The organism is candidate division KSB1 bacterium (genome assembly GCA_034506335.1).
Classification (GTDB): Bacteria; Zhuqueibacterota; Zhuqueibacteria; order JANLFK01; family Oleimicrobiaceae; genus Oleimicrobium.
Genome location: JAPDPR010000029.1, coordinates 1 through 43,562, shown reverse-complemented (window position 1 = coordinate 43,562; position 43,562 = coordinate 1). Strand labels below are relative to the sequence as shown.

The following is a 43,562-nucleotide window of genomic DNA, read 5'->3' as shown; positions in this document are numbered from 1 at the left end:
TGCGTGGCACTTATCAGGCGTGCGGGGCAGGACCGGTGAGTGTGCTCCTCCATGCGGCAAGACTATTGCAGGCGGATACCGTGACGGTGTTAGCACAGACCAATTCCGCCGACGCGACCGGGGTACGCGGCGGCTACGTGGTGGGATATGTGGCCGCAGCGGTGTCGCGTCCGACGTGAGGAACTCGGACTTGCCTGATGGACACTGAGCGGCAACCCGCCGAGCGCGTTGCGGTGGTGGGTGCTGGAAGGGTGGGCAGGAGCCTGGCCGTTGCACTGTGCCAAAACGGCGTGGAGATCACCGCCGTGGTGGACCAAGACCTGCCCCGCGCTCAGAGCTGCGCCGCGCGCGTCCGAGCAGGAGTATCTGCTACCTCCTCTACTGCCATACCTGCAGAGACCACCACCATCGTGGTTGCTGTGCCAGACGATGCGCTGGAGAGGGTCGCGGCCGCGCTCTTGTCCTGCCCTGCCACACGTGAGGGCCTTGCCACCATCCACACTTCGGGTGCGCTGGGCGCCGAGGTGTTCGACAGCCTCCGCAGCACAGGAGTGAGCGCCGCATCTGCCCATCCCATCATGACGTTTGCAGGCAGTGAGGAGGACTGGCGACTGTGGGCGGGGACTTTTGTGGGCATAGAAGGGGACGACGAAGCCCGACGCCGCGCTAGCTCATTGATGCGCCGGGTGGGCGCCATTCCAGTAGAACTCCCCACAGGCCAAAAGGCGTTGTATCACCTCGCTTGTGTATTCGCCTCTAACTATGTGGTGGCCCTTTACTCCTGTGCCGCCCGCACCCTTGTACAGCTGGGCATCGAGGAACCCACCGCGTTGCGCCTGCTGGCCCCGCTCACCGCGCGCACTGTCGCCAATATCACGGCGCAGGGCCCATTGGGTGCCCTCACCGGCCCCATCGCGCGCGGAGATGTGGGTACAGTACGCCGCCACCTCGACGCCCTGGCCGCATCGGAACCCCTTAGATCGGTCTATGTGGCTTTGGGGAAAGTGTGTGTGGAACTGGCGCGCGCCCAAGGTGGTAGCAGCATGGAAGACCTTGAAGCGATTGAGACCCTGCTCAACGCCTACCTGAACAACCCTCGATGAGAGGGCTTCGCGCCCAAAAACAACAAAGCCGGCCCTACCACAGCCGGCTCGGTTGGTATCCTCAACACCATGCTCACGAAACGTACAGGTAGCGCTTGATCTTCTTGGTTGGGGTCATTTCGAAGGGCTCCCGCTGCTCAATGATGTCATGAATGCGGGAAAACGTAGAGACCTTCTCGTTAACCTCCCGCTTCAGCGTTTGCAGTACCTCCTGAATTTTGCGCGCCGCCTGTTCTTCTTCCATTTTGTGCAGACCGAATTCCTGGTCGAGCAAATCATAGTCCAAATGCACTTTAGCCACCAGGCGCCCGTTCCGCTCGTACACCAAAGATTCCAGCACGTAAGGCGATTCAGCAAGCTTGGCCTCAATCTGCTCAGGATAAATATTTTCCCCGCTGGGTCCGACAATGACATTCTTGGAGCGGCCTTTGATGTACAGGTACCCATCCTCGTCCAGGTATCCCCGGTCACCAGTGACGAGCCACCCGCCTTCGAGCAGTGTTTGCCTGGTGGCTTCCGGGTTCTTGTAGTAGCCCTGCATCACATTCGGGCCTCGTGCCAAGATCTCGCCAATGCCGGTTTGAGGATCAGGGTCGGCGATCCTAAGCTCAACGCTTTCCACCGCCTTGCCGCAGGACTGGAACTTGACTTCCCCGACTGGATTGACCGTGAGCAACGGTGAGGATTCGGTCAACCCGTAACCGGTAATATATGGAAAGTCCGCCTCCCGCAGAAACTCCTCCACGTCTGGACTCAAGGCAGCGCCACCGAAGCAGATGAAACGTAAATTGCCCCCGAAGGCCTTGTACAGACGTCTGCCCACCACTTTGTTCAACGTCTTGCGCATCGGCCGCAGCTTGTAGAGGTCCTTTATCAGGAACTTCTCCCCAATCTCACTCAACACCTTCTTCTTGTAGATCTTTTCCATAATGAGGGGCACCGAAAGCACAATGGTGGGCCGCACCTCTTCCAGCGCCGGAAGCAGTGTTTGAGCTGTAGGCAAGCCCTTGATGTAGTAAATCTTCGCGCCACCACACAGGGGGGCGATGAAGCCACAGGTACACTCATAAGAATGCGACATGGGGAGAATGGAGAGCAGTGTGTCGTCTGGAGTGATGGCGATCGCGCGCAAGGCCTGCAGCGCGTTGTAGGTGATATTCTTGTGCGAAAGCATCACCCCCTTGGAATGACCCGTGGTGCCGGAGGTGTAGAGGATCTCTGCCAGGTCCCCCTCTTTAATCTTCGCTGACGGCAAGACAGTCTCCTTGGCCCCTTCTTTCATCAAGTCAACCATGCTCTCCACCTTGTAGGGCAGGTCCCGTCGGTCAATGGGGTCAAGGCTAACGAGGAGCTTGAGTGCGCCCAGGCGTTTCTCCTCCGCCTTGTGCACCAACTTACTGGAGACAAACAGTACTTTGGCGCCCGAATTGCGGATGATGTGGTGCACTTCCGACTTGTGGAAGTCGGGCAGGATAGGCACCGCCACGGCACCCATGCAGGTTATCGCCAAGTAGGCAGTGCCCCATTGCGGGCTATTCTCTCCTAGGATAGCGACCCTGTCCCCTGGCTTGACGCCCCTTTTTCTCAGCCCGTGCGCAGTGGCCACCACGGCCCGTTTGAGGTCGCTATAGGTCATCGGGGGCTCATCTACAAATGAGACCGCCACGTGCGGCCCATACTTCTCAAAACTGGTCTCGGCAAGACAACGGAGCGTCAACTCGTCCAAAGCGTACATGGAGACTCCTCCTGTGCTCTGTCCAACAGCAGTTGCCCAGCCTCCTCACTGTTCATGTGTCGTCCGCCCGCGCAACTTCACAATCTGTGCCCGCAAGAACTCGAGAGGGAGCACGCCACTCTGATGCCCCTGGAGCGAGTAGACCCTGCAGGCATAGAGATTCCCCTGCGGTTCAGCCTCGGTGTAGACGTCCACGCCGTCCACGAGTACGCTCGGCGACCCCGCGAACACGCCCCTCGGAGATAAGCAGGGGTCCTCGGCTGTTGTAATGACCAGCTCCTCTTCGCTGATGAGACCCTCACACACAAGCCTGCGCAGGTTGTCCAAAGTCTCCTCTGCATGTGGACAGCCTGGAATGTACTGGAACTCGATCCTGCTTTGCTTCCGCGGCATGGCACTTCGCCCTCCGTGTTGCGGTAGCGCCACCGAGGGGCCCTCACTTCATCGGGTGGGCTTCCTTGGCGGTGACGGTGAATGCTTCATACAGGCTGAGGCCTATGCCCAAGACAAACACCGTCCACAAGAGCGGCACCGCGAAGCCAGCCAGCTGGTCACCAAGGATGGAGGCAACAAAGGTGTGCACGCGATTGACCAGCGGCCTCGCAACGACGGCAATTGCTGTGGCGATCATTACCGCAACAAGCATCTTCGGCAAATTAAGCCTTAGGCCGCCGAAGAAACCGATGATGTATATCAACACCCCCAGGAGGAATGCCACCCACGTGGCCGTGGAGCCAAAGTTCAGAGAGTAGCTTACCGGGTCTTGAATCAACGTAACCTCCCGCACACGTCACGGTGTGAACGCCCCGTTCATTGGCCGAAAGGCACCCTAATATAGTGAGGAAAAACAATGATGTCAAGAACAAATTGGCGCTGCTTTGGTGAGAGCCATTTCGCCGCTGCCTCCTCGCCTGGATTCCGCATCATCGCCTGCCAGCCTGGGCCCAGCGGCGCCGACAAACTTAGGCTATGAGCTCTTCCCAGAACGTAGCTCCACTACCGTCGCTCCCCAGCCCCCCGCTTCGGGTGGAGCATCGGCAAAGGTGGCAACAAGGGGATTTCCGCGCAAGCACTGGTGCACCACCCACTTGAGTTTGCTGCGCCCTTTGCCGTGCACGATGCGCACCTGGCTGTACCCCTGCTCGCCTGCATTGCGCAAGAACTCATCCACCATCTCCGGAACCTGTTCCGGGAACAAGCCGTGCAGGTCGAGCACATCCCGCACCACAAAGTAATCGGGAAACTGCTCCTCTGGAGGGTGATTCTCCTGGTGCTCTTTCATCGATCCGGGCATGCACGACATGAGGGGGAGTGATTGGGGCCCGCCCCAAGGAGCGCCAACCCCTTGTCCACCACTGTGCGCACGGCGTCGGTGAGGTGATAGTTGGCGAGCTGCCCGATTGGCACCCAGGCGACCTCCAACACATCGCTGTCCGAGCGAGCGGTGCCACCCAAGTACTTGCCTAAGAAATCGATCAACACATAGTGGTAGCGTACTCTTTCCTGTTCGTCGCGGATGATGAGGTCGCACACATCAAGCACATCCATGACCTCCACGTCTACATGGCACTCTTCGGCGAGCTCTCGCCGCGCAGCTTCGCGCACCGGCTCCCCCAGTTCCACGTGACCGCCAGGCAGCGACCAGTGCCCCGCCTTGGGCTCAGCACCGCGCCGTGCCAACAGGATAGCCCCTTCACGCTCCACCAAGACGCCAACGCCCACGATAGGCGTGGGCGGATAGAGATCGGGCGACATTGGCTTGTATTTCCCCGGCGAGGGGGGATTAGTTGTCTTCCCAGTCGTCAAAATCTCCCCACTCTTCCTCGTCTTCTTCGTCGAAGTACTCTTCTTCGTCCCACTCCTCTTCCTCGTCGAGCTCTTCGTCCCAGTCCTCTTCTTCGTCCCACTCCTCCTCCCACTCCTCGTCCTCTTCCCCTTCCTCTTCATCTTCCCAGCCGTTATCCTCCCATGGCTCCTGGTCCGGATCATAGTCAGAGGACCACGCCTTGCCGAGCCACCGACGGGAATCATCACCTGCAGTCATCGCCTAATCCCTCTCCCACAATTGATGGAACCTTGGTTTCTAACTCGGCGCAAAGCTATCAAATTAAAAACTGAAAATCAACAAGATTTTTTCGCATTCTCCGAGGGCCAAGCGTATTGCGCGAAGAGCTCCTCCAACTGCTCGATCATACGGTCGATGGCGAAGCGATGCTCCACGCGGACTCGGCCGGCGCGCCCCAGGGTACGGCCCAACTCCGGCTCGCCCAGGAGTCGAGAGATTGCCGCTGCCAGGGCCTCTGCATCGGCCGGAGGAACAAGGAGTCCGGTCTTTCCGTGCTCCACGATTTCTGGCATACTGCTCACGTCGGTGGTTACCACCGGTTTGCCCGCGGCCATAGCCTCGATGAGCACAATCCCGAACCCTTCCCACAAGGAAGGGAGCACGAGCAGATCGATGCTATGCATGACGGCCGGCACATCGCTACGAAACCCGCACAGAATAACGGCCTCGGCGAGGCCTAGGGCAGCGGCTTGCGCCTCGATCCATTCTCGCAGTGGCCCTTCGCCCACCATCAGCAGTATTGCCTCCGGGTGACGCTTGTGGACCAGCGAAAACGCCTGCACCAGATAGTGGATCCCTTTGCGCTCGTCCAGTTGGCCCACAAACCCGACCACTTTCGCACGAGCAGGGATGCGGAGCTCGGCCCTGAGCAGGGGAGGCGCGGTCAAAAACGGAGAAGGGTCGATGCCGTTGTAGATCACCTCAATGTGCTCCGCTGGTAACCACGGCGCGTTCCGCCGCAAGGCGCGTGCGGTAGCCCAGGAATTGGCGATGACCCTGGAGGCGAGTTTGGTGTAGGCGAAACGATAGCGCCAGCGGTTCTTGAGTGGGTAGTCGATCCCTCGCCGAGGAAACACGGCTCGCACACCCGCAAGCCGCGCCGCAAGCCCGGCAAAGCGCAACTCCTTGTCCATGTTGGTCAGCACGACGTTGATCCGCAGGCGCTTGATGAGACGGTAGACTTGCACGATGGCCACAGGGTCAAAGTCACCGCGCATGGCCATGGTCGAGCACGGGATTTGCCGCTGGACTGCCTCGGCGGCCAGCCTCGTGCCCGGACGGCACAGAAGGTGCACACGGTGGCCCCGCTCCATCAGCAGCTCCAGCGTGCGCAACATCCACACCTCGCCGCCGCCGAACATCTGAATCGAATTGACAAAAAGGATGCGTAGGGGCGCCCGCGTCATGCTCATGCAAGGAGTCCTGCCAAGCGATGAATGTGCGCAGCAACCCGCCTGCTGTCGTGGTAGCGGAGGACCCACGCCCGGCCCGCCGCACCAAGTCTCTGCCGCAAGCCCGCATCATTGATCAGCCGCACCAGCTCCTGGCGCAGGTTACCGGCGTCAACGACCACGAACGGGTGGTCAGGGTACCGCTCTGCAAAGCCCGGCGCCAGGCATGAGCACACCGGAATACCCATGGCTAAGGCCTCAAGGGAGTTGATACCATAGCCCAGGTCGCCGAGCTGGTCCACGAAAATGTCGCACTCGGCCTTCCGCCGCAGGGCCTCGGCATAGGGCAGCTTTTCGATCAGCACCATCTCCACGCCCCATTCCTCTTGCAGAGCAACGAGCACGGGGATGATGACGTCGCTCCCTTTGGCTTTCCTATTGGTGGGAGCGTGACCAATGCGTAGGGGACCGGGTCGCCTTTCACGCCGGGGTTCAAAGCGCTCCACCTCAAACGGAAAGAAGACGTGGTGAATGGAGGGGTGTAACCTCAGGTGGTCAAATTCGACCGTGACGCGCACATCGGCGAGGGCATCGACAGCGGGAATAACGCCGCGAGTACGCAGGTCGCTGCCGGTGTAACAGCAGATGATCCGCTTGCCTTCCTTTTTCCGCTGGGCTATGAACCGGCCGTCCCTTGTAAACTCCAGCCCGCCATCCAACTGATACACGTCAAAGTCAGCGAGCCTATGCCGGCGCACAGCGCGGCGGATGGCGGGGCTCCAAAGAGCCTCCCGGAGGCGAACCAGCATTCGCTCGACCGGCCCATGGGGACGCCAGGTAGGAGGGAGCTGTTCAGGCACCCGCGCCACGTTGTCCACGCGCAGCCTCTCTGGGTCAGAAAAGAACCGTTTCGCCAACCGCGTGCCCCACCAGTCCAGCAACGGCAGCTCCAAGCAGATGTCTTCCTCAAAACAGCGGGGATCGCGCCCGAGGGTCACCAGCCGACTATAATGCCCCATGGCCCGCTCAGCACGCACCAGGGTCATGGGGACATCCGAGGTGTTGAATGGAGCAATATGGAGGATGCGCAGCGGCATGATAACCTCAGGCGGCGCGCATGGATAAAACCGCCCTCAAACAGCACGATGGAAGGTGTCGCGAAAGACCCCCTGTGCGCCGAACCCTTCTTTGAAATGGCCAAGCCCCCAGTTGGGCGCCATGTTTACGGTGAAAATGCCAAAGTCAAACCAGCTGAACCCCCTGCGGATTGCATCCTGGAAGATCTTGTAGAAAAGGAGATTGACCGGCCGGTAGTGCTGAAAGCCCTCGTCGTGGCTGATGTAAAAGGCCAGCGTGGTGCGCACGTTGCAGTCGAAGAGCACCACCCCCGCAATCATCCGCCCCTCCGCAAAAGCGCCCAACAGATGGATGCGCTCCGGAAAAAGGCCTTTGAGGGTGAGCAGCTCGTCGACCGTGTGCGTGGGGCGCACATTGTGCCGCATCTTCAGGTTCTTCTGCAAGATCTGGTAGAACTGAGCATAATCGTCGCACGGGCGCACCTCGACCCCCAGCTTGAGGGCGCGTCGGACCGCCCGCCGCGACTCGGCACTGAATGTCTCCAGTACACACTCAGGCGCGAAATTCAGCGGCACTACGCTGGAAATTTCCCGCTTCTTGTACACAAAGTTTCTCTGAAAAAGGGCAAAGTCGATGTAGTTGCTGGGCTTGGCCCAATAGACCTGCGGCGGATGAGTGAGCTCCACCACATCGAACTTCTGCCCATGGGCATAGTCCAAAAGGGCGTCTACCAACAGAAAGGCATCGCGGATGGAAAGGTCTGGCCGGACAACAAATCCGCCATAGGATGCCCCACAATGGGAAGAGAGAACGTTGGAGTTTCCGCGGTCCAGTCGCACCGCCGGCAGAAGCGCCAGTACCCGGCCCCGCTTCTTGAACACCAGCGAATGGTCCTCAAAGCGCCCAGGTGGGTGGTAGGAAAGAAAGCGCCGGGTATGGAAAATGGTGCCGTTATTGGCCGCCCAGACGAAGCGATCCCATTCCTCTGCGTGCTGATCCTGGTAGCGGGTAATCTCCACAGCCAAGTCCTCGTCTTCGGTGCGCTCCCACTTCTCACGCCCGCATGAGCGTGACCATGATCGCCTTCTGCACGTGCAAACGGTTTTCCGCCTCGTCAAAGACCACAGAGTGCGGGCCGTCTATCACCGCATCGGTGATTTCATCCCCGCGGTGTGCAGGGAGGCAGTGCATCACAATGCAATCGGGCGCAGCCATCGCCACCAGTTCTTCGTTCACCTGGTAGGGCCTGAACACCTTCTTACGCACTTCTGCTTCCGCCTCCTGCCCCATGCTGGCCCAGACATCGGTATAGATCACATCAGCCCCGCGCACTGCCTCCTTGGGGTCGCGGAACAGCTTCACCTCGCTCACGCCGGCACCTTTGGCGCGCGCCAAGATGGCTTCATTGGGATCGTATCCCTCAGGGCAGGCCAAGTGGAGCGTGAACGGAAGGCGTGAAGCCATATTCAGCCAGGAGTTGGCCACATTGTTGCCGTCCCCAACCCAGGCCACTTTCAACCCCTCCATCCTCCCCTTGTGCTCTATGATGGTCAGCACATCGCCCATCACCTGACAAGGATGAAGGAGGTCGGTCAGGCCATTGATGACCGGTACAGACGCGAAACGGGCCAGCTCCTCGATCACTTCATGGCCAAAGAGGCGCGCCATGATGCCATCGCAGTAACGGGAAAGGACGCGGGCCACATCCGCCACCGATTCGCGTTTGCCAAGACCGATCTCGTTAGGGCCCAAGTACAGAGCGTGACCGCCCAGCTGGAACATGCCCACCTCGAAAGAAACGCGCGTGCGCGCCGACGGCTTTTCGAAAACCATCGCCAGAGTCTTACCGCGGAGCAAAGGCTCACACTTGCCTCGCTTGGCGTCGCGCTTCAATTTTTTCGCTAGCTCTAAGGTGGCTTCCACCTCCCGCGAAGAGAAATCAGTTATGGCAAGAAAATCGCGTTTCACAGGTTCCTCCTCCGCTCACAGAATGTAGTGACTTAGGTCCTCATCTTCCACAATATCGCGCAGCGTCTCGCGCACCTTCTTTTGGGTGATGGTCACGCTCTTGATATTCTCGTCAGGGAGCTGGTAAAGGATGTCCTCCAACAAAGTGGTGAGGATGGTGTGTAGGCGGCGGGCGCCAATGTTTTCGGTGCGCTCGTTCACCTTGGTGGCGGTCTCGCTGATTTCGCGCAGGGCGCCCCGAGTGAACCTAATCCTCACCCCTTCGCTTTCTAACAAGGCCGTGTACTGCTTGATAAGCGCGTTCTCCGGCTCGGTGAGGATGCGCATAAAGTCCTCGGTGCTCAGGCTATGCAGCTCCACGCGAATGGGGAAGCGCCCCTGCAATTCAGGGATGAGGTCTGAGGGGCGCGACACGTGGAACGCACCCGAAGCGATGAAGAGGATGTGGTCGGTCCGCACCAGTCCGTACTTGGTGAGCACGGTGGTGCCTTCGATGACCGGCAGGAGGTCGCGCTGCACGCCTTCGCGCGACACATCAGGGCCGACCGCGCTCTTCTCGCCGGCGATTTTGTCGATTTCGTCCAAGAAGACAATGCCCGAATCTTCTACGCGGGCGATGGCCTCGCGTACCACCTCCTCCATGTCGATCATCTTCTGCAGCTCCTCTTGGACAAGGTAGCGGCGCGCCTCGGCCACTTTCATCTGCCGCTTCTTGACCTTCTTGGGGACCGCCGGGCCGAGAAGCTCCTGGAGATTGACCCCCATCTCCTCCACCCCGAGGGGGGAGATGATCTGCATCAGGGACATGGAGTCGACGGGGACCTCCAGTTCGACGGTGCGGTCCTCCAGCTGGCCAGCGCGGAGGCGGCGACGCAGCTTTTCGCGCGTGCGCTGCAGGCCTTTGCGTGGCCCAGGGTTATCCCCTTTGCCATCGCCTCCGTCGGGGAGCAGGAGCTCCAAGAGGCGATCCTCGGCCAGCTGTTCGGCGCGCGGCTCCAGCTGCTCGGCCTTCTCATTGCGCGTCATCGCCACCGCCAGATCCACCAAGTCCCGGATGATCGACTCCACATCGCGGCCCACGTAGCCCACCTCAGTAAATTTGGAGGCCTCGACCTTGATGAACGGCGCATTAGCCAGCTTGGCCAGTCGACGCGCGATCTCCGTCTTGCCCACGCCGGTGGGGCCGATGAGGATGATGTTATTGGGCATGATCTCCTCGCGCAACCGCTCGTCCACCTGGAGACGACGCCAGCGGTTACGCAGGGCGATGGCCACCGCCTTCTTGGCCTTCTCCTGCCCGACGATGTAGCGGTCAAGTTCCCGCACGATCTCTCGCGGGGTCAGCTGTTTCATTGGTCTTAGTTCCCCTTCGGCTCCCACAGCTTACAGCTCGATCATGGTGATCTTGTTGTTGGTGTAGATGCAGATGGAGGACGCCACCTGCATGGCCTCGCGCACAATCTCGCGCGCGCTGAGGGTGGTGTGTTTGATCAACGCGCGTGCCGCAGCCAGCGCATAGCCACCTCCCGAGCCCAAAGCCACTACCTCATCGTCAGGCTCGATGACTTCGCCGTTGCCGGAGATGATAAAGGTTTGCTTCTTGTCCATCACCGCCAAGGAGGCGTCCAGGTGACGCAGGTAGCGGTCGCTGCGCCAGTCCTTGGCCAACTCTACCGCGGCACGCCCCAGATTGCCGTGGGCTTCCTCCAGCCTTCTCTCGAAACGGTCAAACAGGGTGAGGGCATCGGCAGCCGCACCGGCAAATCCCGCAAGCACCGTATCGTTGTAAATCTTGCGCACCTTCCTGGCGTTGTTCTTCAGCACTGCATCGCCAAAGGTCACCTGACCATCCCCAGCCAGGGCCACTTCCCCCTTATGGCGTACGCCTAAGATCGTGGTAGCACGCACCTTGCCACACCCCCATCCGCTGTCACATGGGCCACGCCTCATACGCACCTCAAACTCCTCCCGTCTCCTCTTCAAAGGCCTCGCCGCAAGCGGGCGATAGGAATCATCATCTGTTCGCGATATTTGGCCACCGTCCGTCGGGCCACGTTGTACCCTTCGGCCTTGAGCATCTCCGCGATTTTCTGATCGTTAAGCGGCCTCTTTGGGTCCTCCTTCTGGATGATCTCCTTGATGCGGTTCTTTATCACCCGATTGGAAACATCCTCACCATCATCGCGGTGAATCTTCTCGCTGAAAAAGTATTTGAGCTCGAAAACCCCAAACTCCGTTTGCACATACTTGCCGTTGGTAACCCGGCTGACCGTGGAAATGTCCATGCCAATGTCGTCGGCAATGTCTTTAAGAATCATCGGCTTGATGTGTTCCGGGCCATACTCGAAAAAGTCGCGTTGGCGGCGGATGATAGCTTCCATGACGCGGATGATGGTCTGCCGCCGCTGCTGAATGGAGTTAATCAACCAGCGCGCCGACTCCAGTCGTTGGCGGATGTAGTCCCTGGCTTCCTTTGGGGTATTCTTCTTGTCCGCCAACATCTGCCGGTATGACTTGCTGATGCGCAGCGAAGGGATGTTCCAGTCGTTCAGAATAACCTTGAACTCCCCATCCTCCTTGACGACCGTCATATCCGGCACAACATAGTTGTCCTCGTAGGCAACATAGCCCTCCCCTGGCTTCGGGTTGAGCTTTTTGATCTCCTCAATGGCCTCTTTCACCTCGTCTAGCGACACCCCCAAGGTCTTGGCCAGTTTTTCGAACCGCAGGTTCTTGAAGTCATCAAAATAGTCCCTGATGATGGTCACTGCCAATGGGTGGGGATCCTCTTGTTCGAGCAGCTGGATCAGGAGGCACTCCTGAAGGTTACGGGCACCAATGCCAGGAGGGTCAAAGTGCTGGATGACCTCCAGAACCTTCTCCACCACCTCCGGATCCGCATCGAAGGTCTCGGCCACGCTGTCCACGTCGGTGGCCAGGTAACCGGAGCTGTTGATGTTCCAGATCAGGTGTTCGCCAATCGCCATCTCCTGGTCGCTCAGGTCCGTCAGGTGCAGCTGGTTGAGCAGGTGGTCGGTCAAAGTTTCCCGATAGACCTCCGGCCGCTCGAACTGCTCGGCGTCCTTTTCCCTGGGAATCCAGTGCTCGTAGGAATCTTGGTCGTTGAGCACGGCCTCCCAGTCGATCTCTTCCTCCTCTTTCTGGTCGTGGATGGTGTCGTAGTCGACCTCTTCCTCCTCGTCGGAATCTTCGGGCTTTTCCAGCTCCAAGGTCTGCTCTGGAATCTCCTCCTGCTCCAGCTCCTCTTCCATCTCCGTGTCGATCTCCAGAAGAGGATTGGTCTCCAGCTCCAGGTTTATGCGGTGTTCCAGGCTCAAGATAGGCAGTTGGAGCAAGGAAGAAAGCAGCACCTGCTGCGGTGACTGCCGCAGCTGCATGGACAGTCTCTGAGACAGGTTTACCATGCGCTCTGCACCTCCTTCCTTGTCACCCCGCAGAAGACTCCGCGCTCCACCTCACATTCCCACATGACGACGCTCACCGATTTTGTGTTCCGATAATCCTCACCACGTGCTTTGCAGTTGACAACCAACTTTCTCCCTTTACACCTATCGACATCCCCCCAACCAGCTACCGGTCCAAGCGGAACTTCTCGCCCAAATACAGCTTCCGCGCCTCGGGGTCATTGGCCAGGAACTCGGAGGTCCCTGACTTGAGCACGACCCCTTCGTACAGCAGATAGGCACGGTCGGTAATCGACAGGGTCTCGTGCACGTTATGGTCGGTAATCAAGACCCCGATGTTTTTCTCCTTTAGACGGGCAACGATCCCTTGAATATCCTCAACGGCAATCGGGTCCACACCGGCAAAAGGCTCGTCCAAGAGAATGAACTTGGGCCTGGTGACCAGGGCACGGGTGATTTCTGCCCGCCGTCGCTCGCCGCCGGAAAGGGTGTAAGCCTTGTTTTTGGCCAAGTGGGCGATGTCCAGCTCGTTGAGCAGCTCCTCCAAGCGCCGGGCGCGCTCCTCGCGCGTGAGCTCCATGGTCTCAAGAATTGCCAGGATATTTTCCTCCACCGTCAGCTTGCGAAAAATCGACGGCTCCTGGGACAGGTAGGCAATGCCCATCTGTGCGCGCCGATACATGGGCAGATTCGTGATCTCCTGCCCATCCAGGAAGATCCTGCCCGCGGTGGGGCGAATCATCCCGGTGATCATGTAGAAGGTGGTAGTCTTGCCGGCGCCGTTTGGCCCCAGGAGGCCAACGATTTCGCCTTGCCGCACCTCGATGGAGACGCCATTGACCACCTTCCGCTTGCTGTAGACCTTGACAAGGTCCTCGGAGCGGAGGAGCATGCGCTGGTCAGAGCCTACGGTCTGCCTCATGCTGCTGCGTGTACTCTCCTTTCACGTTGCCGCCTGTGGCCACACCTTCCAAGTGGGGCGGAAAGAACACCCCTGCTGTCTTGCCGGGTGAGCTCTCAATCCGTACTCTTCGCAGCTTGCCCTCTTCCAGGGCCAACACTATCCTATCGCCGCTGATGCGATTGATGCCCTTGAACTCACCTTCCTCCACCACGTGGTACAGGCTCGTGGCCTGCTCCTCGATGGTCATCTGCCGAATCTGCTCATCGACCACGTCCATGGTCACGCGCTGTCCGGTAAGACGATTGACCCGCACCTCCGGGTTAAGCGAATCGCTGGGCGAAGTGATCAGCGCGTCGCCGTGCACGACGATGGTACGCACCTGCTGGCCGCTCAATTGCACTTCAATAGTCACTCCCCGGAATCGGTCGTGACCGTACCGGCCGTGTGGCGAAGCGGTGAGCAGGATCCGCTTGGTATCATCAAAGTACTCTGCCTTGCCACAGCTGACGTGGAGCCTTCCCCTTGTCAGCGTGACGCTGTCGCTGACCACGGCGCGAGCACCAGCGTCGAACACCTCCATTGTCTCGCCCGTGAGCACCAGCGGGTCCTGGCCAGTGGTGTCGGTCTTGACTAGGCGCGGTTGCCCAATTGCCCGCGCGTACCCAGTGGCGCGAAAGTATTCCAAGCGTTCGCAGCTGAGGCTGGTGAAGCGGGCAGTGTCCACAAGCATCACCCGCCCCTGGGCGACCGCCCGTTCCTCCAGCTCGAAATACGTCAGGCGCTCGGCAGCCAGCTTGCGGGTGCTGTCATAGACGACCGGGTTCCCTTCGGCCTCCTCCACGCGGGTAAACTCGTTGTAAGCCACCCGCTCTGCGTGCAACCGGCGGCGGCCCGTGTCGATGCGGACACGCCCTACCAGAACCACCGTACCTGCTGCCTCGTCCCGCAGGGCCTGATCGCATGCCATGCTCGCCCTGCCCTGACGAAAGAGCACATCCCCTTCCAGCCGTTGCAGGACCCTCCCCGCGATTGTCTGGCCGGTCAATCGCTGTGCATGGACCAGGCGAAGGCGTTCGTCTTGACCACGCGCACCACCGACAACAAGAGCGGCCACCATCGCGGCACACGCCAGGGAGCACCACCCGCTGCCAACACCCCCCTCCATGCCCTGTTTCCCTGCCAAAATTCGCTCACTGCTCGTGGTTCGGCGTGCCCACCCTGTGCGACTCCACAGTGTCGCGCCGAGCCCGCGCAGGCTGCAGCCGTCGCTCAAAGTCCAAGTCGATGGCACGCTGGGTCACCCCGCGGGGTTCGTAGAAGACATAGTTGCTCAGGTTCTTGTCTGACTCGAAACCTTTACCGTACAGCGTGTCGCCGACTGCGCGCACAATCATCACCGGCGCGTCAGAGTAGACCTTATCGTTCGCCTTGGTATAGAAAAGCCTCTCGGTGCGCAGCACAAGCCCGCTATCCGAAACCACGACTACGTTGCCATGCGCCTCGAGGTCGTAGGTAGCCTCATGCATCACGCCCGAGTCGGCCGTGACATGCGAGAGATGGCTCCCCTGCTCATTGTACAGGTCCACCTCGATCCCTTGATCGAAGCGGTACAGCTGGTCGTTCTTGTATTTGACCATGTGTCCGTAGGCGACCACTGCTGTCAACCTGCCATCCTTGGTGCTCACCACCCGGGAAGACCACCCCTCTTGTTCTACAGGTCTGCCTTCGGCCGGACGGGCAACCGGCGGAGGCGTGTCACGATGGGAACACGCCACCAGTAACATCGCAGCCACGACTGCAGTGAGCATTAACCTCACGAGACGCCGGCCTCCAATAGGTCATGGAGGTGGATCATGCCCACCGGGTGGTTCTCGGGATCTACGACCACGATCTGCAAGATATTAAAGTCCTCCATCACCCGCAGGACGTCGATCGCCATGGCGCCAACTGGCACCGTCTTCGGTCGGTCATTCATCACATCCGCCGCCGTGAGGGTGCGGATGTCAAAGTCCTTCTCCATGAGCCGCCGAAGGTCGCCGTCGGTGATGATGCCGCGCAGCACGTCCTGCTCGTCCACCACGCAGGTACCACCGAACCGCTTGCGGGTAATCTCCAAGATGGCCTCGCGCAAAGGTGCCCGGAGTTGCACCTTAGCGACGTGCTCACCGGTGAACATGACGTCGTCGACCTTGAGGCGGAGTTTCTTGCCCAAGGAGCCACCCGGGTGGAGAAACGCAAAATCTTCAGGGCCGAAGTGGCGCCGCTCCAGCACCGCTACCGCCAGGGCGTCTCCCATTGCAAGGGCGGCAGTGCTACTGGCAGTCGGGGCAAGACCGTTGGGGCAAGCCTCCTCCTCCACACTCACGTCCAAGACCACATCGCTCCGTTCAGCCAGCGCTGAGCGCAGGTTACCGATGATGGAGATAATGGGCACACCAATGCGGCGCAGCGCCGGAAACAGGCGCGTCAGCTCCCCGGTATTGCCGCTCTTGGACACAAAGATAACCACGTCATCTTTTCGCACCAGCCCCAGCTCGCCGTGGACTGCCTCGGCCGCGTGCATGAAAATGGCGGCCGTCCCGGTACTGGTCAAGGTAGCAGCAATCTTCGAGGCAATGATGCCCGATTTGCCCATGCCGGTCACAATGACCCGTCCTCGACAGGTACACAAAAGGTCCACGGCCCGGACAAAGGACTCGCCCACCCGGTCAACCAGCGCCTGCACGGCTCGTGTTTCTATCTCCAAAACTCGCCTGCCCGCGGCGATGGCCCGCGCGGCCTCCTCCCCCGAAACAGGCAACGGCGACACCTGAGCTCTCATGGTCAACTCACTTGGGAAAAGGGGTTACGCCTTCGACAACCACGTGTACCGAATCAACGCCCGGGGGGCCCGGGTGACTAAGCCGGTACCCTTTGACCACCAGGGTCTTCGGTCCGGACAAACCGTCAAGGCTCCAGAGAAACACATACAGGTCCCCATCTGCCGCCGTATCGGTGAAATGCAACATGCCGTTCACGAAAAACTCCACGCGCTCGATGGGACTTGTGGGGTGCGTGACACGCGCCTCCACGCGATAGCTGCCCAGCCCAGGTAGGGCTTGTCCCTCTGCTGGCCTGAGGATGGTCACCTGGGGTGGCTCTTCGCTTGCCACCACGATGGTGACCCCGTCGCTGGCCTGGGCCCCATTCTCATCTTTCACAGTCGCGGTGAGCCGGTATGAGCCTGGTTGCGTCGGGCTTTGCCACACGGTCCGCGCCTCTCCCGCGGGACCAACAAAGCTCCCGCCTGTGCTGTTCCACTGAAAGGAGAGCCGATCGCCGTCTGGGTCTTCAGCTTCTACCATGACGGTCGTGGTGTCGCCCGGGGAGAGGTCGTAATCCATGGCAAAAACCCGCAGGATCATCGGTGGCCTGTTCGCGAGCTTCTCCACAAGACTGCACCCAAACATTACCAGGGCCAGGCCAAGGGTTGGGATTATTCGCGCCCGCAACGCGCGGCCTCCGTGTTCAAAGCCCCACCGCGGTGACCTGCTCCACCACCCGCGCTCTCTCATCCCGAGACTCTACAAATACAAGCAGCCAATTCTTGTCCCCGTTCAGCACGTTCCCCGGTACACGAAAGGTAGCCTGCACCACTTCACCTGGCTGTAGCACGGCAATGTGCTGTCCGGGAAGCAGGGCCTTCACCACGTTGTGGTGACGGTCGACTCCGGCATCTTGAAGGATCAAAGCGCGCACCATCACGCCCTCTGCCGGCGTCGAGCCCAGACGCGCCAGGCTCACCTGGATCTCCTTATCCTGCGTACCGCGCCTCGCCTGAGCTTCAATCGTGAACAGGCTTGGCGTTGCGCTGCAGGTATCAAACTGCCGCCGATACCGCTCGTAGGCAGTACTCACGCTATGGGCTCCCTGAACGCGCCCCGCACTGCCAGAGAAAAAGACATCAGGGATGCCCAGGCCTTCAGAGGCCAGTTCTTCGTAGCGCAACCGCGCTTCGGCCAGTGCATAGGAGTCCACCCACTTTCCAGGGTTGGACAGGTGATACTCTGCCACCAGCAATGAGGCGGTGCCTACCTCCGCTTGGAGCTGGGCCAGTGCGTCCAAGGCCTGCGGGCAATAGAGGGCGCTGGGGTCATCGCTGACAAACGCCTCCGCCAGCACCACCCGTTGCCGCTGGCTGCGTGGGTTCTTAGGGTCCAGCGGGTTATCCCGCGGCATGTCGCCACAGTGGTTCGCCACCAGCAAGCCCACCGCCGCAATGTACCCCAGAACGCGCATACGTCACCAGCGAAGAGTCAACGCTAACCGCACTCCGTCCCCTTCCCACCGCGTCTGTAGCGCTACTTTTGCCTCGCTTAGCGGCTCTGCCGAAGCGACCAGATAATTGGACTCAGCGCTGTTCGCTGCCACCAGTGACAAACTCACGAGAGCCGATACGCCTGTCATGCCCAGGAGCACATTGCGCGCCTTGAGGTTGCCATTGGCCCGCTCATAGGCGCGGTCGAACTCGGCCAAGTGGGTAGCCTCCATGTACTCCGCCCGGGCATCGCGGTAATTGAGATGGGTGACCACCGCCGCCAGGCCGAAGAGGAGCGTAGACCCAATGGCAAATTGGGCCGGATAGTTACGCAGCCGCGCTTGCCGCAGGCGCCCTCCATTCCCAGTGAGGTCGTAGATGATGTTGTGCGCCAGCAATTGCACCATATGCGGCAAGGCACCGGATGCGTCCCCTTCCACCTTTTCTCCCAGCACCCGACCGGTGCTCACCTCCACGATGTGTGCATCCAGCCGCTGCCCACGAGCAGTGCGACTGATGGTGCCCTGAATCACGTAGCGCGCCCCAGCCATTTCCCCAACTACGACAGCCTCCTGCTCCTGAAGCACCCCGCTCTGCTGCAGCGCCAGCTCCCGTAACACCCCTTCCAGTGCAGTTCGCTCCAGCACCTGCAAATGCGGGGAGCGCGAGAGCTCGGTCTTCAGCATCTCTGACACCACGCTGCCCAGGGCATCCCACGACTTCACCCCGCTGGCGTTGTGAAACTCCAGCACCGCCACCGTGACGCTTGTTTCCTGTCCCGGAGCCTGGAGGACGCTCCAGGCTAGGGCGAAAAACACCATGAGTATGCGTCGTATCGCCGAGGCACGCACGGGCCCCTCACGAGATTGGCTGTTTGTACTCCAGCTCGCGCCGCAGCTCGTCTATCCGGCGCAGATGAATCAAAAGGCGCTCCAGTTTATCTAAGGGCCACATACTGGCCGCATCGCACAGCGCCTCGCTGCAGTTGGGGTGCGTCTCGATAAAGACGGCCTCGCAGCCGGCGGCCACCGCCGCGCGCGCTAACCCCGGCACAAACTCCGGCCTCCCTCCTGCCGGGTCACTGGAGGGCACCCCATACACGCGAATGGCGTGCGTCGGGTCGAAGACCACCGGATAGCCCAAGCCGCGGAGCACCGAAAAGGAGCGAAAATCCACCACCAGGTTGTGGTAGCCGAAAAACGTGCCCCGCTCAGTGAGCAAGATATTGTAATTGCCCACCCATTCCACTTTGCCGATGACGTGCTTCATGTCGGCCGGGTCGAGGAACTGGCCCTTTTTGAGATTGAGCGGCTTGCCCGTCCGTGCTGCGGCAAGCGTGAGGCTGGTCTGCATCGACAAGTAAGCCGGAATCTGGATCACATCCAGGACCTCGGCTGCAGGGCCCGCCTCGTGTTGGTCGTGAATGTCCGACAGCACCGGCACGCCCAGCTCTGACTTCACCTTCTGCAGAATGCGCAACCCTTCGTCCAATCCAGGGCCCTGGTACGAGGTAGCCGAGGAACGATTGTCTTTCAAGTACGACGACTTGAAAATAAAGGGCATCCCCACTCGTTTGGCTATCTTCTGCACCTCCGCCGCCGTGCGCAACACCAGCTGCTCCGACTCAATGACGCACGGTCCTGCAATAAGCGCCAGGGGCTCATCAGGCCCAATCTTGATGTCGCCAACTACGACCGTTCGCACCGCGACCTGCTCCTTACCTATTCATTGCCCTGTGCGCCGCGGCTGTTCTTGTGCTTGAGCGCGGCTCCTACAAAAGCCCGGAAAAGAGGGTGCGCCTTCAGCACCCGCGACTTGTACTCCGGATGAAATTGCCCCGCCACAAACCAGGGATGCCCGTGCAGCTCAATCATCTCCACAAGCCCGGTTTCCGGGTTTCGCCCGCTCACCACCATCCCCTTCTCCTGCAAAAGGGGCACGTACTTGTTGTTTACCTCGTAGCGGTGACGATGGCGTTCCCGAATCGTGGTCTGCCCATAGATCTTGGCGGCCAATGAACGTTTGTCCAGTTCGCAGGTGTAAGCTCCCAGGCGCATTGTGCCACCCATTTGGGCAACTTGGGTTTGTGTTTCCATCAAATCAATAACCGGGTAAGGGGTGGCCTGGTCGAACTCACGGCTATTTGCCCCCTGAAGGCCGCACACGTTGCGCGCAAACTCGATGACGGCACATTGCAAACCCAAGCAGATGCCGAAGAAAGGCAGGGCATTCTCCCTCGCATACCGGACCGCAGCGATCTTGCCTTCGATGCCGCGTTCGCCAAAGCCTCCGGGTACGAGGAGCCCGGACACATCATCAAGGCGCCCCTCTACGCCGGTCCTTTCGATCTCCTCGGCATCGATCCACTTCAACTCCACGCGTGCATCGTGGTCCACGCCCGCATGCACGAACGCCTCCACGATGCTCTTGTAGGAATCGCGCAGCCCAGCGTATTTGCCACAGATGGCGATGCGCACAAAGGCGCTAGGATTTTTCACCTTGTGCACAAAGGCCTTCCAGGTAGCCAGGTCGGGCTTGTCGCACTTGAGGTTGAGTAACTCGACGATCTTGTCGGTGAGACCGCCGCTTTCGAAGACCAAGGGCACCTCGTAGATGGATTCTACATCCGGGGCCTCGATGACGGCATCCGGGGCCACGCTGCAAAAGAGGCCGATTTTCTCCCGCTGCTCGCGGCCCAACGGCACCTCCGTACGACAGAGAAGGATATCGGGCTGGATGCCGATTTCGCGCAGACGCATCACCGAATGCTGGGTGGGTTTGGTCTTCAGTTCGCCTGCTGCGCGGATGTAGGGCACCAGCGTCAGGTGGACATTGAGGGCATTCTCCCGTCCCACCGCTAGGCAGAACTGCCGTATCGCCTCCAGAAATGGCAAACTCTCGATATCGCCCACGGTGCCGCCGATCTCTGCGATCACCACGTCAAAGTGTTCACCCTCCGGCGCCACCTGGAGAATCCGGCGTTGGATCTCGTCGGTGATGTGGGGGACGACCTGCACTGTCTTGCCGAGATAGTCGCCACGCCGCTCCTTGCGGATGACCGTGTAGTAAATCTGGCCGGTGGTGGCATTATTTCGCGCCGAGGTGTCGATGTCCATGAAGCGCTCGTAGTGCCCCAGGTCAAGGTCGGTCTCCGCGCCGTCGTCAGTGACGTACACTTCGCCGTGTTGGTATGGACTCAGCGTTCCCGGGTCGACGTTGATGTAGGGGTCGAACTTGATTATGGTCACCTTTAGGCCCCGCGCCTTGAGCAGCCGACCAATGGAGGCAGAAGCAATACCTTTGCCCAAGGAGGACACCACGCCGCCGGTAACAAAGATGTACTTGGTCTGCTTGGCCCCAGCTACCATCCTCTCCTCCTCACCTCTTCCCGCACTCGCTCCAAGTCCTCAGGGGTGTCAACGCACAGGGGTACGCTGTTGGTAATCCCTACACGGATGCGATAACCGTGCTCCAAAACACGCAGCTGTTCCAGCTTTTCTGCCTGCTCCAAGGGCGTCTGGGGCAAGGTGGCATATTTGAGTAAGAAACTGCGTCGAAACACGTAGAGGCCGATGTGATTGTAGAACGTGCAACGTTTGAGCCACTCCTCGGGCGAAGAGCAGTCCCGCACAAAAGGGATAGCGGCGCGCGAGAAATAGAGGGCGTACCCTTTGCGGTCAAGGACCACGCGCACGGTGTTGGGGTCAGCAAGCTCGGCTGGGTCTTTCACCTCGCGCGCCAGGGTTCCTACCACCGCCTCGGGGTCGTCGATGAGGAGCCGTACTGCTTGGTCGATCGCCGCCGGCTCGATGAGAGGCTCATCACCCTGGATGTTGACCACGATTTCCACCGGCATGTCCCTTGCCACCAGGGCAACGCGGTCTGTGCCTGAGGCGAGGTGACGCGGCGTCATGGCCACCTCGCCGCCAAAGGCGCGGACGGCCTCCTCGATGCGCTCGTCGTCTGTGGCCACGATCACTTGCGACAGGAGCGCAGCCCGTTGCGCCCTCTCGTACACCCACTGGATCATGGGTTTGCCAGCAATGTCAGCGAGGGGCTTGCCTGGGAAGCGAGTCGAATCCCACCGCGCCGGGATGATACCTACTGCACGCATCGTGCGGCCTCACTTCACCTTGGGCACACTGAAGAAACCGGCGCGCGTCTTCGGCGCCAACGCCAGTGCCTCCTCACGCCATAGCCCAGGCCTGACGAGGTCCGTGCGCAACTGGCTAACCGCGACAGGAACCTGCTCTAAAGGTGGCACTTCAGCCACTGACACCTCATCAAGCGTTTTCATGTACGCCACAATGCGCGAAAGCTCTGAGGCCATGAGCTCTTCGTCCGGCCCGAGACGGAGGTGCACCAGCTGAGCAAGGTACTTCACCTGTTCGAGCGTGACCTGCAATGCGTTCTCCAGGACAACTCCATAACCCCACACTCGTCAAGGCCGTCCTAATATAAGAGAATTGCCCCTTATTGTCAAGCTCCTTTTCCCGGCTGTGGCATAGTGTTTGTAAGGGAGGAGAATTGCAGGGAGAGCGCCCCGCGGCGGGAGGTAGAAAGGCGGATGCACGCGCGGAGCGGCCCTGCACTTTCCTGCGCGCAGGGCCGCCCGCGGGTAGACTACTTGACGAGCCGGAGCGTGGACTTGATCTCCTGGCTCATGGGAATAGTCATGTCCATGGGGCCACTGACTGCAGCGGTGCCTTCCATGAGTCGTTCGCTGACCACCTCCAGAAGAGTGCCTGTCTTATAGGCAAATAGAAAATAGCCGCTTGACTCACCCTCCCCCTCAAAGCTGATGTTTGCCCCCATCTGGCTTCCTTGCCCGCCGACGGTGAAGGTGCTCTGCGAGTTAACCTTCAGGCACTCCTGCCCGTCGCAGACCGTCTGCTCCGCCACGGTGTAACGCGTCTTTGAAGAAAGGAGAAGGTCCACTCCCGACTGCTTCATGGTATCGGTGCGCGTCTCCTCCCAGGTATCGCCGATCTTCACCGGCTGCGCCGGCAAGGCGACCAGCAACTCCCGGAATTGCGCGCCCATGTCCACCTCCTGGCCCATCACGTTGAGCTTAGGGAGTTTGTCGAAGCCGATTCTGGCTATGATCTTGCCCTCCGGCGAAGTGACCAGCTCGGCACTCTTGCCCACAAGCTCCTTGCCATCCATGGTAAAGTCGCCCTGGGGACCCTTGCCCGTGGTGAGAAACTGATTGAAGGTGATCTGCCAGCGTACATTGCCCTCGGGAGAAGAACCCAGAGAACGCAGCGTCCAGCCAAAGTCCTGCACGGTGTTGACCTGCATCTCTTGACCCATCATTTCCTGGGTCATGCGGCTCTCGTTGTGCATCTGGTAGGTCAGCGCCTGCCCTTTGGCTGCACGGTAGCTGAGAATGAAGCCCGTCTCCGGGCCGCCGTAGTTGAACGCCTTCGGCCCCGCACAGGCAACAACTAGCACCGCTGCCAGCATCAGCCCCCAACCGTAGCGGTACGCGCGGTTAATAGGTTTCATGTTTCCTCCTTGAGTTAGGTTCATTGCCATCTACTTGTCTAGCGCGAGCGGGAAGCGGGGCGCTCAGCCTCGGAGGTGCTCTCACTCACGTCGACAAAGTCGGGGCGCTGCGCATCATTGGCCACCAGCCACGCGGTGGCAAAGACCAGTTTTCCGACCCGGGCCATCTTGCGCGGGTCCAGCTTGTCTACATCGTCCGTGGGCCTGTGCAGGTCCGGGTGGTCGCCGGTATTGAAAAACAGCACGGGAATCTGTTTGCGATAGAAGGAGTAATGGTCACTCTGCCGGAAGTAGCGATCCCATTTGTACGAGAGCTCCATCCCCACCAGCGTGTTGGCCTGTTTGTTGAGCTCCGTGAGGCGGGAACTGGTCTTGCTCCCGATGATGGCCACCATGTTCGAGTCATTGCGGCCGATCATATCCAGATTCAACATTGCCACCGTCTTGTCAAGTGGCAGAAGCGGATGGTCAGCGTAATAGCGCGAACCGAATAGCCCCTTCTCCTCACCCGCGAAGGTAATGAAGAGAAGGCTGCGACGTGGCCGCTCTCCACTTGTTGCGAATGCCTGCGCCACCTCCAACAGGCCAGCGGTCCCAGAGGCATTGTCGTCGGCGCCGTTGTAGATGGTGTCACCCGGGGCGCCCACGTGGTCATAGTGCGCGCCGACGACCACCACCTCCTCCTTGAGCGCGGGATCAGCGCCCTCCCAGTAGCCGGCAACGTTGTACACCGAATCCACCTCGGCGCTCAGCGTCACTTGCAAGCGAACCCGCTTGTCAGCGATGGGGAACGAGTGCGGCTGGCACTTTTCGTCGATCAGCCTCTGCCACTCCGCGAGATTCTTACCCGATTCGGCGAGTAGGTACTCGGCAAGTTCGCGCCCCACGTAGGCCGCCACAAGCTGTCCCTCTTGGCCTCCGGCCAGGGTAAGCGGCGGTTTGATGTTAGCAGGCGGACGGTTCATGAGCTCAGGCCACACGTTGGGCGGCCGCCGGAAGCGGGAGTTGTTGGGATTCCTCACCAGCAGCAGCCCTATCGCCCCGTGGTCGATGGCTATCTGGGCCTTGACCAGTACCTTGCAGTACTCCGTGTCCTTAGCGCCGTCAAACACACTGGTGCTGTCCTTCTCCTGCGGCTCTTGGCTCATCACTAGCACGTATTTCCCCTTCGCGTCCAATCCCTGGTAATCGTCGTAGCCGAATTCTGGCGCAGTGATGCCATAGCCGGCAAAGACCACCGGTGCCTCCACTTGCCGGCTGCCCGAAATGTGGATGGGCACAAAGTCCTCCTTGATGGCAAACTCCCGCTCCCCATCAGGGCCTATGACCACGAGCGAATTGGGCGCAGAAAGCGCCACGCGCTCCAGGGGAAACGGCACCAGGAAGCTGCGCTGGCGCGTCGTGGGAGAAAGGCCGTAGCGTGCAAACTCCGCAGCAATGTAGTCGGCGGCGCGCCGAAGTTCGGGACTGGGCGTATCACGGCCTCGCATCTCGTCACTGGCGAGAAACGCCACATGGGCATACATTTCTGGCGGCGTAATGGAGGCCAAACCGGCGGGTGGGACATCCACCTGTGGCCAGGCCACCGAGCTCAGGAGCAGCAATACACAGACAAATCGCAAAGTGCGCATCGACGACCCTCCCAAAATAGTGGATCAACGGCAAGCGATACGCTTCTCCGGTGCCGGGATACACGGCGCGCGAAATCGCCTGTCTATACGAGCGCGGCGGAGATTGGTTTCATTGAGCTCCACACTTTCGCAACAAAGGTATTGGAAAATGCGCACACTTTCAATAGCTTTCCACAGCAATTGACAGAACGTGGGCATCTACTCCTACCGTCCCTCGCACAGGGCGGAAGCCGCGGCCTGGCAGGGGCGACAGCGAAAGCTCTGGACTGTCTCACCATGGGCCCATCTGCCGAGCAGCGACCAATCTTCGCCCTTGCCCCAACAAAGAGCACGTGCCCACGCCCGGACAACCCTGATGCGGAGGTGACCGGATGCAGAACGTCGAACTAAAGGCGCGCTATGATGACCTGCAGCGCGCAGCGCGTGTGGCGCGCGCACTGGGAGCCACACGGCAGTGGCGCAGACGCCAAACCGACACCTACTTTGCCACGCCCAGAGGCAGGATCAAGGTGCGACGCGTACCGGGCCAACCGGCCGAGCTTATCGCCTACCACCGTGCGGACACCGCTACGGCACGGCCGAGCAGCTACCATATCTGCTCGGTGCCCGACGGCGCCGCACTCTGCCGCACTCTAAGCATGGTTCTCGACACGCTGGTTGTCGTCGATAAGGTTCGAACCCTCTACCTCCTGGATAATGTCCGCATTCACCTGGATACCGTGCGAGGTATAGGTTCCTTCATCGAGTTTGAAGCGGTGTTGTCGCATCCGCGACAGGAGGCCGCGGCCACGGCGCGCGTTAAAGAGCTCTGTACCCATTTCGGCATCACGCAAGAGCACATTGTGGCCACTTCCTATGCAGAGCTCCTCCTGGCCCGCAGTCGCACTTGAGCACATGGGCCCACTCCCCGCGAGATGGTTCACAGTCCCTCCTCGGCGATCAGGTAAGTCAAAATGGCCATGGCTGCGGCCCCCAGCTCGAATTCTCTGGGATGCACAGCAGCGAAGACGTCGTTCGCGGAGTGGTGGTAGTCAAAATAACGTTGGCAGTCAGGTACGTAGCCTATGAGGGCCTTCGCACCTTTGATCTGGGCGATGTCCGCGCCACTGCCGCCTTTGCGCACCCACTCGATAAGGGCAAGATGCAACAGGGGCAGCCACTGTTGAATGCGGGTTACCACGCTGTCGGCGCCATCCACAAAAAAACCTCGTGGGGTGAACGCGCCGCGATCGCTCTCGATGGCCGCTATGTGGCGCACCGCCGTAGAGTCCGCCCAGCTCGCGTAGGTGCGTGCCCCATCCAGGCCAAACTCTTCGTTAAGGAAAAAGACCACGCGCACAGTGCGCCGCGGCTGAACTCCCACCCTTCGCAGGAGGTCCAAAACCTCCAGCGCCTGGATGCATCCGGCACCATCATCGTGGGCCCCATCCCCTTGATCCCAGCTGTCGAAATGACCCGCCACCACGATCACTTCCTCCGGGAGCTCGCGGCCCGGGAGTTCGGCCATCAGGTTGTACGAGGTGGTGCGGCCTAGAGTGCGACACGACAGGCGAAGTAGGACCTGGACTTCGCGGTACCCACCGAGCCACGTGGCCAGTTTCTCGGCATCCTGCACCCCGATTGCCACTGCGGGGATCTCTGGCCCACGCTCCTCGTATCGCAGGGTGCCCACATGCGGGACGTTGTCAGCGCTGGTCGTGACTGAGCGCACTATGGCTGCCACAGCCCCCACGCTGGCAGCCACAGCTGGTCCCTCCACCCGCTGGTCCACAGCTCGACCATAGGCGGCGAATGTATCCACCAGGTGTCGCTCCATCGGCCGGTTGAAGAACACGATGCGCCCCCTCACCTCATCTGCTCTTCTGCGCACCTCCTCCAGGTCGTGCACCTCAACCACCGGAGCACAAAGACCCTTTGGTCCGGTGCCAACGCTGCCACCGAGGGCAGCTACCCGCAGGCGCCGGCCTTTCAATGCCCTGGGGGAGACCACTTCGGCCTCTTCCCGGCCGCCGCGTTCCCATCGAGGCACAGAGACCTCTTGTAGCTGCACATTCGCCAGCCCCAACCTCTGCATGGTGGCCTTGGCCCAACGAATCGCCTCCATCCCTTTGGCCGAGCCCACCAGGCGGGGACCGATTGCACAAAGCTCCCGTAAGAGGTGGTACCCCACCGTGTCCTCTAGCGCGCACATCACCACTCGCTGCGCCACGTCGGAGTGGCGCTCCACCTGAGCGTGCACGGGGACAACACCTGGGGAGGCGAAAAACACGCCAGCCGAGGCCATCAAGATCAGTCCATACCTTCCCATAGTGCGTGCTTCCTCACTTCCACTTGTCGCCGACCTAGTCCGCCTCTCTTGCCCGATGCCACCCACTCCATGAAGGAGGGGGTAAAAACCACTGCAGCGTCTGGTTCTGGCACCTACTCTATGCGCAAACCAGGCGCGCTTGCCATCTCCAGCCCCGACGCTCAGCGCACTTTGACCTTGGAAGTCCGTTCGTGCATGCATCCCCTCATCCCCCCGTCGTCACAATATTACCTTCCCATCTGGAAAAAAATTCGTTGACTTTTTGCAATATTTTGTGTAAATATGCCCTGAATTTCGTTCAGTAGAAAACAGCACCGCTTTGAATCAACGGCGGAGGACCCATGATCCTGCATCACCAGTTCATTCACAACGCCAAGAAATTGGGCAACAAGATGGCCATCATTGATCGCACTACTGATAAACGGGTGAGCTACTCAAAAGCCCTCATTGCCTCACTGATTCTGGCCAAAAAGTTCAAGAAATATCCCGAGGGCTTTGTGGGCGTGATGGTGCCCACCTCGGCCGGTGCATTTCTGGCCACGTTAGGGGTTATCATGGCCGGCAAAGTGCCCGTCATGATCAACTACTCCACCGGCGCGGCTGACAACTGCGAATACGCGCAGAACAAGTGCGGCTTCAAGACGATTGTTACCTCTCGGGCGCTCTTGGAACGTATACGCTGCCCCATTGTGCCGGGCATGATCTTTCTCGAGGACCTGATGGCGGAAATCGGCACTGCCGACAAGCTGACCGCTGCCCTCCGCTCTAAGATGCCGGTGGGTAGCATCATTCGTTCTTTGCCTCCTGCCGACATCGACGACAACGTCGTGATACTCTTCACCAGTGGCAGCGAAAAGGAGCCCAAGGCCGTCCAGCTCACCCATCGCAACATCGGTGCCAACATCCGCGACGTTCGTCAAGTGTTCGATCTGCGGGAAGAGGACGTGGTCATGGCCATCTTGCCCCTGTTCCACGTGTTCGGCTACACCGTGAACTTTTGGCTGCCGCTCATTGTGGGCATGACCAGCGTCACCTGCGCCAATCCTCTCGATTACAAGAACATCCCCACCTACATTCGCGAGGAAAAGGCCACCATGATCGCTGCCACGCCCATCTTCTTCGCCGGCTATCTACGCGAGTCCAAACCCGGCGACTTTGAGACGCTCCGGCTGTTAGTGGCGGGGGCGGACAAAACCCCCGACTCTTTGCGCGAAGGCTACTGGGCTAAGCACAAAAAGGTCCTGTTGGAAGGATACGGTTGCACCGAGACCAGCCCAGTGGTGTCGGTCAATACGCCGGAGCACAATCGCCCAGGAAGCATCGGCTTGCCTTTGCCCAGCGTGCAGGTCAAGATCGCCGACGTGACCACCGGCAAAGAACTCCCGCCGGGCAAGGAGGGAAAGATCTTGGTCAAAGGCGACTTGGTGATGAAGGGTTATTTCGGCGACTTGGAGGAGACCTCGCTGCGCATCCGCGATGGGTGGTACGACACAGGCGATATGGGCGTCCTGGACGAAGACGGCTACCTTTGGCATCGGGGGCGCCTCAAGCGCTTCGTGAAAATAGGCGGCGAGATGATCTCGTTGGTTCGCACCGAGACAGTCTTGGAGAAGCTGCTCCCGCCAGGGGTGAGTTGTTGCGTGGTTGAAGTCCCAGACGCCAAGAAGGGCGCCAAGATCGTCGCCGCCGTAACGCAAAAGGTGGACGAGCGCTCAATTCTCAAAGCTCTTGCCAAAGAACTGCCCGCCATCGCGCTGCCGAAGCAGTTTGTGGTCTTGCCAGACATGCCCAAGATGGGTAGCGGCAAGGTGGATTTTCGCACCGTGGGCCGCCTGGTGCGGGAGGCTATAGCTGGCTAAGTGGACGGTGACGCTCATTGGTTGCCAGGGCCTCCACTCCACCACGTGGAGGCCCTGTTTGTTTCAATCTGGCGCCGGCTTTGGCATCCCGAGGGCGAGAACGACCTGCTCTCACTTCAGCTCTAGGTAGTCGCGGTCCGGCAACTTGGGGAATGGCGCATGGGGCTCCCGCTGGTACCAGTAGGCGACTGAGGAGATATCGTCTTGCAGCGGCTGATACCTGCCCCCAGACTGCCAGCCTAAGGCCTGGATGGTTACCCTGAGATCTTTCTCGAACCGCACCGGGTCCATAATGTGCCAGCGGTAGAGCCCGAAGCGCTGCTGCGAGTTCCACAGGCCGTCAGGAGTAATCACCTGCGGCATACCCGAGTAGGGCGTTGTGTACTCGCGGTATCGGTCGTCCACTACAAACCCATAAGAGCCGCAGAAGTAGTCCTCGGTCCCTGTTCCACAAATCGTGGGGAAATCTTTGTCACCGTCAATGTAGAACTTGATCTCACCCTCGCCCCACCATCCGGTGCTGTGCGAACCCCAGCACACGTAGGTGCCCACGTAGTGGCCCCACCCTTTGACGCCGTCCAGAATGGTGTACACGGACTTGTAAGGCAAGGGATTCACCCGCCGGAACTGGGCGTGGAAGTAGGCTGCATCCTCGGGCACAGGGGTCAGCGTGTAATCGATCTGGTAGTAGAGGGTCATCTTCTGATCGTCCAAGTTCTCCATGGTTATTCGGCACGACTTGCGGAAAGGCATGACCCAGTAGCAGTTGAAGGCGCTCCCCGGGTTCACGCAGACCGGAAGCGAGCTCACCTGCGCATACCTGCCTAGACCACAGGCGAAAAAGTCGCCCACCGGCACCTCTACTGACGGCGTCTCCTCGCCATCCCAGTAGAATCGGAGGATGCTGAAGCGCCAGTTCCCGGTCGGGGTCATCCAAATGTGCTGGATAGCTCCCGGGCCCTTGATTTCGGCAAGGACAAAGGTCTGCTTCGGCTCAATGATGATGTACGGCGAAACCTTCCATCCCACGCCCAGGTCGCGCGCCGCGTGGGCCGCGGCTCCTTGCTCCAAGGTGGCCATTCCTCCCTTGCCCTTTTCGCCAGTAAAATTCTCCGGACTAATGGAGCGAGTTTGTGCCCGCGACAGAAGTGGGAGCGTGCCCAAGCCCATGGTCAAACCATCGAAGCCACCTTGTTGCGGCCATCCGCTAGCCACCGCCAGCGTGATCAGCGCGCTACTCATCCATGTCCATTTCCGGCGCATGGTCCCTCCTATGCTTTGGTCCGGCAAACTCCTCTACTCCAACAAGCAACCTCAGGGAATCGCGCGTTGGTAGATGGTGTAGGTCTTGGAGGGAACGGCGCCCATCATCTCCACCAGCCGGATTACCATGACGTTGTCCTCCAGGACCCACCCCATATCGCAATACTGGTACCCCTTCTTTTGCGCGTAGAGCTTCTGCTGCCAGAGCATGACGCCGTCCAGGCCCAGGCGACGGAATTTGGGTCGCACGCCTAAGTAGCCGAGCCGGAACCCTCTGGTCTTGCCTTTGGTGGCCAGCATCCATGCGGCGCGCAGCAGCTCACACCGTGGGCACCAGGGCGCAGGACGCATGCGCTCCACAATATTGGGCACACCGCCAAAAAAGGCCGCCGGCTCTCCGTGCACGTACAGAAAAATGAACAGCCCCTTGTCCATGATGAGCTGCATGTCATCCACAATTTTGTTGAACTCCTCTTCGGTAAACGGGACAAAGCCAAAGTTGTCCTGCCACGCTTCGTTGTAAATCGTCAACATCTCCTGCTTGCGCACGCGCAACGGCCTCTGGTCCCACCTCTCGATCGTGACCCCGTAGCGCTGGATGACTTTCTCGGCCACACGCACCAGCTTTTCCTCCATGGGTTTCATCACTTCCACTTCCCACGACTTTACTCTTTTGACCGGCGTGAACCCTGCCTCGCTGAGCAGCCGCGCGTAGTAGGGCTTGTTATAGTGGTAGTACATCACCGGACGAGATGCGAACCCTTCGGTGAGCAGCCCTGGGGTAGCCTCGTTCACCGGAAGGTTTTGCGGGCCGCGCATTGTGTCCATGCCACGCTCTTTGAGCCATGCCGCAGCGGCCTCGAGAAGCGCATTTGCCACCGCCTGGTCGTCAATGGACTCAAACTGTCCGAAGAAGCCCACTCGGTCCTGCCATCGCTCGTTGTGTCGACGATTGACAAAGGCGTTGCAGCGCCCTACAACTTGGCCATCGCGCATTGCCAAAAAGAACCGCATGTCCGCATGTCGGAAGAAAAGGTTCTGCGGCTCGAAGAAGCCGGTGATGCCAAGGAGTTTGAATCCTAAGTACTCGTAGTCAAGAAGGGGTATGTACTGCGAGTCCCCCCGGTAATGGTGCCAGTGAAAGTCAACAAAGCGCTTGAGGAGACGGCGGTCATCCCGGGTTCGATTGGAGAAAGAGACGATTTCCACGGGTGCGGTCCCCGTCTTGGGGGAAGCGAATGTGTTCATTGGTCCACCTCGGTGATTTTGGTCTGAACTTTCGGGCGATAATCGGGCCTCTGGCCAGCAAAATGCGCAGTTTCCCATCCCGCCCTTCTCAGGGTCTCTTGCGCCACTTCGAGCCGCGCTCTTATTTGCTACGAACCGTCAGGTCCCTACTGGCTTGTTCGGAACGTTGAGCACCCGTCAGAGGCCGATCCACGGTGCCGTCGTCCCGCAGGTCGCGCTTCATGGTGGCCAGACGGTGCAGCATCTCGCGCGCGTCCCGGAAGCCGCCCACCGCAAGCCACACGGTCACCACCATGGCGATGGCGGTGCCCAGGAGTAGGTAGCCTCGCCAGAAGGAGAGCCATGCACTGTCCGGCACCTGGTGTGTCAGATTGTAGATGGTACCGGCCACAAACACGGCCACCCACAACCCACTCCAGGCGTAGGTGGCTATGTAGAGAGCCCGGTCCCCACGAGTAAACTCCGGTCCCATGCCGAGTACTTTCCATCCGCGCTGCGGGGTGGCGTCCACCTCCGTGTACTCCCCTGCGATGCGATACCGGCCCCGATGGAGCAGGCGGTCCATATCAAATGGCTCCCCGCGGTGAAAAAGCGACACGAGTATGTAGACGACTGTGGAGCTCACCATAGCGATGAACCAGCACACCTGCCCGTTGATGGGAAAGTCAGCAATGAGCTGTTGGAGGACGATACCCGCAACAGCCACAGTGGAGCCAGTGATCAAGGCTGCCCACGCGGCGGCAGTGGTGCCGCGCTTCCAGTAAAGGCCGCCGATGATGACTGCGCCCGATCCTCCGGCGTAAATCGCGCCGGTGATAGCAAAGAAGAGCAAGATGTACTCGCTCTGTTTGAATAGCAGGCTAAAAAAGAAGCTGAATACCGCCACGCCCAGGATTGCCATCCGCAACCATTTGATGTGCGCGCGCGGCTCCAATCGCCGCCCGCGCATCGGCACAAGTACGTCCTGCACGAAGATGCTGCCCCACGAGTGCAGGTAGGCCTCATCGGTGCTCACCAGGGCCGCTAACATCACTGCCACAAATGCGCCCAGCAAACCGTGCGGCATGAAGTGCAGCAACGCCATCGGTACGGTGAGCTGGCTGCGAACTGCCTTGTTGGCGATCCCGGAGAGCACCTGCTCGGTCTGCGCCGCGTGCTCGGCAAACAAGCCATGGTGCAGCACGGTGTAAGCGCAAATCGGCAAGAACAGGAGCATCATATTTTGAGGGAACCCCCGCCAGTTGCTGAGCACCCCAGCCATTTTCGCTTCATGCGCATTCTTCGCCGAGGCGTTGTATCCCTGCGTCCCCTGCCAGGAAAGAGTGCTGTAGACCGCACCATAGACCCCAATCAGAAAATACCAGAGGTTAAAGTGTTCCACCTTGGTGGTGTGAAACGGATTGATGAGCGAGGCATCAGCAGGCGCTGATTGCAGAGCCTGGGCGATATGGGCCCAGTCGAATACGCGCATGAAATAGAGCACCAGGACCAGAAACACCACGTTTGCGAAGAGCCCCTGAACAAAATCGGTGATAATGACCGCAATCTGCCCGCCGGCGAAGACGAAGGTAAGTGACAAAGAGAGCAACACGGCCATGGTGAGAGGGAAAGTGGAGATCTCCAGGCCAGCAAGGTGGATCGATTGCGGCAGGCCGCAGAAGTAGATGAAAAAGCGGGCACCCACCGCCGGGAAGATGCCGAAATTGATGATGCCGGAGACAAAGGCCAGGGTTCCGGCGAAAATGCGGAAGCGCCGGCTGTAGCGCATCTCGAAGAACTGCGCCATGGTGAGCGCACGCGTCTGACGAAAGCGGTAGACCACCCAGCCGGTCACAGTGATGAGTACGACGACCGGGGTCATCATAAAGCCCCACCAGGTCATAGGCAGACCGGCGTAATAGTTCATCTCAAAGGTAGCTACTACCGTGATGGCTCCCAGGGCGGCCATGCCCTGCGACACGCTGATGACGTAGCGACCGGCGGTGCGGCCAGCAGCCAAAAAGTCTGCCACGCTCCGCATGTGCGTCCTGCTGGTCAGCACCACCGCACCGGTCAGTGCCACCATCCCCGCCACGATGAACCAGTCAAGCAGGCTGAGGTTCACTTTCTCTTCACCTTCTCATTCCTTCCAGGTTCGCCCGTCCTGGGTGATCCACCATTGTTGGTGATCCCGGGTCTGGTAGCCAGCAACAAAGGTGTGAGGTCCGACAATGAGCTGCGCTTTCCCGTCTCGCACCTCAGGCACACCGAGGAGCCGAAGCTTGTTTGCGAATACACCGTGTGCGCTCCAAAAGTGCCATTGAGCGTAGTAGAGCTGCCGAAGCACCCACTTAGTCCTTTCGTGCTCGGGCACGCTGAACGGACACAGAGCGCTCCCTGCGGGAGCCGGGCAAAAGTGCACAAATCCCCACATTTCCGGGTAGTGCATGTTGATGACCCCTTGGGGCGACCAGACCCAGTTGTCCTCAGGGAGCGGTTGTTGAGTTTTCGGGTCTTTCACCTTTTCATAGCGCCCCCCTCTCACCTCGGTGTGCCATTCCACACGGGAGAAATTCACGCGCCAGTACTCGCCGGGCAGCGGTGGCCCAGGGTGGGCGGCGCACTCGCTCAGCACCACCCAGGGCATAGCAATTTCCACTGTCCACCCACTGTCCTCGTCTGTGGGATTGTTCAACGTTCCCTCCAGGCGCACCCCCACGCGCAACCCGCGGATATCCCAGGCGTTCACCGCCGGCCCCCCATCGCGATAGGGCTTGGGCAGAAGGAGATCCCAGGCCGTGCCCAGGGCGTTCACTTCCAGCTCGTAATAAAGGTGTGTGTCGCCGTCTGGGTCTATGAATACTTCAAAGTCGTTGTCGCGGAAGATGACCGTGTCCCGCTGCCGCAATGTAGCCCACAAATCCGGTTCCCGCAGCTCTGCGCCCACGTAGAAGCAGGAGTCGTCCCACAGCATCTTGGCGCGGGTCTGGAAGCGGGGCTTCTGTTTGTGTTCGCCTTCGATATCCACGAACTCCTCGGTCCAGGGAGCCAGCTGCCATGCGTCTTCGAGCAAGGCGCCATCGATGCTCAGGTTCCAGCCCCGCATACACACGTAGTGGCGGGGAGCCCACTTGATTGCAGGAGGCGGAACTTTGGAGCCCGCGGGCTTGCTCCGCGCGGCGCACAGCACTCCTGCCGCCATTGCCGCCGCCCACACGACAACGCCCAACCCCGGAAAAAAAGAGACCGTTGCCCTCAGCTTGCCTCTGCTGTGCTCCACGCCCACTGGTCACTCCAGATTCGCAAACAGCTTTTGCACCTGGTAGTCGGAACGCTGCTCAGCCCGGAGCCAATGTTCCATCACGGCCAGATGGGGCCTCAGCCACCGAGCAGCTTCAGCCGGATCGCGCGAGGGATCAGCCAGGGCTTCCACGGCCGCGGCCGTCACTAGCCAGCGCACCAGATCGGCAAATGCCTCCTTGTTGAACCAGAGCACGTCTTGATAGCGGTTCACACCAAGCCGCTGTTGTACCTCTTCGTCTCCAAAGAGGCGATGCAGGATCCGATAGGCGCGACCGCGAGCGGGCCCCGCCTCTTCGAACCACCTCTGGTGAGTAGTGAGTACCATTATCTCCCTAAGCCCCTCTTCCGCCCGAGGATCTGCAAAGCCCATCCGTTGAAAGGCGGCCAGTATCCGCTTGCCTAATAGCCATTCGTCGATGAAGCTCCGACTGCGCAACGCTGGCTCCTCTTCACCCGCCATTCGCCCTAGATCTCGCACGGCCAGCCAGCACAGGAGCACTGCCCAGGAAAAAGGCACATCGTCAAGCGTAGCAGTGATAAGTGCGGCGGCGCGGCCGGCCCGTGTGGAGCGCGACCGCCTCAGCTGTGCCACTAACTCCTCGAGGTGAACCAGCCCCGCGATGGCCTGGGAGGCTCGCTTTGCGATGATCCCCCCGATCTCCACGTCGCCCACTACCTTCGCGGCTTCGGCCAGAAACTCCTGAACCGACCCAACCACTACGGCAAGCCGATCGTCCCTCTTCCCATCCGGGTTCTTCACCGCAAGTATGAACGCCTGCACCACCTCCGGGCTGATGCACTTAGCGAAGGCCTCGTGCAAGGGGCGCAGGAACAACTCTCGCATGGCCTCCTGGATAGAGGGCACACCCCCGCCGTTCAGGAGGGCTTCCAGCTGACGATATCGCCCGAGGGCATCGTCCTTCACCAGACGAAAGTCCAGGAACACATGGTACTGGTAGCCTGCCAGTTCCACGTATAACCCCTGGTCCCACAGTCCCCGACAATTGCGCAGGTACTCAAGGCCGGTCACGTGGTCGCGAAATATGCAGTAGGAATCCTCCCCAGTGGGCAAAGCTAGCCCCTCGCCTAGTGACCTCTGCACCAATTGCCGCGAATCGGTCAGGTCAAGGAACCGCGCCGAGCTCTTGATCCAGCCCCATGCCCTCGTCAGCGAGTTGTTGTAGACGACAAGGGCCCGTTCATCGCCATAGCGGTTGGAATAAGCAAACACGTTTTCATTGACGTGCCCTTCGGGAGTAAAAAAATCGTACAGGACAAAGTTCTCCACGTGCGCGAATAGGTAGCGCTTCCGCAGCAGGGGGAAGATTTCGCGCTCGTGGCGGCGCACCAGGTCCCAATCCGGCTGTTCATCCCAATAGGCCCGGCGGTATTCCATCCCATACTTCTCGGCAAATCCCTCGATTTGGCCATGCCCGAACATGGGCAGACCTGGCATAGTGACCATCATCGTGCACACACCAAAGTACTTGTCCCCCTTGCCGAACTGCACCACGGCCGTCTGCTCGTCCGGGTTGTTCATAAAGTTCACATAGCGCTTGAGTATCTCAGGGTTGAACTCGATGGTGTTCTTGATCACGCTGCGGTACTTCTGGTTCTCCTCGTTCTTGAGCATGTTCATGAAGGCAGAGTTGTACACCCGATGCATGCCCAGGGTGCGGACAAAGTAGCCTTCCATGAGCCAGAAGGCTTCGGCAAGGAGGAGTGTGTCGGGGCTTTCGGCGGCTACTCGGTCCACCACCTGCCGCCAAAACTCCTCCGGCATCAGCATATCGAATTGCTCGCGCGTAAGTGCATGCTCGGCACGCGACGGGATGTCGCCTCCGGAGCCCGGCTGCGGAAACCACAGCCGCTGATAATGCCGCTTCGTCAGCGTCATCGCTGCGTCGAAGCGAATGATGGGAAACAGGCGCGCCACCCGGAGAATCGTCTGCATCACTGCCTCGCGCACCTCGGGCTTGAGGTAGTTCAGCTGCGCCGTATCGTTCCAGGGCATGCTGGTGCCATCGTTGCCGTGATAAATGTAGCGCACCTCCCCAGTGGCTGGGTCAACACGCTTGAATACTACTGCGGCGTCTGTCCGCGTGTAGTAATGGTCTTCGATGTAGACCTCCATGCGCCCGTCGGAAGAAAGATTGGGCCCGGTGAAGGAGTAAGAAGGGAAAGGTGGATAGGGGACGGAAATGAACCAATCGGGGTGTTCGACTACCCAGCGTGAATCGATGCCCATGTGGTTGGGTACCATGTCGCTGGCCAAGCGGATGCCCCGCTGCCAGCACCGATCAACCAGCGAACGCAGCGCCTCCTCACCGCCCAGTTCGCGCGCCACTTGATAGTCGTACAGCGCATAAGCCGAGGCTTCCGCCTCAGGGTTGCCGCACAGCCGTTTGATGGTCCGCGACGCCGAGCTTCGCTCCCAGATGCCTATTAGCCACAGACCGGTAAAGCCCCATGCAGCCAGGCGATCCAGCTCCTCGTCGGGGATCTGGTCCAGTCGCGTGATGGGCCGCTGGTATTTCTTGGAAAGCTGATCGAGCCACACAAAGGTGCTCTTGGCTATCAACACCAGGCGCGGCATCCATTCGCGGTCTGGGGTGAAGCGCTCTGGCTCCCCGGCCAATCGGGAGAACTCATAGACCCGGGTGGGCACAGGCCCGCCCACGATGCGGAGCTTTTCCTCCTCTTTTATCACATCCAGGCTGGTAAGGAGGCGGTACAGGTACTTGCCCAAGAGTAACCCCCACCGCTCCAGCATGTAGTGGAGCTGCCCTGACAAGGAATGCGGCACGTGGATAGCAGGGCTGCGGAGCATGTCCACCAGATTCTGGTTGTCAGGTCCGAATCGGGGCTGGGTGTCGAAAAACTGGTGCAAGCTCGCCATGATCTCGCGGTAGGCGGTACTGCGCGCCAGAGCAGAGTCATCAAACAGCTCAAGGAAGGGCGAAAATGCAGGGTTGACGTTGGCCAGCCAAAGGAGCAGCATTTCCTCCAGCGCGATGCACCGGTTGGAAACGCCCGCCGTGTCTCCACCCAAGTACTCTTCCGCCGTCTGCCCGCCCCGATAGACCGCCACCGGGGGGAATTCGTCCACAAAGCGCCGAAGCGTTTCGGCCACCGCATCTTTTCCGTGGCGGTCCTCGAGCCATGCCAAGGCCAACTCCATGACCTCCGGACGTACCTGCTCACGGAACAGGGTCACGACGTAATGCAGGATCTCGTCGATGAGCCCCATGGCATTGATGTGGCCAGCGCGGACTGCACGCTCGGGAAAGTTCACCAGGTCGCGCTTCTCATTCATTTTTTGCGCAAAGACCCGGGTGGCATGAAAGTCCGGGAAAATCACGTTTCCAGAGCTGGTAAAAAGGCGAGCGTCAAAAGCGTAGCGATCGCGGGCTTGGCGACTGATGTGGAATTCGCATGGTCTGCCGGAGGGGTTCCCCACCGCACCACAGCGGTGGTGGATTCTAAGCACGAGTGTATTCTTGCTCTTCACAACACCCTGGCTCATGATGGGTTGTCACTCCAGGCCCCCCTACTTCGGGCGTCTCGTTAGGAGGTAATGTTAAGACTATTTCCGGAAAAAGGCAAGAGATTTTCTCCGGAGCTTCCGCGCAAAGGACGCAACGTGCCGTTTGTGCCGGCCGTCCTTCTGGTACCAAGTGCTTCGGGTGCACTGTGCACTCGGCGGCCATTGCGCCAAAAGCAGCCGGCGCAGAACGCAGAGTTCCCCAAAGAAAAGAGGCAGGCCGTCCTCGATGCCGAGTGACCACTCTTTGAAGAGACCCTTGCGCACCTCGGTGGTCTTCGCGGGCGAGAATCCTCACAATCGAGCAGGAAGGCTTCGCGAGAAAGTGTTTGATTTTCAGGGAAGTTTTCGTATATTGCACCCCAAAACTCGCAGGTGCCAAGGACAGAGGCAGGAGGTTCTTGTGACCTACGACGCCGACTTTATCGTCATCGGTTCCGGGTTTGGCGGTAGCGTGGCGGCGCTGCGCTTGGCGGAAAAAGGGTATCGGGTCCTGGTAGTGGAAAGCGGGCGACGCTTTCGCAACGAAGACTATGCCAGCACCAACTGGCAGATCTGGAAATGGCTCTATATTCCGCGCCTCTTCTGCACCGGCATCCAGCGCCTCACCCTTCTCCGGAATGTGCTGGTCCTCAGCGGCGCCGGCGTGGGTGGAGGCAGTCTGGTCTACTGCGCCGTGCTCTTCGAGCCGCCCGATGCTTTCTTTCGCGACCCGCAGTGGGCAGGACTGGACCCAGACTGGAAGGCCACCCTTGCTCCGTTTTATGCCGAGGCCAAACGCATGCTCGGCGTCACTATCCCTCCACGTCTCTGGCCAGCAGACCAGCTCTTGCGTGACTACGCTCGCGAAATCGGCCGAGAAGACTGCTTCCGGCTAACCCAGGTGGGCATCTTTTTCGGCGAACCGGGCGTGACAGTGCCAGACCCTTACTTTGGCGGATTGGGCCCGCCGCGCAGCGGGTGCGACTCTAAAGCCCGCTGCATGGTGGGGTGCAAGGCGGGCGGGAAAAACTCGCTCGACCGCAACTATCTTTACCTCGCGGAACGCCTCGGCACTCGCATCATTGCCCTCACCACTGCCACCAGGGTCGCAGCTCTTCCTGAAGGGGGTTACGCTGTTTACACGCGCCCCTCGGTGGGCTTTGGCAGAACACGGGTGCTTAAGGCACGAGGCGTGGTGTGCGCGGCTGGGGCCTTGGGCACTTTCCGCATCCTCTGGGCCAGCAAGCGCAGCGGTGGTCTGCCGAATATTTCGGAACAACTGGGCTTTGGTGCTCGGACCAATAGCGAAGTCATCGTGGGCGTGCGTGCTAAGGGACGGCACATGAAGCTGTGTGAGGGGGTCGCCATCGGCTCGAGCCTCTTCGTCGACGAAAGCACCCACATCGAAGCGGTACGCTACCCTCAGGGTTCGGGGGCGATGTTCTGGCTCTCCACCCTCTGCACGGACGGCGGGTCGCGCCTGGGGCGGCCACTGCGGCACATCCTCAACTGCCTCCACCACCCCGTTGCCTGGCTGCGCGTGCACTGGCCCTTTGGGTGGGCCACGCGCGTGCTGATCCTGCTGACCATGCAAACAGTGGACAACCGGTTGCGACTGGTGATGCGGCGTCGCTGGTGGTTGCCATTTGCCTGGAAAGTGACCTCCGCACCCACCGACAAGCCTACGCCCACCTACATCCCTGCTGCGAATCGGGCAGCGCGACGCATTGCCCAGCGTATCGGCGGCATTCCGGCCAGTGCGGTAACTGAGGTGATGTTGAACGTCCCCTTGTCCGCGCACATACTCGGCGGGTGCACTATGGGGAGCAGCCCAGACGATGGCGTTGTGGACAAGTACGGGCGCGTGTTCGGCTACGAGAACCTTTACATCACGGACGGCTCCATCATGCCGGCCAACCTTGGCGTGAACCCGAGCCTCACTATCACAGCCCTTGCCGAATACATCATGCACCATGTGCCGCCCCGGCCGGCCGCGTGGGATCAGAACTAAGTAGTCAAAAGATACAGACACTGCACATGACCATGCTGACATCGATCAACCCGACCACCGAGGAAGTCCTGGCTCAAGTCACCCCCCTGTCGCGTCAGGAGGTGCGTAAGGTCATTGAGACGGTAGCAGGGGGGTATATGACATGGCGGGAGGTACCGCTCCATGAGCGCCTTGCTGCCTGCCGCCGGCTTATCCGCCTGATCGCGGACGAACGGGAGACTATCGCCCGCATTCTCGCCTTGGAGCAGGGCAAACCGATCTGTGAGGCCCTTGTTGCCGAAATCTTGCCCGTATTAGGCGCGCTGCGTCACCTCACCCGCATTGCGCCACGAGTGCTTAGCGACAAGAGAGCTCCGCACGAGCTTATTCTTCTCGCGCACAAGAGGAGCACGTATCGCCGGGAGCCCTACGGCGTGGTCTCGGTTATCGCTCCGTGGAATTACCCATTTTCTGTGGCGTTGCCAGAGATTGCCGCGGCGCTTGTTGCCGGCAACACCGTTGTGTACAAACCTGCCCCCAATAGCATTCTCATCGGCCAAAAGATCGACGAGCTGCTGGGGCGCGGAGGGTACCCGCGCACTGCCTTTTCCACGGTCTTTGTCACCGACGAGGTAGCGCCGGAGCTTACCTCACACCCTGCGGTGCGGAAGATTGTCTTTACCGGCAGCACGAACGTCGGCCGCCTGGTGATGCAAAGTGCGGCCGGACACGTGGCGCCAGTCGTGCTGGAGCTGGGCGGCAAGGACCCGGCCGTGGTGGCTTCTGATGCGCACTTGGCGCGTGCGGCGCGCGGCGTGGTATGGGGTGCAATGTTCACTTCCGGCCAAGTCTGTGCGAGCATCGAGCGCGTCTATGTGGAACGCCCCATCGCCGAACAGTTCATCGCCGCTTGTGTTGAACTGGTACGGGCTCTGCGCGTAGGCGATCCCCTCCAAGCAGATACCGATATTGGTCCGTTGACCACAGCGGAGCAATTGGCCACAGTCAGTGCCCACGTGGAGGATGCAGTGAGCAAGGGGGCGAAGGTCCTGGCAGGCGGTCACCGGCTCCAAGGCAGGGGCTTTTTCTACGCACCCACGGTCCTCACCAATGTGGACCACACGATGAAGGTGATGACCGAGGAGACCTTCGGTCCGGTGCTGCCCATCATGGTGGTCGACTCGCTGGAGGAGGCGATCAGGCTAGCCAACGATAGCCCTTATGGCTTGTCCGCCTACGGGTGGACCCGGAGCAAAGCCACCGCGGAAAGGCTCATGCGGGAGCTGCAGGCGGCTACGGTGATCATCAACGACGGTCCGGCCACCTGGGGGGAACCTGCCGCACCGTGGGGAGGCTACAAGCAGAGCGGCATTGGTAGGACGCGGGCCACCTGGGGGCTGCTGGAGATGGTTCAGCTGAAGTACACCAGCCTCGACCCCGGCCGCAAACCTGACTCGCCCTGGTGGTTCCCCTATGACCAAGGGGCTCGCGGCCTGGCGGCAGAGGCGGTGCCGCTCCTTTTCGCCCGGCACTGGTGGGGAAAACTCCCCCCACTCCTGCGCCTGGTACGGAACCGGCGATTTGTCGCCAACGCGCACTGGCTCGCCATCTTTCGCAATTTGCACAAGCTGTTTTGAGCCTTGTGCCAGAGACGCGCAGCGTGTGAGCCACCTATGGCACGTCCCCTTTGGTTTGTGGAGCTTCTCAAGCGAGGATTTGCCCAGCGCTTTCGCCTGGCACGGCTCTCCCGCGTGCCTCTTTTGGGCCGCATCTTCGACCGCCTCCTTTTCGCCGGGGACGACATTATCTTTCTCCCCCGCTCAGAAGTGGTCCACGTACACCAGAGCGTGGCGGTGCCTGAACAGACTGTTCTGCCGGCACAGGTGGTGCATCATTTCATCGACGTGGCACAGTACCATTGGATCATGAATTTTTGCATTTGCCGGTCTGCCGCCCACTGCCAGGACTACCCGATCGAATTGGGGTGCCTGTTCATGGGCCGTCCCGTGCTACAGATCAACCCGCGGCTGGGCAAGCTGGTTACGCGGGCCGAAGCCCATGCGCACGTGGAACGTTGTCGGCAAGCAGGTCTGGTGCATTTGATCGGCCGGAACCGGCTAGATGCCCTTTGGCTAGGAGTCAAGCCTGGGGAGGAACTCCTCACGGTCTGTCACTGCTGCCCGTGCTGTTGCTTGTATCGCTTCCTCCCCTCTCTTGCTCCCTTTATCTCCGCTCGCTTTGCGCGCATGCCGGGGGTATCGGTGACTGTGACTGGGGCGTGCGACGGCTGCGGTGTCTGTGCCAACGGCATCTGCTTTGTCGGCGCCATCACCCTGAATGGACGGCGCGCTGCGATCTCGGACGCCTGCCGTGGATGTGGCCGCTGCGCGATGGTTTGTCCCCAACAGGCGATCCGCCTCACCATGGAGGGCGATGCCATAGAGCGCACCATGGCAAGGGTGAGTACAGCAGTACGGCTACAGCAACAGGACGCTTCTTCACCGAGAAGATAGGACGGTATGACTCGATCATTTCGCTCCCCCTCGATTCGGGAGCAGGTCACCTGGGACTTGAAAAATGACGCGCGAGGCCCAGTTGCTGCGGTGGAGCGGAACGGCAAGAAGGCAGGGCAACCGGCGACTTTGCCAGAAGGTGGCCTCGCGTCCTTCTACCCCCAAGGCCAAGCCCAACCTAGGAGGGACCCTTTGTGCGACTGAGGCGCCTGCGCGGAACAAGGCTGGTGGTGCTGGCAAAGGCAGGGGGACCGCGCGAGGCACCGCAGAGCTATTCGACGGACAAGGCGGGTGGCCACGTATCGAAAGCGATGGCTCTTCGCCCTGTGCAATCGGGTGGGCCAGGAAGAATTCTTTGCCTCTAAGGGAAAGTCCTTTGCGCCCCTCCCGGTGAGCACAATCGTCGGTAGGGCCTCGCAGGAGGAAATCACGGATTGGCCACAGAGATCGACCTCGGTCAATTAGCGAGCGATGACGCACTCCGGCCCTCTTGCCGGATGGAAGGCCGAAACTGTGCACCGAGTTTTGCAGCAACATAATGTGAGGGATAGTTGCCATGAAATTCGCATTTCTCATCGTGCTATGCCTTGGATGCGGCGTGTGGGCGTCAACACCGGAGGAACAAGCGATGTCACTCAACCTTATGCCATGGCCTGCTGATCTCCAACTTGACCAGGGCGCGTTTCGC

Annotated in this window: 39 protein-coding genes; 7 read left to right on the top strand and 32 right to left on the bottom strand. The window is 60.1% G+C overall.

Translation table 11 applies throughout. The annotated features are described in order from the left end of the window. Window positions 1–197 precede the first annotated feature (197 nt). Window positions 198–1,103: a DUF2520 domain-containing protein gene (locus ONB25_09635; GenBank protein ID MDZ7393139.1), complete on the top strand. Its 906-nt coding sequence runs from the start codon at window positions 198–200 to the stop codon at window positions 1,101–1,103. Window positions 1,104–1,176: 73 nt separating this feature from the next. On the opposite strand, the gene ONB25_09630 is transcribed toward ONB25_09635, so the two are convergent. The 26 genes from ONB25_09630 to ONB25_09505 all read right to left on the bottom strand — a co-directional run bounded on the left by ONB25_09630 (window position 1,177) and on the right by ONB25_09505 (window position 24,885). Continuing rightward, window positions 1,177–2,838, bottom strand: a complete 1,662-nt coding sequence (locus ONB25_09630) for an AMP-binding protein (GenBank protein ID MDZ7393138.1) — start codon at window positions 2,836–2,838, stop codon at window positions 1,177–1,179. A 45-nt stretch (window positions 2,839–2,883) separates the two neighbouring features. Next, the gene (locus ONB25_09625) at window positions 2,884–3,231 is read right to left on the bottom strand and encodes an alkylmercury lyase (protein MDZ7393137.1); all 348 of its coding nucleotides are present in this window, start codon (window positions 3,229–3,231) and stop codon (window positions 2,884–2,886) included. 43 nt (window positions 3,232–3,274) lie between these two features. Then, on the bottom strand, window positions 3,275–3,610 hold the full coding sequence (locus tag ONB25_09620) for a hypothetical protein (GenBank protein MDZ7393136.1): 336 nt from the start codon (window positions 3,608–3,610) through the stop codon (window positions 3,275–3,277). A 195-nt stretch (window positions 3,611–3,805) separates the two neighbouring features. Further along, complete coding sequence (locus tag ONB25_09615; GenBank protein ID MDZ7393135.1) at window positions 3,806–4,120, bottom strand: Smr/MutS family protein; 315 nt, start codon at window positions 4,118–4,120, stop codon at window positions 3,806–3,808. Then, a complete protein-coding gene (locus tag ONB25_09610) occupies window positions 4,117–4,593 on the bottom strand; it encodes an NUDIX hydrolase (GenBank protein MDZ7393134.1) in 477 nt (158 codons plus the stop codon). Before ONB25_09610 ends, ONB25_09615 begins: the two co-directional genes overlap by 4 nt. A gap of 28 nt (window positions 4,594–4,621) precedes the next feature. Next, window positions 4,622–4,882 carry a hypothetical protein gene (locus tag ONB25_09605; protein MDZ7393133.1) on the bottom strand — a complete coding sequence of 87 codons (261 nt, stop codon included), beginning with the start codon at window positions 4,880–4,882 and terminating at the stop codon, window positions 4,622–4,624. A gap of 77 nt (window positions 4,883–4,959) precedes the next feature. Further along, window positions 4,960–6,096: a glycosyltransferase family 4 protein gene (locus ONB25_09600; GenBank protein ID MDZ7393132.1), complete on the bottom strand. Its 1,137-nt coding sequence runs from the start codon at window positions 6,094–6,096 to the stop codon at window positions 4,960–4,962. Further along, window positions 6,093–7,172 (bottom strand): glycosyltransferase, encoded by a 1,080-nt coding sequence (locus tag ONB25_09595; GenBank protein MDZ7393131.1) that lies wholly within the window; start codon window positions 7,170–7,172, stop codon window positions 6,093–6,095. The genes ONB25_09600 and ONB25_09595 overlap by 4 nt, the downstream gene beginning before the upstream one ends. Before the next feature lie 36 nt (window positions 7,173–7,208). Next, a complete protein-coding gene (locus tag ONB25_09590) occupies window positions 7,209–8,171 on the bottom strand; it encodes a GNAT family N-acetyltransferase (GenBank protein ID MDZ7393130.1) in 963 nt (320 codons plus the stop codon). Window positions 8,172–8,205: 34 nt separating this feature from the next. Continuing rightward, a complete protein-coding gene (argF, locus tag ONB25_09585) occupies window positions 8,206–9,120 on the bottom strand; it encodes an ornithine carbamoyltransferase (GenBank protein MDZ7393129.1) in 915 nt (304 codons plus the stop codon). A gap of 15 nt (window positions 9,121–9,135) precedes the next feature. After that, window positions 9,136–10,473: an ATP-dependent protease ATPase subunit HslU gene (hslU, locus tag ONB25_09580; protein ID MDZ7393128.1), complete on the bottom strand. Its 1,338-nt coding sequence runs from the start codon at window positions 10,471–10,473 to the stop codon at window positions 9,136–9,138. Window positions 10,474–10,503: 30 nt separating this feature from the next. Further along, the gene (gene hslV / locus ONB25_09575) at window positions 10,504–11,070 is read right to left on the bottom strand and encodes an ATP-dependent protease subunit HslV (GenBank protein ID MDZ7393127.1); all 567 of its coding nucleotides are present in this window, start codon (window positions 11,068–11,070) and stop codon (window positions 10,504–10,506) included. Window positions 11,071–11,099: 29 nt separating this feature from the next. Next, the gene (gene rpoN, locus ONB25_09570; GenBank protein MDZ7393126.1) at window positions 11,100–12,545 is read right to left on the bottom strand and encodes an RNA polymerase factor sigma-54; all 1,446 of its coding nucleotides are present in this window, start codon (window positions 12,543–12,545) and stop codon (window positions 11,100–11,102) included. A gap of 166 nt (window positions 12,546–12,711) precedes the next feature. Continuing rightward, on the bottom strand, window positions 12,712–13,437 hold the full coding sequence (gene lptB / locus ONB25_09565; protein ID MDZ7393125.1) for an LPS export ABC transporter ATP-binding protein: 726 nt from the start codon (window positions 13,435–13,437) through the stop codon (window positions 12,712–12,714). Between the two features lie 7 nt (window positions 13,438–13,444). Continuing rightward, entirely contained in the window at window positions 13,445–14,614 is a 1,170-nt protein-coding gene (locus tag ONB25_09560; GenBank protein ID MDZ7393124.1) for a hypothetical protein, read from the bottom strand. 25 nt (window positions 14,615–14,639) lie between these two features. Then, complete coding sequence (lptC, locus tag ONB25_09555; GenBank protein ID MDZ7393123.1) at window positions 14,640–15,257, bottom strand: LPS export ABC transporter periplasmic protein LptC; 618 nt, start codon at window positions 15,255–15,257, stop codon at window positions 14,640–14,642. 5 nt (window positions 15,258–15,262) lie between these two features. Further along, window positions 15,263–16,270 carry a KpsF/GutQ family sugar-phosphate isomerase gene (locus tag ONB25_09550; GenBank protein MDZ7393122.1) on the bottom strand — a complete coding sequence of 336 codons (1,008 nt, stop codon included), beginning with the start codon at window positions 16,268–16,270 and terminating at the stop codon, window positions 15,263–15,265. Window positions 16,271–16,277: 7 nt separating this feature from the next. Beyond that, window positions 16,278–16,940 carry an Ig-like domain-containing protein gene (locus ONB25_09545; GenBank protein MDZ7393121.1) on the bottom strand — a complete coding sequence of 221 codons (663 nt, stop codon included), beginning with the start codon at window positions 16,938–16,940 and terminating at the stop codon, window positions 16,278–16,280. A 16-nt stretch (window positions 16,941–16,956) separates the two neighbouring features. Continuing rightward, on the bottom strand, window positions 16,957–17,727 hold the full coding sequence (locus ONB25_09540) for a hypothetical protein (GenBank protein ID MDZ7393120.1): 771 nt from the start codon (window positions 17,725–17,727) through the stop codon (window positions 16,957–16,959). 3 nt (window positions 17,728–17,730) lie between these two features. Further along, complete coding sequence (locus ONB25_09535) at window positions 17,731–18,597, bottom strand: CsgG/HfaB family protein (protein MDZ7393119.1); 867 nt, start codon at window positions 18,595–18,597, stop codon at window positions 17,731–17,733. Window positions 18,598–18,604: 7 nt separating this feature from the next. Further along, complete coding sequence (gene kdsA / locus ONB25_09530) at window positions 18,605–19,450, bottom strand: 3-deoxy-8-phosphooctulonate synthase (GenBank protein ID MDZ7393118.1); 846 nt, start codon at window positions 19,448–19,450, stop codon at window positions 18,605–18,607. 17 nt (window positions 19,451–19,467) lie between these two features. Then, the gene (locus ONB25_09525; GenBank protein ID MDZ7393117.1) at window positions 19,468–21,114 is read right to left on the bottom strand and encodes a CTP synthase; all 1,647 of its coding nucleotides are present in this window, start codon (window positions 21,112–21,114) and stop codon (window positions 19,468–19,470) included. Further along, window positions 21,108–21,860, bottom strand: coding sequence for a 3-deoxy-manno-octulosonate cytidylyltransferase (gene kdsB / locus ONB25_09520; protein MDZ7393116.1), 753 nt, complete (start codon window positions 21,858–21,860; stop codon window positions 21,108–21,110). Before kdsB ends, ONB25_09525 begins: the two co-directional genes overlap by 7 nt. 9 nt (window positions 21,861–21,869) lie before the next feature. Then, window positions 21,870–22,151: an Asp-tRNA(Asn)/Glu-tRNA(Gln) amidotransferase subunit GatC gene (gene gatC, locus ONB25_09515; GenBank protein ID MDZ7393115.1), complete on the bottom strand. Its 282-nt coding sequence runs from the start codon at window positions 22,149–22,151 to the stop codon at window positions 21,870–21,872. Window positions 22,152–22,369: 218 nt separating this feature from the next. Continuing rightward, complete coding sequence (locus tag ONB25_09510) at window positions 22,370–23,254, bottom strand: DUF6263 family protein (GenBank protein MDZ7393114.1); 885 nt, start codon at window positions 23,252–23,254, stop codon at window positions 22,370–22,372. A 38-nt stretch (window positions 23,255–23,292) separates the two neighbouring features. After that, window positions 23,293–24,885 (bottom strand): M20/M25/M40 family metallo-hydrolase, encoded by a 1,593-nt coding sequence (locus ONB25_09505; GenBank protein MDZ7393113.1) that lies wholly within the window; start codon window positions 24,883–24,885, stop codon window positions 23,293–23,295. Window positions 24,886–25,256: 371 nt separating this feature from the next. Between ONB25_09505 and ONB25_09500 the strand changes: the two genes are divergently transcribed. Beyond that, window positions 25,257–25,775: a class IV adenylate cyclase gene (locus ONB25_09500; GenBank protein MDZ7393112.1), complete on the top strand. Its 519-nt coding sequence runs from the start codon at window positions 25,257–25,259 to the stop codon at window positions 25,773–25,775. A gap of 29 nt (window positions 25,776–25,804) precedes the next feature. Here ONB25_09500 and ONB25_09495 read toward each other — a convergent pair whose 3' ends face one another. Beyond that, window positions 25,805–27,193: a M20/M25/M40 family metallo-hydrolase gene (locus ONB25_09495; GenBank protein MDZ7393111.1), complete on the bottom strand. Its 1,389-nt coding sequence runs from the start codon at window positions 27,191–27,193 to the stop codon at window positions 25,805–25,807. Window positions 27,194–27,534: 341 nt separating this feature from the next. Here ONB25_09495 and ONB25_09490 point away from each other — a divergent pair, with 341 nt between their 5' ends. Continuing rightward, window positions 27,535–29,052: an AMP-binding protein gene (locus tag ONB25_09490; protein MDZ7393110.1), complete on the top strand. Its 1,518-nt coding sequence runs from the start codon at window positions 27,535–27,537 to the stop codon at window positions 29,050–29,052. 111 nt (window positions 29,053–29,163) lie between these two features. Here ONB25_09490 and ONB25_09485 read toward each other — a convergent pair whose 3' ends face one another. The 5 genes from ONB25_09485 to ONB25_09465 form a co-directional block, all read right to left on the bottom strand. Beyond that, the gene (locus ONB25_09485; GenBank protein ID MDZ7393109.1) at window positions 29,164–30,294 is read right to left on the bottom strand and encodes a DUF2961 domain-containing protein; all 1,131 of its coding nucleotides are present in this window, start codon (window positions 30,292–30,294) and stop codon (window positions 29,164–29,166) included. A gap of 72 nt (window positions 30,295–30,366) precedes the next feature. After that, on the bottom strand, window positions 30,367–31,563 hold the full coding sequence (locus tag ONB25_09480) for a hypothetical protein (protein MDZ7393108.1): 1,197 nt from the start codon (window positions 31,561–31,563) through the stop codon (window positions 30,367–30,369). A gap of 121 nt (window positions 31,564–31,684) precedes the next feature. Continuing rightward, entirely contained in the window at window positions 31,685–33,667 is a 1,983-nt protein-coding gene (locus tag ONB25_09475; GenBank protein MDZ7393107.1) for a sodium:solute symporter, read from the bottom strand. A 15-nt stretch (window positions 33,668–33,682) separates the two neighbouring features. Continuing rightward, complete coding sequence (locus ONB25_09470; GenBank protein ID MDZ7393106.1) at window positions 33,683–34,828, bottom strand: carbohydrate-binding family 9-like protein; 1,146 nt, start codon at window positions 34,826–34,828, stop codon at window positions 33,683–33,685. A gap of 3 nt (window positions 34,829–34,831) precedes the next feature. Beyond that, window positions 34,832–38,371 (bottom strand): alpha-amylase family glycosyl hydrolase, encoded by a 3,540-nt coding sequence (locus ONB25_09465; protein MDZ7393105.1) that lies wholly within the window; start codon window positions 38,369–38,371, stop codon window positions 34,832–34,834. Window positions 38,372–38,422: 51 nt separating this feature from the next. Here ONB25_09465 and ONB25_09460 point away from each other — a divergent pair, with 51 nt between their 5' ends. The 4 genes from ONB25_09460 (at window position 38,423) to ONB25_09445 (ending at window position 42,874) form a co-directional block, all read left to right on the top strand. Further along, on the top strand, window positions 38,423–38,629 hold the full coding sequence (locus ONB25_09460; protein MDZ7393104.1) for a hypothetical protein: 207 nt from the start codon (window positions 38,423–38,425) through the stop codon (window positions 38,627–38,629). A 163-nt stretch (window positions 38,630–38,792) separates the two neighbouring features. Then, window positions 38,793–40,382 (top strand): GMC family oxidoreductase, encoded by a 1,590-nt coding sequence (locus ONB25_09455; GenBank protein ID MDZ7393103.1) that lies wholly within the window; start codon window positions 38,793–38,795, stop codon window positions 40,380–40,382. A 26-nt stretch (window positions 40,383–40,408) separates the two neighbouring features. Then, on the top strand, window positions 40,409–41,998 hold the full coding sequence (locus tag ONB25_09450; protein MDZ7393102.1) for an aldehyde dehydrogenase family protein: 1,590 nt from the start codon (window positions 40,409–40,411) through the stop codon (window positions 41,996–41,998). A 36-nt stretch (window positions 41,999–42,034) separates the two neighbouring features. Beyond that, entirely contained in the window at window positions 42,035–42,874 is an 840-nt protein-coding gene (locus ONB25_09445; GenBank protein MDZ7393101.1) for a 4Fe-4S binding protein, read from the top strand. Window positions 42,875–43,562 lie beyond the last annotated feature (688 nt).

Excerpts from the sequence above, each read along its gene's own strand:
- ONB25_09635 (MDZ7393139.1), top strand. The coding sequence starts at position 198 with ATGGACACTGAGCGGCAACCCGCCGAGCGCGTTGCGGTGGTGGGTGCT.
- ONB25_09630 (MDZ7393138.1), bottom strand. The coding sequence starts at position 2,838 with ATGTACGCTTTGGACGAGTTGACGCTCCGTTGTCTTGCCGAGACCAGT.
- ONB25_09625 (MDZ7393137.1), bottom strand. The coding sequence starts at position 3,231 with ATGCCGCGGAAGCAAAGCAGGATCGAGTTCCAGTACATTCCAGGCTGT.
- ONB25_09615 (MDZ7393135.1), bottom strand. The coding sequence starts at position 4,120 with ATGAAAGAGCACCAGGAGAATCACCCTCCAGAGGAGCAGTTTCCCGAT.
- ONB25_09610 (MDZ7393134.1), bottom strand. The coding sequence starts at position 4,593 with ATGTCGCCCGATCTCTATCCGCCCACGCCTATCGTGGGCGTTGGCGTC.
- ONB25_09605 (MDZ7393133.1), bottom strand. The coding sequence starts at position 4,882 with ATGACTGCAGGTGATGATTCCCGTCGGTGGCTCGGCAAGGCGTGGTCC.
- ONB25_09600 (MDZ7393132.1), bottom strand. The coding sequence starts at position 6,096 with ATGAGCATGACGCGGGCGCCCCTACGCATCCTTTTTGTCAATTCGATT.
- ONB25_09595 (MDZ7393131.1), bottom strand. The coding sequence starts at position 7,172 with ATGCCGCTGCGCATCCTCCATATTGCTCCATTCAACACCTCGGATGTC.
- hslU (MDZ7393128.1), bottom strand. The coding sequence starts at position 10,473 with ATGAAACAGCTGACCCCGCGAGAGATCGTGCGGGAACTTGACCGCTAC.
- hslV (MDZ7393127.1), bottom strand. The coding sequence starts at position 11,070 with ATGAGGCGTGGCCCATGTGACAGCGGATGGGGGTGTGGCAAGGTGCGT.
- rpoN (MDZ7393126.1), bottom strand. The coding sequence starts at position 12,545 with ATGGTAAACCTGTCTCAGAGACTGTCCATGCAGCTGCGGCAGTCACCG.
- lptB (MDZ7393125.1), bottom strand. The coding sequence starts at position 13,437 with ATGCTCCTCCGCTCCGAGGACCTTGTCAAGGTCTACAGCAAGCGGAAG.
- ONB25_09560 (MDZ7393124.1), bottom strand. The coding sequence starts at position 14,614 with ATGGAGGGGGGTGTTGGCAGCGGGTGGTGCTCCCTGGCGTGTGCCGCG.
- lptC (MDZ7393123.1), bottom strand. The coding sequence starts at position 15,257 with ATGCTCACTGCAGTCGTGGCTGCGATGTTACTGGTGGCGTGTTCCCAT.
- ONB25_09550 (MDZ7393122.1), bottom strand. The coding sequence starts at position 16,270 with ATGAGAGCTCAGGTGTCGCCGTTGCCTGTTTCGGGGGAGGAGGCCGCG.
- ONB25_09540 (MDZ7393120.1), bottom strand. The coding sequence starts at position 17,727 with ATGCGCGTTCTGGGGTACATTGCGGCGGTGGGCTTGCTGGTGGCGAAC.
- ONB25_09525 (MDZ7393117.1), bottom strand. The coding sequence starts at position 21,114 with ATGGTAGCTGGGGCCAAGCAGACCAAGTACATCTTTGTTACCGGCGGC.
- kdsB (MDZ7393116.1), bottom strand. The coding sequence starts at position 21,860 with ATGCGTGCAGTAGGTATCATCCCGGCGCGGTGGGATTCGACTCGCTTC.
- ONB25_09510 (MDZ7393114.1), bottom strand. The coding sequence starts at position 23,254 with ATGAAACCTATTAACCGCGCGTACCGCTACGGTTGGGGGCTGATGCTG.
- ONB25_09505 (MDZ7393113.1), bottom strand. The coding sequence starts at position 24,885 with ATGCGCACTTTGCGATTTGTCTGTGTATTGCTGCTCCTGAGCTCGGTG.
- ONB25_09500 (MDZ7393112.1), top strand. The coding sequence starts at position 25,257 with ATGCAGAACGTCGAACTAAAGGCGCGCTATGATGACCTGCAGCGCGCA.
- ONB25_09495 (MDZ7393111.1), bottom strand. The coding sequence starts at position 27,193 with ATGGGAAGGTATGGACTGATCTTGATGGCCTCGGCTGGCGTGTTTTTC.
- ONB25_09490 (MDZ7393110.1), top strand. The coding sequence starts at position 27,535 with ATGATCCTGCATCACCAGTTCATTCACAACGCCAAGAAATTGGGCAAC.
- ONB25_09485 (MDZ7393109.1), bottom strand. The coding sequence starts at position 30,294 with ATGAGTAGCGCGCTGATCACGCTGGCGGTGGCTAGCGGATGGCCGCAA.
- ONB25_09480 (MDZ7393108.1), bottom strand. The coding sequence starts at position 31,563 with ATGAACACATTCGCTTCCCCCAAGACGGGGACCGCACCCGTGGAAATC.
- ONB25_09465 (MDZ7393105.1), bottom strand. The coding sequence starts at position 38,371 with ATGAGCCAGGGTGTTGTGAAGAGCAAGAATACACTCGTGCTTAGAATC.
- ONB25_09460 (MDZ7393104.1), top strand. The coding sequence starts at position 38,423 with ATGTTAAGACTATTTCCGGAAAAAGGCAAGAGATTTTCTCCGGAGCTT.
- ONB25_09450 (MDZ7393102.1), top strand. The coding sequence starts at position 40,409 with ATGACCATGCTGACATCGATCAACCCGACCACCGAGGAAGTCCTGGCT.
- ONB25_09445 (MDZ7393101.1), top strand. The coding sequence starts at position 42,035 with ATGGCACGTCCCCTTTGGTTTGTGGAGCTTCTCAAGCGAGGATTTGCC.